The organism is Rahnella contaminans, from assembly GCF_011065485.1.
Taxonomy (GTDB): domain Bacteria; phylum Pseudomonadota; class Gammaproteobacteria; order Enterobacterales; family Enterobacteriaceae; genus Rahnella; species Rahnella contaminans.
In genome coordinates this window covers 1-57,671 of the sequence record NZ_JAADJS010000004.1, presented here as the reverse complement: position 1 = coordinate 57,671, position 57,671 = coordinate 1, and the positions used below count along the sequence as shown (strand labels likewise).

54 protein-coding genes and 1 rRNA gene (1 of these 55 running past the window's edge) are annotated in these 57,671 nt (G+C 52.1%); 18 read left to right on the top strand and 37 right to left on the bottom strand.

The genetic code is table 11. The features are described from left to right. From dgoD to dnaA, 9 genes are all read right to left on the bottom strand, one after another. On the bottom strand, nt 1–872 hold the 5' portion of the coding sequence (gene dgoD, locus GW579_RS17545; protein WP_152323736.1) for a galactonate dehydratase. It extends 277 nt beyond the left edge of the window; 872 of the gene's 1,149 nt are visible here — the first part of the coding sequence; its start codon is at nt 870–872; the stop codon falls past the left edge of the window. Continuing rightward, complete coding sequence (locus GW579_RS17540; protein ID WP_165060670.1) at nt 869–1,486, bottom strand: 2-dehydro-3-deoxy-6-phosphogalactonate aldolase; 618 nt, start codon at nt 1,484–1,486, stop codon at nt 869–871. The genes dgoD and GW579_RS17540 overlap by 4 nt, the downstream gene beginning before the upstream one ends. After that, nucleotides 1,470–2,360, bottom strand: a complete 891-nt coding sequence (locus GW579_RS17535; protein WP_165060667.1) for a 2-dehydro-3-deoxygalactonokinase — start codon at nt 2,358–2,360, stop codon at nt 1,470–1,472. The genes GW579_RS17540 and GW579_RS17535 overlap by 17 nt, the downstream gene beginning before the upstream one ends. Then, on the bottom strand, nt 2,357–3,055 hold the full coding sequence (locus GW579_RS17530; RefSeq protein WP_152323739.1) for a FadR/GntR family transcriptional regulator: 699 nt from the start codon (nt 3,053–3,055) through the stop codon (nt 2,357–2,359). The genes GW579_RS17535 and GW579_RS17530 overlap by 4 nt, the downstream gene beginning before the upstream one ends. Nucleotides 3,056–3,310: 255 nt before the next feature. Then, nucleotides 3,311–4,126 (bottom strand): sugar-phosphatase, encoded by an 816-nt coding sequence (yidA, locus tag GW579_RS17525; RefSeq protein ID WP_165060664.1) that lies wholly within the window; start codon nt 4,124–4,126, stop codon nt 3,311–3,313. Nucleotides 4,127–4,269: 143 nt separating this feature from the next. Next, the gene (gene gyrB, locus GW579_RS17520) at nt 4,270–6,684 is read right to left on the bottom strand and encodes a DNA topoisomerase (ATP-hydrolyzing) subunit B (protein ID WP_165060661.1); all 2,415 of its coding nucleotides are present in this window, start codon (nt 6,682–6,684) and stop codon (nt 4,270–4,272) included. A 19-nt stretch (nt 6,685–6,703) separates the two neighbouring features. Next, the gene (gene recF / locus GW579_RS17515) at nt 6,704–7,792 is read right to left on the bottom strand and encodes a DNA replication/repair protein RecF (RefSeq protein ID WP_152323742.1); all 1,089 of its coding nucleotides are present in this window, start codon (nt 7,790–7,792) and stop codon (nt 6,704–6,706) included. Nucleotides 7,793–7,801: 9 nt separating this feature from the next. Then, nucleotides 7,802–8,902, bottom strand: coding sequence for a DNA polymerase III subunit beta (gene dnaN / locus GW579_RS17510; protein ID WP_013573353.1), 1,101 nt, complete (start codon nt 8,900–8,902; stop codon nt 7,802–7,804). A 4-nt stretch (nt 8,903–8,906) separates the two neighbouring features. After that, entirely contained in the window at nt 8,907–10,298 is a 1,392-nt protein-coding gene (gene dnaA, locus GW579_RS17505; RefSeq protein ID WP_152323743.1) for a chromosomal replication initiator protein DnaA, read from the bottom strand. A 685-nt stretch (nt 10,299–10,983) separates the two neighbouring features. Here dnaA and rpmH point away from each other — a divergent pair. From rpmH to mnmE, 5 genes are all read left to right on the top strand, one after another. After that, nucleotides 10,984–11,124, top strand: coding sequence for a 50S ribosomal protein L34 (gene rpmH / locus GW579_RS17500; RefSeq protein WP_009637487.1), 141 nt, complete (start codon nt 10,984–10,986; stop codon nt 11,122–11,124). Between the two features lie 18 nt (nt 11,125–11,142). Next, entirely contained in the window at nt 11,143–11,502 is a 360-nt protein-coding gene (rnpA, locus tag GW579_RS17495) for a ribonuclease P protein component (protein WP_071823635.1), read from the top strand. Further along, nucleotides 11,466–11,723: a membrane protein insertion efficiency factor YidD gene (gene yidD, locus GW579_RS17490; protein WP_095924029.1), complete on the top strand. Its 258-nt coding sequence runs from the start codon at nt 11,466–11,468 to the stop codon at nt 11,721–11,723. Before rnpA ends, yidD begins: the two co-directional genes overlap by 37 nt. 2 nt (nt 11,724–11,725) lie before the next feature. Continuing rightward, a complete protein-coding gene (gene yidC / locus GW579_RS17485; RefSeq protein ID WP_165060657.1) occupies nt 11,726–13,360 on the top strand; it encodes a membrane protein insertase YidC in 1,635 nt (544 codons plus the stop codon). Between the two features lie 109 nt (nt 13,361–13,469). Continuing rightward, nucleotides 13,470–14,834, top strand: a complete 1,365-nt coding sequence (gene mnmE, locus GW579_RS17480; RefSeq protein WP_165060654.1) for a tRNA uridine-5-carboxymethylaminomethyl(34) synthesis GTPase MnmE — start codon at nt 13,470–13,472, stop codon at nt 14,832–14,834. A 70-nt stretch (nt 14,835–14,904) separates the two neighbouring features. On the opposite strand, the gene GW579_RS17475 is transcribed toward mnmE, so the two are convergent. Then, nucleotides 14,905–15,504 carry a short chain dehydrogenase gene (locus tag GW579_RS17475; protein WP_165060651.1) on the bottom strand — a complete coding sequence of 200 codons (600 nt, stop codon included), beginning with the start codon at nt 15,502–15,504 and terminating at the stop codon, nt 14,905–14,907. A 100-nt stretch (nt 15,505–15,604) separates the two neighbouring features. Between GW579_RS17475 and GW579_RS17470 the strand changes: the two genes are divergently transcribed. Continuing rightward, nucleotides 15,605–16,492 (top strand): LysR substrate-binding domain-containing protein, encoded by an 888-nt coding sequence (locus tag GW579_RS17470; protein WP_165060648.1) that lies wholly within the window; start codon nt 15,605–15,607, stop codon nt 16,490–16,492. A 68-nt stretch (nt 16,493–16,560) separates the two neighbouring features. Here the strand turns inward: GW579_RS17470 and GW579_RS17465 are convergent, their stop codons facing one another. After that, nucleotides 16,561–18,456, bottom strand: a complete 1,896-nt coding sequence (locus GW579_RS17465) for a methyl-accepting chemotaxis protein (RefSeq protein WP_165060645.1) — start codon at nt 18,454–18,456, stop codon at nt 16,561–16,563. A 323-nt stretch (nt 18,457–18,779) separates the two neighbouring features. Between GW579_RS17465 and GW579_RS17460 the strand changes: the two genes are divergently transcribed. Both GW579_RS17460 and GW579_RS17455 read left to right on the top strand, forming a co-directional pair. After that, on the top strand, nt 18,780–19,505 hold the full coding sequence (locus tag GW579_RS17460) for a 4'-phosphopantetheinyl transferase family protein (RefSeq protein WP_152323750.1): 726 nt from the start codon (nt 18,780–18,782) through the stop codon (nt 19,503–19,505). A gap of 93 nt (nt 19,506–19,598) precedes the next feature. Further along, complete coding sequence (locus GW579_RS17455; RefSeq protein ID WP_152323751.1) at nt 19,599–20,168, top strand: NADPH-dependent FMN reductase; 570 nt, start codon at nt 19,599–19,601, stop codon at nt 20,166–20,168. A 90-nt stretch (nt 20,169–20,258) separates the two neighbouring features. On the opposite strand, the gene GW579_RS17450 is transcribed toward GW579_RS17455, so the two are convergent. Then, nucleotides 20,259–21,596: an NCS2 family permease gene (locus GW579_RS17450; protein WP_165060642.1), complete on the bottom strand. Its 1,338-nt coding sequence runs from the start codon at nt 21,594–21,596 to the stop codon at nt 20,259–20,261. A gap of 152 nt (nt 21,597–21,748) precedes the next feature. Here GW579_RS17450 and yieH point away from each other — a divergent pair, with 152 nt between their 5' ends. Continuing rightward, on the top strand, nt 21,749–22,414 hold the full coding sequence (gene yieH, locus GW579_RS17445; protein ID WP_152323753.1) for a 6-phosphogluconate phosphatase: 666 nt from the start codon (nt 21,749–21,751) through the stop codon (nt 22,412–22,414). Here yieH and GW579_RS17440 read toward each other — a convergent pair. Further along, a complete protein-coding gene (locus tag GW579_RS17440; RefSeq protein WP_152323754.1) occupies nt 22,404–23,234 on the bottom strand; it encodes a sugar phosphate isomerase/epimerase family protein in 831 nt (276 codons plus the stop codon). The genes yieH and GW579_RS17440 overlap by 11 nt on opposite strands. Nucleotides 23,235–23,344: 110 nt before the next feature. Between GW579_RS17440 and GW579_RS17435 the strand changes: the two genes are divergently transcribed. After that, entirely contained in the window at nt 23,345–24,037 is a 693-nt protein-coding gene (locus GW579_RS17435; RefSeq protein WP_152323755.1) for a TetR/AcrR family transcriptional regulator, read from the top strand. A gap of 80 nt (nt 24,038–24,117) precedes the next feature. On the opposite strand, the gene phoU is transcribed toward GW579_RS17435, so the two are convergent. From phoU to ravA, 23 genes are all read right to left on the bottom strand, one after another. Next, the gene (phoU, locus tag GW579_RS17430; RefSeq protein WP_165060639.1) at nt 24,118–24,849 is read right to left on the bottom strand and encodes a phosphate signaling complex protein PhoU; all 732 of its coding nucleotides are present in this window, start codon (nt 24,847–24,849) and stop codon (nt 24,118–24,120) included. 10 nt (nt 24,850–24,859) lie between these two features. Further along, a complete protein-coding gene (gene pstB, locus GW579_RS17425; RefSeq protein WP_013577692.1) occupies nt 24,860–25,627 on the bottom strand; it encodes a phosphate ABC transporter ATP-binding protein PstB in 768 nt (255 codons plus the stop codon). 100 nt (nt 25,628–25,727) lie between these two features. Next, entirely contained in the window at nt 25,728–26,615 is an 888-nt protein-coding gene (pstA, locus tag GW579_RS17420; protein ID WP_152323757.1) for a phosphate ABC transporter permease PstA, read from the bottom strand. Between the two features lies 1 nt (nt 26,616). Then, on the bottom strand, nt 26,617–27,573 hold the full coding sequence (gene pstC, locus GW579_RS17415; RefSeq protein WP_152323758.1) for a phosphate ABC transporter permease PstC: 957 nt from the start codon (nt 27,571–27,573) through the stop codon (nt 26,617–26,619). A 94-nt stretch (nt 27,574–27,667) separates the two neighbouring features. Continuing rightward, on the bottom strand, nt 27,668–28,708 hold the full coding sequence (gene pstS, locus GW579_RS17410; protein ID WP_152323759.1) for a phosphate ABC transporter substrate-binding protein PstS: 1,041 nt from the start codon (nt 28,706–28,708) through the stop codon (nt 27,668–27,670). 216 nt (nt 28,709–28,924) lie between these two features. Then, nucleotides 28,925–29,797: a 23S rRNA pseudouridine(2604) synthase RluF gene (rluF, locus tag GW579_RS17405; protein WP_152323760.1), complete on the bottom strand. Its 873-nt coding sequence runs from the start codon at nt 29,795–29,797 to the stop codon at nt 28,925–28,927. Nucleotides 29,798–29,952: 155 nt separating this feature from the next. Beyond that, complete coding sequence (gene glmS, locus GW579_RS17400; protein ID WP_165060637.1) at nt 29,953–31,782, bottom strand: glutamine--fructose-6-phosphate transaminase (isomerizing); 1,830 nt, start codon at nt 31,780–31,782, stop codon at nt 29,953–29,955. 228 nt (nt 31,783–32,010) lie between these two features. Then, entirely contained in the window at nt 32,011–33,381 is a 1,371-nt protein-coding gene (glmU, locus tag GW579_RS17395; RefSeq protein ID WP_152323762.1) for a bifunctional UDP-N-acetylglucosamine diphosphorylase/glucosamine-1-phosphate N-acetyltransferase GlmU, read from the bottom strand. A gap of 271 nt (nt 33,382–33,652) precedes the next feature. After that, nucleotides 33,653–34,075, bottom strand: a complete 423-nt coding sequence (locus GW579_RS17390) for a F0F1 ATP synthase subunit epsilon (protein ID WP_101077831.1) — start codon at nt 34,073–34,075, stop codon at nt 33,653–33,655. 27 nt (nt 34,076–34,102) lie between these two features. Beyond that, nucleotides 34,103–35,485 (bottom strand): F0F1 ATP synthase subunit beta, encoded by a 1,383-nt coding sequence (atpD, locus tag GW579_RS17385; RefSeq protein ID WP_101077832.1) that lies wholly within the window; start codon nt 35,483–35,485, stop codon nt 34,103–34,105. 32 nt (nt 35,486–35,517) lie between these two features. Further along, entirely contained in the window at nt 35,518–36,381 is an 864-nt protein-coding gene (atpG, locus tag GW579_RS17380; RefSeq protein WP_152323763.1) for a F0F1 ATP synthase subunit gamma, read from the bottom strand. A gap of 71 nt (nt 36,382–36,452) precedes the next feature. Continuing rightward, entirely contained in the window at nt 36,453–37,994 is a 1,542-nt protein-coding gene (gene atpA, locus GW579_RS17375; RefSeq protein WP_152323764.1) for a F0F1 ATP synthase subunit alpha, read from the bottom strand. Between the two features lie 12 nt (nt 37,995–38,006). Beyond that, entirely contained in the window at nt 38,007–38,540 is a 534-nt protein-coding gene (gene atpH / locus GW579_RS17370) for a F0F1 ATP synthase subunit delta (protein WP_152323765.1), read from the bottom strand. Nucleotides 38,541–38,554: 14 nt separating this feature from the next. Next, entirely contained in the window at nt 38,555–39,025 is a 471-nt protein-coding gene (gene atpF / locus GW579_RS17365) for a F0F1 ATP synthase subunit B (RefSeq protein WP_104923890.1), read from the bottom strand. A 65-nt stretch (nt 39,026–39,090) separates the two neighbouring features. Continuing rightward, nucleotides 39,091–39,330, bottom strand: a complete 240-nt coding sequence (gene atpE, locus GW579_RS17360; protein WP_004093904.1) for a F0F1 ATP synthase subunit C — start codon at nt 39,328–39,330, stop codon at nt 39,091–39,093. Between the two features lie 49 nt (nt 39,331–39,379). Then, nucleotides 39,380–40,162, bottom strand: coding sequence for a F0F1 ATP synthase subunit A (atpB, locus tag GW579_RS17355; RefSeq protein ID WP_152323767.1), 783 nt, complete (start codon nt 40,160–40,162; stop codon nt 39,380–39,382). A 22-nt stretch (nt 40,163–40,184) separates the two neighbouring features. After that, nucleotides 40,185–40,583 carry a F0F1 ATP synthase subunit I gene (gene atpI / locus GW579_RS17350; protein WP_152323768.1) on the bottom strand — a complete coding sequence of 133 codons (399 nt, stop codon included), beginning with the start codon at nt 40,581–40,583 and terminating at the stop codon, nt 40,185–40,187. A gap of 649 nt (nt 40,584–41,232) precedes the next feature. Next, nucleotides 41,233–41,853 carry a 16S rRNA (guanine(527)-N(7))-methyltransferase RsmG gene (rsmG, locus tag GW579_RS17345; protein WP_165060634.1) on the bottom strand — a complete coding sequence of 207 codons (621 nt, stop codon included), beginning with the start codon at nt 41,851–41,853 and terminating at the stop codon, nt 41,233–41,235. A gap of 130 nt (nt 41,854–41,983) precedes the next feature. Continuing rightward, nucleotides 41,984–43,873 carry a tRNA uridine-5-carboxymethylaminomethyl(34) synthesis enzyme MnmG gene (mnmG, locus tag GW579_RS17340; RefSeq protein ID WP_165060631.1) on the bottom strand — a complete coding sequence of 630 codons (1,890 nt, stop codon included), beginning with the start codon at nt 43,871–43,873 and terminating at the stop codon, nt 41,984–41,986. A gap of 379 nt (nt 43,874–44,252) precedes the next feature. After that, nucleotides 44,253–44,696, bottom strand: coding sequence for an FMN-binding protein MioC (gene mioC / locus GW579_RS17335; RefSeq protein WP_165060628.1), 444 nt, complete (start codon nt 44,694–44,696; stop codon nt 44,253–44,255). Between the two features lie 88 nt (nt 44,697–44,784). Then, entirely contained in the window at nt 44,785–45,246 is a 462-nt protein-coding gene (asnC, locus tag GW579_RS17330; RefSeq protein WP_095924057.1) for a transcriptional regulator AsnC, read from the bottom strand. A 20-nt stretch (nt 45,247–45,266) separates the two neighbouring features. After that, entirely contained in the window at nt 45,267–46,736 is a 1,470-nt protein-coding gene (gene viaA, locus GW579_RS17325; RefSeq protein ID WP_165060625.1) for an ATPase RavA stimulator ViaA, read from the bottom strand. Between the two features lie 2 nt (nt 46,737–46,738). Next, complete coding sequence (gene ravA / locus GW579_RS17320; RefSeq protein ID WP_165060622.1) at nt 46,739–48,247, bottom strand: ATPase RavA; 1,509 nt, start codon at nt 48,245–48,247, stop codon at nt 46,739–46,741. 267 nt (nt 48,248–48,514) lie between these two features. Between ravA and kup the strand changes: the two genes are divergently transcribed. The 7 genes from kup to rbsR all read left to right on the top strand — a co-directional run bounded on the left by kup (nt 48,515) and on the right by rbsR (nt 56,424). Continuing rightward, entirely contained in the window at nt 48,515–50,383 is a 1,869-nt protein-coding gene (kup, locus tag GW579_RS17315; protein WP_152323774.1) for a low affinity potassium transporter Kup, read from the top strand. Nucleotides 50,384–50,598: 215 nt separating this feature from the next. Next, complete coding sequence (gene rbsD, locus GW579_RS17310; RefSeq protein WP_165060619.1) at nt 50,599–51,018, top strand: D-ribose pyranase; 420 nt, start codon at nt 50,599–50,601, stop codon at nt 51,016–51,018. Nucleotides 51,019–51,025: 7 nt separating this feature from the next. Further along, the gene (gene rbsA, locus GW579_RS17305) at nt 51,026–52,531 is read left to right on the top strand and encodes a ribose ABC transporter ATP-binding protein RbsA (protein WP_165060616.1); all 1,506 of its coding nucleotides are present in this window, start codon (nt 51,026–51,028) and stop codon (nt 52,529–52,531) included. 6 nt (nt 52,532–52,537) lie between these two features. Continuing rightward, a complete protein-coding gene (rbsC, locus tag GW579_RS17300) occupies nt 52,538–53,509 on the top strand; it encodes a ribose ABC transporter permease (protein WP_152323777.1) in 972 nt (323 codons plus the stop codon). 23 nt (nt 53,510–53,532) lie between these two features. Beyond that, nucleotides 53,533–54,423 (top strand): ribose ABC transporter substrate-binding protein RbsB, encoded by an 891-nt coding sequence (gene rbsB / locus GW579_RS17295; RefSeq protein ID WP_165060613.1) that lies wholly within the window; start codon nt 53,533–53,535, stop codon nt 54,421–54,423. A gap of 60 nt (nt 54,424–54,483) precedes the next feature. Next, entirely contained in the window at nt 54,484–55,413 is a 930-nt protein-coding gene (gene rbsK, locus GW579_RS17290; protein WP_165060610.1) for a ribokinase, read from the top strand. After that, nucleotides 55,414–56,424 (top strand): ribose operon transcriptional repressor RbsR, encoded by a 1,011-nt coding sequence (rbsR, locus tag GW579_RS17285; protein ID WP_152323780.1) that lies wholly within the window; start codon nt 55,414–55,416, stop codon nt 56,422–56,424. It abuts the gene before it with no gap. Here the strand turns inward: rbsR and GW579_RS17280 are convergent. Then, nucleotides 56,407–57,096, bottom strand: coding sequence for a FadR/GntR family transcriptional regulator (locus GW579_RS17280; protein WP_165060608.1), 690 nt, complete (start codon nt 57,094–57,096; stop codon nt 56,407–56,409). The two genes, rbsR and GW579_RS17280, sit on opposite strands and share 18 nt — an antisense overlap. 512 nt (nt 57,097–57,608) lie before the next feature. Between GW579_RS17280 and GW579_RS17275 the strand changes: the two genes are divergently transcribed. Further along, a 16S ribosomal RNA gene (locus GW579_RS17275) occupies nt 57,609–57,671 on the top strand; the annotation flags it as partial.

Sequence of the window (57,671 nt, the reverse complement as noted above, 5' to 3'; positions counted from 1 at the left end):
ATCGGCCCGAGCGGACAATGCGGAGCCAGCGCGACATCGTAGGATTCGGCCATCGCCGCAATTTTGAAGCATTCGGTGATCCCGCCAGCGTGCGAGAGATCAGGTTGCACGATCGCCAGACCACCATCGGCCAGCACGCGTTTGAAATCAAAGCGTGAGAACATGCGTTCACCGGCCGCAATCGGAATATGCGTTTGTGCGGCAAGACGCGGGTAATACTCGGCCTGCTCGGCCAGCACCGGTTCTTCGATAAATAACGGGCGATACGGTTCGAGTTCTTTGATCAGGATTTTTGCCATCGGCGCACTGACACGACCATGGAAATCCAGACCAAACTCAATTTCATTGCCGAACTCAGCGCGGATTTGCGCAGCCTGTGCGACGGCAGCATCCACCTGACGGGCGTTTTCGATAATGCCCATTTCTTCACAACCGTTCAGTTTGAAGGTATCAAATCCGATGGCGCGCAGTTTGTTGATGCCATCAATCAGCTCTGATGGCCGGTCACCGCCCACCCAACTGTAGGCTTTGATTTTATCGCGCACCAGACCGCCCAGCAGCTGATAAACCGGTACGCCCAGCGCTTTACCTTTGATGTCCCACAGTGCCTGATCGATACCTGAAATCGCACTCATCAGGATCGGGCCGCCACGGTAAAATCCGCCACGATACAACGTCTGCCAGATGTCGTTAATACGCGCCGGATCCTGCCCGATAACGTATTCACTCAATTCATGGACCGCCGCTTCAACGCTGCGCGCACGCCCTTCGATAACCGGTTCGCCCCAGCCCGTTATACCTTCATCGGTTTCAATCTTCAGAAACATCCATCGCGGTGGCAGGCGGTAAGTGGTCAGCTTGGTGACTTTCATTGTGTTGCATCCTTATAAGCCTGGATAAATGCTTTGGCCTGGAGCGACGTCGTTTCTGGCGTCTGCCCTGCGCGGTATAAATCGCTGCCGAGGCCTGCACCGGCACAGCCCGCATTGAGATAGATCGCCAGATTTTCAGGCGTCACACCGCCGACGGCAAATACCGGAACACGTGCGGGCAGCACCGCTTTCAGGGCTTTGATGTAGTCGGGGCCGAAAGCCGATGACGGGAAGATTTTCAGCGCCTGCGCACCGGCTTCCAGTGCTGTAAACGCTTCGGTGGCGGTCGCGCAACCGGCGCAAACCGTCATCCCCAGTTCGACCGCCCGGCGAATGACCTGCGGATTGATATTCGGCGTGACCACCAGTTTGCTGCCAAGCGAATGAAGTACATCAACCTGCTGCGGTTCCAGCACGGTACCCGCACCCAAAAGCGCCTGCGCGCCAAACGTGCTTACTGCCAGCCGGATACTTTCCTGCCAGTCCGGTGAATTGAGCGGGATTTCTACCGCGTCAAAACCGGCCTCCAGCAGGACGGAAATATGCTGATTCACTTCCTGCGGACGAATGCCACGCAGAATGGCGATAAGCGGGATTTCAGTTGCCCATTGCATTTACGATCCTCCTTATTCCTGATTGAAAAGCCTGATCGCCGTCGAAAGCCTGCCAGCTGACTCCCGCCAGACGCAGTGCCTGCGCGTAACGTTCAGTCAGCTGCTGATTTCCGATGAGGGTGACCGAATGATGATGGCCAAAAAGCCTGAGCATCTGCGCGACTTCACTACCAATCAGTAAGCCGGAAAGCCAGTCGCTGACGGCAGATTTGTCCAGCCGGTTCAGCACATGCGCCGCGCGCACTTCAAATAAGCGACCGGTGATGTCCGGCTGGCTTAAACCTTTGCTGAGCCCTTGCAGGAAGACATCGGCGGCAGGTTGCTGCGCGGGTAAACCTTTGCCGATCAGCGAATGATTCATCAGAAGATAGTGAAGTTCGCCGGTCATGGCTGTCCGAAAATCAAGAACCTGACTGCCGTCAGTCTCAACCCATTTACTGTGGGTGCCGGGCATCAGATACACGGAGGCAGGAGAATCATGAACCGCGCCGAGCAGCTGAGTTTCTTCGCCGCGCATCACGTTGCAGTTGTCGTCACGACTGACGCTGATCCCCGGCACAATCCATGCTTTTACCGGCAATGCGGCGTGGACAGGGTAAAGATGTTGCCCGAGCGCATCGAGGGAAAACGGTGCGGCAAGATAAGGTACATCCACCCAGCCAGCGTTACTGCCAATCATCCCCGCCATAATCACGGGGAGATTTAAGGATTGCCACGGCGCAATCACGTCGTTGAATACCTGCTGTGGCGTGGTGCCTTCCAGCCGGGTAATTCCCCGTTCTGAACGGACTTCTGCGGTGCATTCTCCCTGCTGATACAAAAAAGCGCGCAGGTTGGTGGAACCCCAGTCCAGCGCGATATAGCTTGCTGTCATGTAATGTCCTTGAGTCGTTTCGTCGAAGAGGCAATCATTTTCATGGCCGCCTGCTCCGCCGCGTTGGCATCCTGATGCCGGATTGCGTGGAACAATTCCTGATGTTCCTGCAAGGTGACCGGCATGTTGTTGTCATCTGGCATGTAGGTTCTTTCAAATACCGCACGTTGCAATGAGCTGATAGCAACACTCAGCTGCTGTAAAACCGGGTTATGTACCGCCGCCAGCACCGCTTCATGGAAGCCAATATCCGCTTCGTTAAACGCATCGCGGTCCTGATGATTAGCGATCATGTTGTTCAGCGCTTCTTCGATCACCGCCAGTTCACCGGAGGTCGCCCTTTCGGCTGCCCAGCGCGCAATCGCCGGCTCCACCAGATTACGTACTTCACTCATGGCAGCGATCAGTCGCGGGTCGTAATCACTGGCCAGTACCCACTGCAAAACGTCGGTATCGAGGTAATTCCACTGATTTCGCGGACTGACAAAAGCGCCGCGATAACGTTTGATTTCGACCAGCCGTTTCGCCGTCAGCGAGCGCAGCACTTCGCGGATAATGTTGCGCGATGTCTCAAACTGCTCGCAAAGCTCCATTTCTGAAGGCAGTGCCGCGCCGGGGATGTATTTTCCGCTGACAATTTGCTGGCCCATTTCCAGGACCAGACGGTCGGTTTTACTGAGTTCATGTGAAGGCATAACTTCTCCGGGGCTGAAGGATAAAACCCTACTTTACCGCTCAGACCCTTGCCGGTCTCTGGATTGTTGCACAATCTTATAAGCTTCCCTGCAGAATGCATGGGAATAGTAGTACCAAACAATTACTTTGTACTACAATCCAGATCACAAAACAGACAATTCAGGTATATTCATCAGGAAGGAAGGGATCAGGAGGGGGAGATGGTCGTGAACGGCCTGGTTTCAGAAAAACAGGCCGGGAATATCAGGAGGGATTTAGTGACCTAACACGAACTTATTCACCGCAAACGCGACACCGTCTTCGGTGTTGGTTTTGGTGACGAACTGGCTGACGGCTTTGACGCTGTCCAGCGCATTGCCCATCGCGACGCCGATTCCGGCGTATTCCAGCATCGCAATGTCGTTTTCCTGGTCACCCAGCGTCATCACGCTTTCGCGCGCGATACCCAGTTTTTCCGCCAGCACTTTCACGCCTTCGCCTTTGTTGACGCGCTTATCGAGAATTTCGAGGAAATACGGCGAGCTTTTCATGATGGTGTAGTTTTCTTTTGCTTCTGCTGGCAGCTGGCTGATGGCGCTGTCCAGCAACTCGGGATCATCAATCATCATGACTTTCGGGAAGGTCAGCGCAGGATCCATTTCCTCTGCCGGACAGAATTGCAGCGGAATGCCCGTAGTGAAGGACTCGTGCACGCTGTATTTGCTGATAAAGGGGTTGGCAGTAAACAGGTCGGTTTTAGTCAGCGCATGGAAATGCACACCCAACTCACGTGCCAGTTGTTCAAAGTAGTGATAATCTTCAATTGTGAGGGATACTTCGGCAATCACGCTGCCATCTTTCGCATTATGCACCAGCGCACCGTTATTGGTGATGCAGTAGCATCCGTCCTGCTGCAAATCCAGTTCCATCAGATAGCGCTGTACACCGACGAAGGGACGTCCGGTTGCCAGAACGATTTGCACACCTTTCGCCCGCGCTTCTGACAACGCTTTTTTAACGGCCGGTGTCACTTCATGCTGCGGATTGAGCAACGTCCCGTCCATATCAATTGCAATTAATTCAATAGCCATAGCATCCTCAGAGTTTGAAAAGTCTTCATCAATGCTAACGCGATTACCCGCTGTAAAGCCAGCCGGAATGCGGGCTGCGTCAGACGAAAAAAAAAGTCCGAAGCGGTTTCCCGGTTCGGACTCTTTATCAGCTTATGCCGTTATCAGATATCGATGTTGGCAGCTTTCAGGGCGTTCTCTTCGATGAAAGCGCGGCGCGGTTCAACCGCATCGCCCATCAGCGTGGTGAACAACTGGTCAGCGGCAATGGCGTCTTTAACGGTCACACGTAACATGCGACGTTGCTCAGGATCCATTGTGGTTTCCCACAGCTGATCAGGGTTCATTTCGCCCAAACCTTTGTATCGCTGAATCGACAGACCACGACGGGACTCTTTCACCAGCCATTCCAGCGCCTGCTCAAAGCTGGTCACTGGCTGACGGCGTTCGCCACGTTCGATGAAGGCATCTTCTTCGATCAGGCCGCGCAGCTGTTCGCCGAGCGCACAGATTTTGCGGTATTCGCCGCCCTGAATGAAGTCTGCATCCAGATCGTAATCGGTATCGACGCCGTGCGTACGGATACGCAGAACCGGTTCGAACAGCTGATGCTCACGGTTTTCACGGACGATCGCGCTGTAAGAACTGCCGTGCTGCTCTTTCTCGTTAAGGCGCGCCACCAGCGATTCCATCCACGCCTGAACTTTCGCCTGATCGGTCAGATCCGCGCCCGGCAGGGTCGGCTGATAAATCAGGTTATTCAGCAGCGCACGCGGATAACGACGTTCCATACGGCCAATCATTTTCTGCACGCTGTGATGTTCAGCCACCAGTTTTTCCAGCGGTTCACCCGCCAGGGCTGGTGCATGGGCGTTGGCGTGTAACGTTGCCCCGTCCATCGCAATGGAAATCTGATACTGATCCATCGCTTCGTCGTCTTTAATATACTGTTCCTGCTTGCCTTTTTTGACTTTGTACAATGGCGGCTGTGCGATAAATACATGGCCACGTTCTACAATTTCAGGCATCTGACGATAGAAGAAGGTCAGCAGCAAGGTACGGATGTGTGAACCATCGACGTCGGCATCGGTCATGATGATGATGCTGTGATAGCGCAGTTTGTCCGGGTTGTATTCGTCACGGCCAATGCCGCAACCGAGCGCGGTAATCAGCGTTGCCACTTCCTGAGAAGAAAGCATTTTGTCAAAGCGCGCTTTCTCGACGTTGAGGATTTTACCTTTGAGCGGCAGAATCGCCTGGTTCTTACGGTTACGGCCTTGTTTTGCAGAGCCGCCCGCTGAGTCCCCTTCCACTAAGTACAGTTCGGAATGAGCCGGGTCGCGTTCCTGACAATCTGCCAGTTTGCCTGGCAAGCCAGCCAGATCCAGCGCGCCTTTACGACGGGTCATTTCGCGGGCTTTACGCGCCGCTTCACGGGCACGCGCCGCATCGATGATTTTGCCGACAACGATTTTGGCGTCTGACGGGTTTTCCATCAGGTAATCCACCAGCTTCTCGTTCATCAGCGTTTCAACAGCCGTTTTCACTTCGGAAGAAACCAGTTTGTCTTTGGTCTGGGAAGAGAACTTCGGATCCGGAACCTTCACAGAAACCACAGCAATCAGGCCTTCACGGGCATCGTCACCGGTGGCGCTGATTTTGGATTTCTTGCTGTAGCCCTCTTTATCCATGTACGCGTTCAGGGTACGGGTCATTGCCGAACGGAAACCGGCTAAGTGAGTCCCGCCATCACGCTGTGGAATGTTGTTGGTGAAACAGTAAATGTTTTCCTGGAAACCATCGTTCCACTGCAACGCCACTTCAACGCCAATGTCATCTTTTACCGTGGAGAAATAGAACACGGTCGGATGAATTGGAGTTTTGTTTTTGTTCAGATATTCCACGAAAGCTTTGATACCGCCTTCATAATGGAAGTGATCGTTCTTCCCATCACGTTTGTCCAGCAGGCGGATAGCCACGCCGGAGTTCAGGAATGACAGTTCGCGCAGGCGTTTCGCCAGAATGTCATACTCGAATTCGGTGTGATTGGTGAAGGTGTTAAAGCTCGGCCAGAAACGCACCGTGGTACCGGTTACGTCAGTATCGCCAATGACTTTTAGCGGATCCTGCGGCTCACCGTGTACGTAAGTCTGGGTATGGACTTTTCCTTCGCGGCGGATAACCAGTTCCAGTTTTTCCGACAGGGCGTTAACGACGGAAACACCCACGCCATGCAGACCGCCGGAGACTTTATACGAGTTATCGTCAAATTTACCGCCAGCGTGAAGAACGGTCATGATGACCTGAGCAGCAGAAACGCCCTCTTCTTCGTGAATACCGGTCGGAATACCACGGCCATCATCCTGTACGGAAACAGAGTTATCCGCATGGATCGTGACCTGAATCTCTTTACAGTGGCCCGCGAGGGCTTCGTCGATAGCGTTGTCCACAACCTCGAATACCATGTGGTGCAGACCAGTGCCGTCATCGGTATCGCCGATATACATGCCGGGGCGCTTACGCACCGCGTCCAGCCCTTTTAATACCTTGATACTTGAGGAGTCATAAGAATTCGACATCAACGTTTCTCGCTCATTTTTAGTCCTGTGATAGAACGGCTATTTTACCTTGTTCCACGCGGAACATCTTGCCCTTTTCACCCATCATGTCGGTCACTTGTTCAGCGCTAATCGCACTGACAAAAACCTGTGCCTGGGTGGCTTTAAGGCGATCGGCCAGCAACCGACGTCGGTCGGCGTCCAGCTCAGAGGCAAAATCGTCAAGAAGATACAGGCAACGCCGCCCGCTCTGTCGGGTGAGAAACTCACCCTGCGCCAGTCTCAGCGCACACATCAGTAATTTCAGCTGCCCTCGGGACAGTAAATCTTCCACCGGCGTGCCGTCGGCACGAATGCGGAAATCCGCCTTATGCGGGCCTGATGCGGTATAGGTTAAGGCTCTGTCGCGCTCAAAATTACGCTCCAGCAACTCGCCATACTCCGTTTCCTTGTCCCATCCACGCTGGAAAGAAAAACTGAGGGCGAATTCAGGCAGGAATTGCGCGCAGGTCGCGCTGATATCAGCCGCGATCGCGTCGCTGTATGCTGCCCGCCATTCGCTAATGCGCTCGGCTAACGGAATCAATTCCTGATCCCAGGCACGAATTTGCGCATAACGAGTCACCTGTCGCAGCGCGGCGTTGCGCTGCTTGAGTAACCGTCGCAGGTTGCTCCAGGCGATAAAAAAACCGGGGTCGTGATGAAAACAGCCCCAGTCGATAAATGCCCGCCGGTATTTCGGCCCGCCATTGAGCAGGGTGAAACCTTCGGGTGTGATCAGTTGCATCGGCAGCATTTGTGCAAGTTCAGACACTTTGTGGCCGTCACTGCCATCAATACGCACTTTGCTGTCACCCTGGCGGCTTTTGCTCAAGCCAATCGACAGCTCACGATCACCGCCATCATCCACACGGGCATGAAGAACAAACTCCGGCTGATCGTGACGGATAACACGTCCGGCCTGCAAACTGCGAAAAGCGCGGCCATGCCCCAGCGTATAGACCGCTTCGAGCACGCTGGTTTTACCGCTGCCATTGGGACCGACCAGAAAGTTAAAACCGGGCGACGGATCTAAATCCGCCGCCTCGATGTTGCGGAAATCTTTTATCAGTAAGCGCGTTAAGGCCATTAATTCAGACTAGAGCCTCATAGGCATAACAACGTAGGCCGCTGACTGACTCGCAGCGTCTTCGATCTGCACGCTGGAGACGGAGTCTGTCAGCAGCAGATTAACGTCTTCGCACTTGAGGGCATTGAGCACATCAAGTACGTAACTGACGTTAAAGCCGATTTCCATTTCGGTGCCTTCGTAACCGACATCCAGAATTTCTTCTGCTTCTTCCTGTTCCGGGTTATTCGCAGTGATTTTCAGCTGGTTATGGCTGACGTACAAACGCACACCACGGAATTTTTCGTTAGAAAGAATGGCCGCACGGGCAAAGGCCTGTTTCAGCAGGTCACAACCTGCCTGCAACGTTTTGTCCGGATTCTTCGGCAATACGCGGCGATAATCAGGGAAACGGCCATCAACCAGCTTGGAAGTGAAAATGAAGTCACCGACGTGCGCACGGATGTTGTTGCTACCGATTTGCAGTTGCAGCGTGGTGTCGCCGCCGTCAAGCAGACGAACCAGTTCCATCACGCCTTTACGCGGCACGATCACCGAATGCGATGGCAGAGACTGGCCGATTGGCATAGAACAGACGGCCAGACGGTGACCGTCGGTCGCCACGGTACGCAGTTCTTCACCTTCGGTTTCAAACAGCATGCCGTTTAAATAATAACGAACGTCCTGATGTGCCATAGAAAACTGCGTAGCTTCAATCAGACGTTTCAACGTGGCCTGCGGCAGGGTGAATTCCACCTCGCTTTGCCAGTCGTCGAGATTAGGGAAATCTGTGGCCGGTAAGGTCGACAGCGAGAAACGGCTGCGGCCTGATTTTACCAGCATGCGGTCGCCATCAAGAGCGACGGAAATTTCCGCGCCTTCGGGCAATCCACGGCAGATATCAAAGAATTTACGCGCAGGAACGGTGGTCGCCCCGGCTTCATGTGGCTGAGACAGCGCAACTTTCGCCACCATCTCCATTTCCAAATCCGTCCCGGTCAGCGACAGCGCGCCATCCGTCACCTGTAATAACAGGTTACCCAGAATAGGCAACGTCGGTCGTCCACCCAGCGGGCTACTGACCTGTTGCAGTGGTTTCAGCAAATGCTCACGTTCAACAATAAATTTCATAGCGCTAGGAAGATAATGTTCTGATTAAGTTGGAGAAATCTTCTTTGATGTCGTGACTTTCTTCACGCAACTGCTCGATTTTACGGCAGGCGTGCAACACCGTGGTATGGTCCCGACCACCGAACGCATCGCCGATTTCTGGCAGGCTGTGGTTGGTCAGCTCTTTCGCCAGCGCCATCGCCATCTGGCGTGGGCGGGCTACCGAACGGGAGCGCCGTTTGGAGAGCAGGTCAGCGACCTTGATTTTATAATATTCGGCCACTGTTTTCTGAATATTATCGATAGTGACCAGCTTCTCCTGAAGCGCCAGCAAATCGCGCAGTGCTTCACGAACGAAGTCGATGGTAATCGCGCGGCCGGTAAAGTTGGCATTGGCGATCACGCGGTTCAGTGCGCCTTCAAGCTCACGCACATTAGAACGCAGACGTTTAGCAATAAAGAAGGCAACTTCGCCCGGCAGACGGATATCGTTCTCGTCGGCCTTTTTCATCAGGATCGCCACGCGGGTTTCTAATTCAGGCGGCTCAATCGCTACCGTCAGGCCCCAGCCGAAACGCGATTTCAGACGATCTTCAACACCGTTGATCTCTTTTGGATAGCGATCCGAGGTCAGGATGATCTGCTGATTGCCTTCCAGCAGGGCATTAAAGGTGTGAAAGAACTCTTCCTGTGAACGTTCTTTATTAGCAAAGAATTGAATGTCATCGATGAGCAACGCATCGACAGAACGGTAGTAACGCTTGAACTCTTCAATGGCGTTGTTTTGCAGGGCTTTTACCATGTCCTGCACAAATCGCTCCGAGTGCATGTACACCACTTTTGCATTGGCTTTACGCGCCATGATGCCGTTACCGACTGCATGCAATAAGTGGGTTTTACCCAGACCGGTGCCACCATAAAGGAAAAGCGGGTTGTAGGCGCCGCCCGGATTATCCGCCACCTGACGCGCCGCCGCGCGGGCCAGCTGGTTAGACTTACCTTCTACGAAGTTATCAAAAGTGTGTTTCGGATTGACGTTCGAGCGGTAGGAAAGCTCAGGCTGAGCAGGCGAACTGTCCCAGCTTGGACGTGAAGGTGCCAGACGCGGAATAGCGGGCGCAGCCTGAGAGCTGACGCTGGCCGCAACGGGCTGACTGACGCGTTGCATCACCGGTTTGCTGCCGACTTCAAAACGGAGCAACGGTGCATCCGCCCCACAGAAATCGTTGAGCAAGCCGTTAATATTGTTTAAGTATTTGTCACGAACCCAATCAAGGACAAAACGATTCGGGGCGTAAAGCGCCAGCGTATTGTCGTTGAGTTCCGCCTGTAGGGGGCGTATCCACATACTGAATTCTGTGGCAGGTAGTTCATCCTGCAAACGGGCAAGACATTGCTGCCAAAGCGAAAGTGACACGGCGGACTCCACTCGAACAAGTATCAAAAAAGAAAAGGATCAGGATATTTTTTAAATCATGATTTTTGGCACACGTCCCGCCCATAGAAGGGGGAAATTTCTCTCACCACCCTGTCAGTGGCGTAAAGTCACGTGCGAACCGCTTTTTGCGGTTTTTGTCGAAAGCCACCCAGCCGGGATCGCGATCGGAATGGCGGATCATAACGCAATCCGGCACAGAGATCCTCCCCTTCCTGACAGTTTAGATCCTTTTTATCCACAGGCAGCAGTCAGCGAGTGGGTAAGCTTAGCCGATCCTTTTAAAATTAGGCGATGTAATCATCACTCTGCTGAAAAAATAGGAGTCCGCTGAGCTAATTTTCATCACATTGAGAGAAAGATCTCAGCCCTGTGGATAAGGATCAGGCGAGGATCCTTGCGATTTGCGGCAGAGTCCGTATAATCCTCAGCCCTACGTGTGAAGCCTGTGTTCCTGATGGTCATAACCAGATGGATATTGCGGTGTGACCACGGGCAATTCTGGTAAACACTTGAACCATTTCTGGCAATGTAAATTGACTCAGGACTGTACAGTTATTACAATCCCGCTTCTTTATATGTTGCGACAAAGGCACCGGTCGTTTTTTCGCCGAAATGTCTTCGCGTTTACTGATCAGTAATAATTTAAGTTTAGGTAGAAATCGCCATGAAACGCACTTTCCAACCGTCCGTATTGAAGCGCAACCGTAGCCACGGCTTCCGTGCTCGTATGGCCACCAAAAATGGTCGTCAGGTTCTGGCTCGCCGTCGTGCGAAAGGCCGTACCCGTCTGTCAGCTTCTAAGTAATAAAAGCTAACCTATTTAGTGGTTAAGCTCGCTTTTCCCAGGGAGTTACGTTTGTTAACTCCCCGTCATTTCACTTTCGTCTTCCAGCAGCCACAACGGGCTGGCACGCCGCAAATTACGATACTCGGCCGCCTGAACGAGCTGGGGCATCCCCGCATCGGTCTCACCGTCGCAAAAAAACACGTCAAACGCGCACATGAACGCAATCGGATTAAACGCCTTACCCGCGAAAGTTTCCGGTTGAATCAGCATACGCTGCCGTCGATGGATTTTGTGGTTGTGGCCAAGAAGGGTGTCGCCGATTTAGATAATCGCGCGCTGACGGAAGCGTTGGAGAAATTATGGCGTCGACATTGCCGACAGGCTCCCGCATCTTGATAAAGCTGATACGTGGTTATCAGTTGTTCATCAGTCCGTTGCTCGGGCCACATTGCCGCTTTCGACCAACCTGCTCTCAATACGGTATTGAAGCAATTGGTCGTTTTGGCATGTTAAAAGGCAGTTGGTTGACTTTGAAACGCGTATTAAAATGCCATCCTTTGAACCCAGGTGGTGATGACCCCGTACCGCCGAAAACCGACAATAACAGAGAACACTAACGATGGATTCGCAACGCAATCTTTTCCTCATCGCTCTGCTGTTCGTGTCTTTCATGATCTGGCAGGCATGGCAAACGGACCACGCTCCGCAACCCGCCAACCAGACCACGCAACAGACTGCGAACACTGCAAACGGTGATGCTGCTAACCAGGCTGTTCCTGGTAGCGGACAGGGCAAATTAATTACAGTTAACAGTGATGTGCTGTCATTAACGATCAACACCCGTGGTGGCGACATTGAGCAGGCTCTGCTGACTGCTTACCCTACATCTTTGGGCTCTGACCAGCCTTTCCAGTTACTGGAAACCACTCCTAATTTCATCTATCAGGCACAAAGCGGTCTGACAGGTAAAAATGGTCCAGATAATCCGGCGAACGGCGAACGTCCTCTGTTCCAGGCCAGCTCGGATTCGTTCACTCTGGCAGAAGGCCAGTCTGAACTGCGCATCCCGATGACCTATACGGCTCAAAACGGTGCCATCTTTACCAAAACTTTCGTGATCAAACGTGGCTCCTATGCGGTGAATGTTGAGTACAACGTCAACAACACCACAGCTGCCCCGCTTGAACTGACCATGTTTGGCCAGCTCAAACAAACCACCGACTTGCCTAAGCACCGCGATACTGGCAGCAATAACTTTGCTTTGCATACGTTCCGTGGCGCGGCTTACTCTTCAAGTGATGACAAATATCAGAAGTATGCGTTCGATAAGAGCGAAGCGCTGAATGTCACCACACAGGGCGGTTGGATTGCTATGTTGCAGCAGTATTTTGCAACGGCGTGGATCCCGTCAGCGAAGGACACCAACACATTCTTCACGACCACCAACAACGGTATCTCATCGATTGGCTTTAAAGGCACACCGTTCACCGTTGCCCCTGGCGCACAACAACAGGTTGCTTCAATCCTGTGGGTGGGCCCGGAAATTCAGGACAAAATGGCCGCTATCGCGCCACACCTTGACCTGACAGTCGATTACGGTTGGTTATGGTTCATTTCTCAGCCGCTGTTCAAACTGTTGAAATTCATTAACAGCTTCGTCGGCAACTGGGGCTTCTCAATCATTGTTATCACCTTCATCGTGCGCGGTATCATGTACCCGCTGACCCGTGCTCAGTACACGTCGATGGCGAAAATGCGCATGTTGCAGCCGAAACTGGCCGCGATGCGTGAACGTATCGGTGATGACAAACAGCGCATGAGTCAGGAAATGATGGCGCTGTATAAGTCTGAGAAAGTGAACCCGCTGGGTGGCTGTCTGCCGCTGGTTATTCAGATGCCAATCTTCCTGGCACTGTATTACATGCTGTCTGGTTCCATTGAATTGCGCCACGCGCCGTTCATCCTGTGGATCCATGACCTGTCAGCGCAAGACCCGTACTACATTCTGCCGGTCATAATGGGTATCACGATGTTCTTCATTCAGAAGATGTCGCCGACCACCGTCACTGACCCGATGCAGCAGAAGATCATGACCTTCATGCCGGTCATCTTCACTGTGTTCTTCCTGTGGTTCCCGTCCGGTCTGGTGGTGTACTACATCGTCAGTAACCTGGTAACCATTCTCCAGCAGCAGCTGATTTATCGCGGGCTGGAAAAACGCGGCCTGCACAGCCGCGACAAGAAAAAGTCATAAGTGAATGTCAGGGCGGCTTCCGTCCTGACAGCTAAACTTGATGATAAAAACAAAGGCGATCATTTGATCGCCTTTTGCATATCCGTAAATACCCGATGGGAAAAACGTTATGAGCACCTCAGATACCATTATCGCCCAGGCCACCCCACCCGGCCGCGGTGGTGTGGGCATTTTGCGCATTTCTGGCCGTGCGGCGCGTGATGTTGCACAGGCTGTCTTAGGTAAACTGCCAAAGCCGCGTTACGCCGACTATCTGCCATTTCAGGATGCGGATGGCAGTACGCTGGATCAGGGCATCGCGTTGTGGTTCCCCGGCCCTAATTCCTTCACCGGCGAAGACGTGCTTGAGTTACAAGGCCACGGCGGACCGGTGATCCTCGATTTACTGCTCAAACGCATTATCGCGCTGGAAAACGTGCGTATTGCGCGTCCGGGCGAATTCTCTGAGCGTGCTTTCCTCAACGATAAGCTGGATCTGGCACAGGCAGAAGCAATTGCCGATCTTATCGACGCCAGCTCCGAGCAGGCCGCACGCTCGGCGGTTAACTCGCTTCAGGGCGCATTCTCGAACCGTATTCATCATCTGGTGGAAGCACTCACTCACCTGCGGATCTTTGTCGAAGCGGCTATCGACTTCCCGGATGAGGAAATCGACTTTCTGTCAGACGGCAAAATCGAAGCCAAACTTAATACGGTGATGGGCGATCTCGATGCGGTACGTGCTGAAGCCCGTCAGGGCAGCCTGCTGCGTGAAGGGATGAAAGTGGTGATTGCCGGACGCCCGAACGCCGGTAAATCCAGCCTGCTGAACGCGCTGGCCGGTCGTGAAGCGGCGATTGTGACCGACATCGCGGGCACCACGCGCGACGTTCTGCGCGAGCATATTCATCTCGACGGCATGCCTTTGCACATTATTGATACCGCCGGTTTACGTGAAGCCAGCGACGAAGTTGAGCGCATTGGTATCGAACGTGCATGGAATGAGATCGAACAGGCAGACTTAGTGCTGTTTATGGTTGACGGCACCACAACGGCTGCGACTGAACCTGCTGAAATCTGGCCCGAGTTTATGGCACGCCTTCCCGCTTCTTTACCTATCGTCGTGGTACGCAATAAAGCCGATATTACCGCCGAAGCACTGGGGCAAACCGAAGTGAATGGTCACTCACTTATTCGCCTTTCTGCCCGCACCGGCGACGGCGTGGATCTGCTGCGCGATCATCTGAAACAGGTGATGGGCTTTAATCACAACATGGAAGGCGGATTTCTTGCCCGTCGTCGTCACTTGCAGGCGCTGGAAGACGCGGCACAACATCTGGTTCAGGGTAAAGATCAGCTGCTTGGCGCATGGGCAGGTGAATTACTGGCGGAAGAGTTACGCCTTGCACAACAGTCACTGAGTGAAATCACCGGCGAATTCACATCTGATGATTTGCTGGGGCGCATTTTCTCGAGTTTCTGTATCGGTAAATAATTCCCTCCTGGCAACAAACAAAACCCACATTGTAAAATGTGGGTTTTTAATTTTTTTCAACGTATTAGCCTTACCAGACTTTATAAACGCGTCCGGTCTGCGCCCCTTCCACGCTGCGACGATAGGCTTTCGCCACGCGTGCTGCCGGTGCTGCTTCAAAACCCGGAAAGAATGAACCGTAAGCTTTCAGTGACTCTTCCACGACGGTCGGGCTAACCACGTTGATGCGGATACCACGCGGGAGTTCGATCGCCGCCCCCTGCACAAAACCTTCTACAGCCGCATTTACCGTGGTGGCGTTTGCTCCCTGACGGATAGGTTCATCAGCAATAATCCCGCTGGTCAGCGTGATGGAACCCCTCTCGTTCAGGAATGACTGACCGATCAGCGCAATACGTACCTGCCCGAGCAGTTTGTCCTGCAAACCAATATTGAATTGTTCTGCGGTCATTTCAGTAAGCGGGCCAAAGTGCAGGCTGCCGGTGGTGGCGATAATCGCATCGACCTTCCCTGCGTTTTTGAAAAGCGCCCGGACGCTGCTTTCATCGGTAATATCGACCTGAAAATCACCGTGCGTTTTACCTGCAGTGATCACCTCATGATCATCGGCAAACTCACGCACCACAGCGCTCCCCAATGTACCAGTCCCGCCAATCACTAAAATTTTCATCACAGACTCCTCAATGTTGTTGGTAAGTTCATCTTTTACCAAACTCAGGGTTAGATATAGACTCGTATTATTCGTTCTGTTCTAACTCAGGGTTTGTAATGTGGATAAGCTGCGAAATATTGAAGTCTTTGTCAGCGTAGTAGAAACCGGAAATTTCAGTACTGCGGCCGAAAAGCTGGGGATCTCGGCAGTGATGGTCGGCAAGCATATCCAGCAGCTGGAAAAGCATCTGAATGCCCGTCTGTTGCAGCGCACCACCCGCAGGCAAAGCCTGACCGATGCCGGTGAAGTGTTTTATGAAAACGGCAAACGGGTGCTGGAGCAGATGAAATTAACGGAAAGCGCAATGGAAAGCCTGCAAAGCGTTCCCACCGGATTGCTGCGCGTCAGTGCGCCAGTTTCTTTAGGCTCCAGCGTGATTGCGCCGATGCTCGCCCGTTATCTGAATCTCTACCCTCAGGTCAAAGTGGAACTGGTGCTGAGCAATGCCCGCGTCGATTTAATCGGCGAAAATTTCGATCTCGCCATCCGTATTGGTGAAATCGGGGATGACCGGCTGGTCGCCAGGCCACTGAAACCCTATGAAATGGTGATTTGCGCATCGCCGGAGTATTTGCAGCGCAACGGCACACTCGAATCGCCGGAAGATCTGAAAACGCATCCGTGCCTGATCCACTCCGTGTGGAATCAGAGTGAAGGCTGGCATCTGGCGAACGCCGGGCAAACCACGTCGGCGTGGCCGGTGAACAGCCGGTATGTCTCCAACGATGGCCATGCATTGCGCAATGCCGCGCTGGAAGGAGCCGGTTTACTGCTTCAGCCGAAGGTGCTGCTGGCCGAAGATATTCTCCGCGGCAGGCTTATTCCGGTTCTCGAGTCTTTCATTCCCACACCGCGCGCCGTGCATGTGGTTTATCTGCCCGATTTCCGCCCGCGGGCGAAACTGAACAGTCTGATTAACTACATGACAGAAAACGATTTCTACTGATTATTCCTTCCATAAAAAAACGGTAAGTGATCGCTCACTTACCGTTCGATTTACAGTGAAAAAAACAATCAGAGCTTAAAGCCCGCCACCACGGTTTCCAGCTGAACGGTCTGATCCTGCATGGCCTGAGCGGCCGCAGAAACCTGTTCCACCAGCGCCGCATTCTGCTGAGTGGCGTTATCCAGCTGGGTGATTGCAACGTTCACCTGCTCGATACCGAGGCTTTGCTCCTGACTGGAAGACATGATTTCGTTCATCAGCGTCGCTACGTTATTCACGCCGCCCATCACTTCATCCATCGTCGTTCCGGCGGTTGCCACCAGCTGGCTGCCAGTGGTGATATCCGCGACGGAATCTTCAATCAGTTTTTTGATTTCGCGGGCAGACGTAGCAGAACGTTGCGCCAGGCTGCGCACTTCCGAAGCCACGACGGCAAATCCGCGCCCCTGTTCGCCCGCACGGGCCGCTTCAACGGCGGCATTCAGCGCCAGAATGTTGGTCTGGAAAGCAATACCGTCGATCACGCTGATGATATCGACAATTTTGTGCGAGGAACGGGTGATCGAACCCATGGTATCGACCACCTGTTTCACCACTTCCGACCCTTTCTGCGCCACCGCAGACGCATCGCGCGCCAGCTGGTTAGCGCCTTCGGCGTTGGCGGCGTTCTGTTTCACGGTGCTGGTCAGCTGTTCCATGGACGCCGCCGTTTCAACAATCGAACTCGCCTGTTCTTCGGTACGCCCGGAGAGATCCATGTTACCGCTGGCGATTTCGCGCGATGCCGAGGTGATCGCCAGACTGCTGTCGCCGACCTGACGGAGGATCGATTGCAGGAATGACAGGAACTGGTTAAAGCTCTGATTTACACGGTTGAATTCCGGACTGCGGCTTTCTGGCAGGCGGAGGGTCAGATCAGCGCCACCAGCGGAAAGCTGGCTGATATTTTTATGCAGCGCATCCAGCTGACGCATAAAGATTTTGATCGCCAGGATCAGCACAACCAGCAGCAAAATCACCATTGGAATTTGCACCAGACCCAGACTTTGCAGGATGCCATGCGTCCGCGTCAGCAACTGGCTGGTTGGCATATCGGTGGCGATATACCACGGCCCCTGAATGTTGCTCATGAACATCGTGTGAGACGTACCGTTGTTGTCGTAGTCGGCAACCAGATTCGCCTGCCCGTCAATCTGATCGAGACTTTTGCGGATCTGCACCACCAGCGGAGATTGTTCGCCCAGAGAAGCCAGCTTCGGCAGCTTTTCATCCGTGGACTGGCTGGTACCGACGAGGGTGCCGTCTTTCTCGACGATATAAATCTTCGCGTGAACCTTTTTCTCCATTTCCGTCACCAGCTGGTTAAAGAAACCCAGCGTCACGTCGATGGTGGCAACGCCCCACTGTTTGTCGCCTTTATAAATCGGCATCGCGCAGTTGGTACGCGGCTGTGTACTGGCGTCATCAAAGTAGGCAGGCGCCCAGACACACTGGCCCTTTTCGCCTTTTGAAGCGGCAAGATACCAGGATTGCTCGAAGTAATTCGGCGATTCAGCACTGTTCCAGAAGGTATTTACCGTCAGTTGGTTATTACTGTTACGTGCAAAGAAAGTGCTGAATTTGATTTTTGCCGGGTCGCGCTGGTTCGGCAGCGGCCAGATACCGCCCCCAAATACGGCGGAATCACCGTATTGATCCACCAGCGCGGGCAGCAACCGGTCAATGCTGTCGCTGTCCATTTGTGCGACGGTTTGAGTGATGGTACGCACCTGAGATTCCACTTTGTTCAGCCGTTCGTTGATAACGACAGCGATATCATCAACCTGATTCGCAACCAGAGTGCTTTCTGTTTGTTTCAGCTGAGGAGCAATAAAGACCTGGATCACGATGAGCGTAAAGATGACCAGCACAATAAAAAACAAGCTGATCAATGCGATAAAGCGGGATTGCGTTGTTTTTAACATTTTAGGGTACTCACAGGCAAAGCAGCGAGATCGCTGCTTAACTTATAACGGCATTTTCTGAGGTTTCTTTATGAGGCTATAGTAGATATATCTGGCACCCGGATCATATGAGTGAAAAACCAGAACATCGTCCCGATGAGATTTTTTCTCAATATGCGGTTAATACAGTGATTCCTTTCGCTTTATCGTTATGAAAAACTTTCTGAAAAGTAAAAAGAGTGTGCGCGGACGCGGGGTTTAAGCGGTTTTTAATGATTTCTCTTAATGTTATTCTTCACGAATACAGAGAAAATACGGTCGAACCATTAATCATGGAGTGAACAATGGCGTGCCACTTTGCAAGATGGGCTGTGACGGAAGCTGAACCCGATACACATCGGTTGCCCAGAGAAATTGTTGTATCCGCAAAACACCTTTCCGAAAAACAACGAAAACGATTTTTAAACGGTCGTGTTTTACTGGCCGAAATGATTTTCTATCTTTACGGTATTGCGGAACTTCCTAACGTCATCACCCTGCCGAGCGGCCGCCCGAGTTTTGAATCCTCCGATCTTCCCGATTTCAGCCTGGCATATGCAGGCAGCACCGTCGGTGTGCTGATCAGCAGCGAAGGAAAAGTCGGTCTTGATCTCGAAATTATTCACGCGCGCAGCGCACTGGTTAATCCGCAGCACCAGCTGCAACTTTCTGCCGTCGAAAAAACCTGGATTGCTATGCAGTCCGACCCGATTGAATCCTCCCTACAGCTTTGGTGCATACGTCAAAGTATGCTGAAAATGTCCGGCCTGAACGAACAAAGCCAGCTGACACTCAGCCTGAATCCGGCTTCCGGCCGCCTGCGTTCGACGGTCACGCCGGAGGCGCAGGTGATGAGTGATATTGAAGGGTCGATTACCTGGGCATGCGCGCAGTCTCCGTCGATTATCCGGTTACAGTGCTGGCGCTACGAACCGGAAAATGGTTTTACCCGCACACAAACGCTGTCCGTTGATCAGCAATCTGATTCACTGCATTACATGAAGTTCACCAGCCTGCCGCCTGCCAAATAAAACTTCACTCATGTTTTCAAAAACCTTGTATATCGACGTGCCGTTTTTCGTTTAAGGTAAGAATCAGAGAGTCATCCATAACAGGAGTTAACCATGTCAGCTAAGCCTCTGAAGTTTGTCACACTGTTAGGTAGTCTTCGTAAAGCCTCTTACAACGCCATGGTCGCGCGCACGCTGCCGAAAGTCGCGCCTGAGGGCGTCACCATTGAAGCGTTACCGTCTATCGGTACTCTGCCGTTGTACGATGCCGATATTCAGCAGGAAGAGGGGTTTCCGGCCGATTTAAACGCGATTGCGGAACAAATCCGCCAGGCGGACGGTGTGATCATCGTGACGCCGGAATACAACTATTCCGTTCCCGGCGGACTGAAGAACGCCATCGACTGGATTTCACGTTTGCCTGACCAGCCACTGGCGGGCAAACCGGTGCTGATTCAGACCAGTTCAATGGGACCGGTCGGCGGCGCACGCTGTCAGTATCATCTGCGTCAGATTCTGGTCTTCCTTGATGCGATGGTGATGAATAAGCCTGAGTTTATGGGTGGCGTCATTCAGAACAAAGTCGACGCCCAAACCGGCGAAGTTATCGATCAGGGGACGCTGGATTTCCTCAGAGGCCAGCTGACCGCATTTGCCGACTATACGCACCGCGTCAGCAAATAATTTTCAGCCGCTAAAATACAAACAGCCCGCCACTTTCAGAAAGTGGCGGGCTGTTTTTTTATCGTTCGCAGACGCTGAATCGCGTGCGGATTAATGCCCGTCAACAAACGCGATTTTCAGCACGAACAGCAGGGCAACAACAACGACGCACGGGCTGATCTCTCTCCAGCGGCCTGTGCCCAGTTTCATCACCACATAAGAGATGAAGCCCAGCGCAATGCCTTCTGTGATGGAAAAGCTGAATGGCATCATTACTGCCGTCACAAAAGCAGGAACCGCTTCTGTCAGGTCATCCCACGAAACGCGCGCCAGGCTGGAGGTCATCAGAACGCCCACATAAATTAGCGCTCCGGCTGCCGCATATTCCGGCACCATGCCCGCCAGCGGGGAAATGAAGATCACCAGCAGGAACAGCAAACCGGTCACGACAGCGGTCAGGCCGGTGCGGCCCCCCACGGACACGCCGGACGTACTTTCGATATACGCGCCAACGGAAGATGTCCCGATGAAAGCACCCGCCACAGAGGAAATACTGTCGACGTACAGTGCCTGTTTCATCTGCGGGAATTTACCCTTTTCATCCGCCAGACCGGCTTTGTCCGTCACGCCAATCAGCGTACCGGAGGAGTCAAACAGGTTGACCAGCATGAAGGAGAAAATTACGCCTGCCAGACCGATATTCAGTGCGCCTTTCAGGTCAACCTGACCGACGACGGTGGTGATGCTCGGCGGCATCGACCAGAAACCGTTGTAATGCACGTCACCGATCGCCAGACCAATGCCCGTGGTCACTACGATCGACACCAGAACGGAAGCGTGAAAGTTACGTGACGCCAGTACGGCAATAATGAAGAAGCCCAGCACGCCCAGCAGGACGTTGTGGGATGTCAGATTGCCGATGGTGACGATGGTATCCGGGTTCGCGACAATAATGCCGGCGTTTTTCAGCCCCATCATGCCGATGAACAGCCCGATACCGGCGGTAATCCCCACGCGCAGGCTGACCGGAATGTTCGCGATCATCCAGTAGCGGATACGGAAAATTGTCAGCAGCAGCAGGCCAACAGCGCCCCAGAAAATAGCGCCCATCCCGATTTGCCATGAAACGCCCATCGCACCCACCACCACAAAGGCGAAGAAGGCGTTCAGACCCATCGCTGGCGCCAGTGCAACCGGCAGGTTGGCAATCACGCCCATCAGAATGCTGCCAAACGCGGCAATCAGACAGGTGGTCACAAAGACGGCCTGTTTATCCATGCCCGCGACACCCAGAATCTGCGGGTTCACGAAAACGATGTAGACCATGGTCAGGAAGGTGGTTAAGCCTGCGATAGTTTCGGTGCGTACCGTTGTGCCGTGCTGCGTCAGTTTAAATAAACGTTCAGCCAGGCCTCTTCCGCCGTTAGCATTGCTGTGTGGTGTGCTCATCAGTGAGTTCCAAAATGGGGGAAAAACAATCGGGGGGTATCCTAAGGATTTTAGCCGTAAAGCGCCAGCACTGGATGTGTGGGATTAAATCTATCGTTCGGGTACAGTGCCATAAACCACGCGAATAGATGAAACACTCACAGGGAGAAAGTATGTCACAGGTTGAATGTGTCTTTTTTGATTGCGACGGTACGCTGGTGGACAGTGAAATGTTGTGCTGCGAAGCCTATGTCGAGATGTTTGCACATTTTGGCGTGACGGTTTCTTTTGACGAAATGTATAAGAAATACAAAGGCGTTAAGCTTTATGAAATCGTTGAGATCGTCAATAAAGAGCACGGTATCGACGTGCCAAAAGAGGAGATGGAAGTGATTTTCCGCCAGCACGTTGCGCGGCTTTTCGACAGCAAACTTGAGCCGGTTGACGGCGCACGGGAGCTGCTGGAGCAAATTTCCGTGCCGATGTGTGTGGTCTCCAACGGCCCGGTCACCAAAATGCAGCACTCGCTCGGCCTCACCGGTCTGCTGCCTTTCATGGGCGACAAACTGTTCAGCGGATACGATTTACAGCGCTGGAAACCCGATCCGGCGGTGTTATACAAAGCCGCCGAAGTGATGGACGTTCCGGTGGAAGCGTGCATTCTGGTTGAGGATTCCGTGGCGGGCGCACAGGCCGGGATCGCCGCCGGGATCCCGGTATTTTATTACTGCGCCGATCCGCACAACCCGCCGCTGAACAATCCGCTGGTGACCACTTTCCACGACATGCGCGAGTTGCCGGCGATCTGGCGTGAAAAGGGTTATCAGATTACGCGTTAAGGGTTTTGTCGTAAGCCTGCATGCGTCGTTCCAGTTCCGTCAGGGAACTCAGGCCCTCTGCGAGCGGCAGGGTTTTATCATTGAAGATTTCCAGCGACCACGGACCGGTAAAACCTTTCCGGTTCAGGGTGCTGACGAAATCCACCAGCGGCAAGTCGCCCTGGCCGGGATAACACCGGTAACTGCGGCTCCATTGCTGCACGTTCATGTCTTTGTACGGCGCATCCGCCAGTTGCAGGAAGCTGATTCTCTCCAGCGGCACTTCATCCAGACGGTCGAGGTTGTCGCCCACGGCGAGAATATGAAAGCTGTCGAGCACAATCCCCAGCGCCGGGTGGTTCACTTCACGCACGCGATCCCACGCCTGCCGGTAACGGTTGATGTGTTTCCCCCACGCCAGCGCCTCAAAGCCAATATGGATGTCATGAGGCTGCGCCATTTCTGCCAGTGCGGCGAGATCGGCAATCTGTACATCGCGCTCCGCTGAACTTTCAGGGTCGGTATTACTGCATACCAGCAAGCGGTCGCACCCCAGTTCATTCATCAGATCAAATTGCCGGCGCGCGCTGGCAAACTTCTCATTACGCTTTTCCGGCTGAACGCCTTCAAAGTCGCGGAAAGGTTGTAGCAGAAAAATCCGTAATCCGAGCGAATCCGCCAGATTTCGGATGGCGATGGGTTTGACCGGGCTTTTGAGTAAATCATCTTCAAAAATCTCTACGCCATCAAACCCCGCCGCCGCGATGGCGGTGAGTTTTTCGGGCAGAGTTCCTGGTACTGAAACTGTCGCAATAGAACGTAACCGGGTGGTAGCAGGCAAAATAGCGTCCTTTTTGTCAGGCTTCGAGACTTACAGTAGTGGACCTTCATACCGCATTCGTCAAGTGTTGGCGGCTTGTATGAACGCACAGATTGTAACTGATCGAATCAATGGTTAATCTCTGTGGCGAGATTGAGGTTATTAATGAGGATATGACGCTGAGCAGCCAAAGTTCCCCGGCGCCGGGACGTAAAAATGATCCGATAGGACTGAAACAGCGCATTTTCGACAGTGCTCTGGCTGAATTCGCTGAATCCGGCCTGATGGGCGCGCGTATGGAAAATATCGCCTCAAACGCCAACACCACAAAACGTATGGTGGTCTATCACTACAAGACCAAAGAAGCCCTATACATGCTGGTTCTGGAGCACGTTTACCGCGGCATCCGCCAGCACGAGCTGGATCTGGATTTGTCGTCATTTCCCCCGGCGGAGGCGATCGTCAAACTGGTGGAAGCCAGCTTCGATTTTCACGTTTCTCACCCGGAATTCATCCGCATTGTGTCGACAGAAAACATGCTGCGCGGCCGGTTTATCCGTCAGTCCACCAGCATCCGCGAGATCAATAAAACGGCGTTAACGCTGCTGGAAGATATTCTCGAACGCGGAAAACAGAGCCATTTATTTAAGGAAGATTCCCAGGCGCGCGACGTTCACCGGCTGATCAGCAGCCTGTGTGTGCATCAGGTCGCGAACCAGTACACATTCGGTGCTCTGTTCGAAAACCCTGACGAAGTGGATTTGCAGGTGGCGCATTATCGCCAGCTGGCAGTGGTGGTGGCACTGCGGTATGTGATGAAATAGCGCGTCAGCGGACAGCAAAAAGGCCTCGTTAGAGGCCTTTTTTATGGCGAAGATTTTGTATGACGAGTATCAGTGACCGATCAGTCTTTCGCAGTGTCTTTGCCGTCTGTCAGCAATTTGTCGAGCGCATCGCCACCAACGTGACGGAAATCCTGCCCTTTCACGAAGTAGAAGATGAATTCACAAATATTCTGGCAACGATCGCCGATACGCTCAATGGAACGGGCGCAGAACAACGCGGTCAGGACGCTTGGAATGGTACGCGGATCTTCCATCATGTAGGTCATGAGCTGACGCACAATGCCTTCATATTCCTGATCCACTTTCTTATCTTCACGGTAAATACGCACCGCTTCGTCAAGATCCATACGCGCGAACGCGTCGAGCACGTCATGCAGCATTTCTACCGTATGGCGGCCCAGAGATTCCAGGCTGACCAGCAGCGGCTGATGCAGATGCGAGAATTTCTCCAGCGCCGTGCGGCAGATTTTATCCGCCACATCGCCGATACGTTCGAGCTCAGAAATGGTTTTGATAATCGCCATCACCAAACGCAGATCGCTGGCGGTCGGCTGGCGCTTGGCAATAATGCGCACGCACGCTTCGTCAATCGCCACTTCCATCAGGTTAACTTTGTCATCACCTTTGATGACGCGCTGCGCCAGTTCGGCATCCTGATTGTGCATCGCGGTGATCGCATCAGTCAGTTGCTGTTCAACCAGCCCACCCATCGCCAGAACCTGTGTACGGATGTGCTCGAGCTCGGCGTTAAACTGGCCGGAAATGTGTTTATTTAAGTTCAGGTTGTCCATCGTTCTTACCTCAACCGTAGCGGCCAGTAATGTAATCTTCAGTCTGTTTGCGCGCTGGCGAAGTAAACAGCGAGTCAGTGTCACTGTATTCGATCAGCTCACCCAGATACATAAACGCAGTGCGGTCTGAACAACGCGCAGCCTGCTGCATGTTGTGGGTCACGATCACCACGGTGTAATCAGATTTTAGCTCGGTGATCAGCTCTTCGATACGGCCGGTTGAAATTGGGTCCAGCGCCGAACATGGTTCATCAAGCAGGAGAACATCAGGGCGGATAGCAATGCCGCGCGCAATGCACAGACGCTGTTGCTGGCCGCCGGACAGGCTGTAACCGCTCTGGTGCAGCTTGTCTTTGGATTCATTCCACAAAGCGGCTTTGGTCAGCGCCCATTGCACGCGCTCATCCATGTCCGTACGGGAAAGTTTTTCAAACAGACGGACACCAAACGCGATGTTGTCGTAAATCGACATCGGGAACGGCGTCGGTTTCTGGAAGACCATGCCAACTTTGGCACGCAGCAGCGCGATATCCTGTTTATCGACCAGAATATTTTCGCCATCGAGCAGAATTTCGCCTTCTGCATGCTGCTCAGGGTAAAGCTGATACATTTTGTTGAACGTACGCAGCAGCGTGGATTTACCACAACCTGACGGGCCGATGAATGCCGTGACTTCGTTCTTAGCGATATCCAGGGAAATATTTTTCAGCGCGTGGAATTTACCGTAATAAAAATTCAGATCGCGAACCTGAATCTTGCTGTTGGATGCGTCAGTCATTCGACTCATTAAGACATCTCTCTTTTGCGCGCGCCGCTGTGCGACGCCGGGTAAACAGTGATGGCAGAGTGAAAAACTCTGCCATCAGTAATGAATTAACTTACTGCTTCTTCGTGGCGAAGATCACACGCGCCAGAATGTTCAGCAACAGCACACACACTGTAATCAGCAGCACGCCCGCCCAGGCCAGTTGTTGCCATTCGCCAAACGGGCTCATCGCAAACTTGAAGATGGTCACCGGCAGGTTGGCGATCGGCTGCATCATGTCGGTGCTCCAGAACTGGTTGGAGAGCGACGTAAACAGCAGCGGTGCGGTTTCGCCGGCGATGCGGGCAATCGCCAGCAAAATACCGGTGATAATGCCGGAAACAGAGGCTTTCAGGGTGATTGCAGAAATCATTTTCCATTTCGGCGTTCCCAGCGCATAAGCCGCTTCACGCAGGCTGTCCGGCACCAGTTTCAGCATGTTTTCCGTGGTACGGATAACAATCGGGATTTGCAGCAGCGCCAGCGCCAGTACGCCCGCCCAGCCAGAGAAGTGCCCCATTTTCGCCACCATGATGGTGTAAACGAACAGGCCAACCACAATGGAAGGAGCAGAAAGCAGAATGTCGTTGATGAAGCGAATGAATTCCGCCAGCCAGGATTTACGGCCATATTCTGCCAGATAAATCCCCGCCATCACGCCCAGCGGCGTACCGATAACCGTCGCCCATAAAATCAGCAGTCCGCTGCCCGCAATGGCGTTCGCCAGACCACCGCCTGCCGTATTTGGCGGCGGGGTGTTTTGGGTAAACAGCGCCAGAGACATGCCGTCTACGCCTTTCACGACGGTCGTGAACAGGATCCAGACCAGCCAGAACAGGCCAAAAAGCATGGTCAGCATGGAAATCATCAGCGCCAGACGGTTCTTCTGACGGCGCCATGCCTGACGTTTGCGACGTGATTCCAGTAAGGCTGCGTTACTTTGCATTTCGAGTGTCGTCATCTTAACGGCCCTCTTTCTTAGCCAGACGCAGAATCATGACTTTCGACAGCGCCAGAACAATAAAGGTGATAACAAACAGGATAAGGCCCAGCTCCATCAGCGCGGACGTATGCAGACCTGCTTCAGCTTCGGCGAATTCGTTCGCCAGCGCCGAGGTAATACTGTTGCCGGGCGCATAAAGCGAAATGCTGTCGAGCTGGTAGGTGTTACCGATAATGAAGGTCACCGCCATGGTTTCGCCGAGCGCACGGCCAAGACCAAGCATGACACCGCCGATGACACCATTTTTGGTGAACGGCAGCACGATGCGCCAGATCACTTCCCAGGTCGTACAACCAATTCCGTAGGCCGATTCTTTCATCATGACCGGCGTTTGCTCGAACACGTCACGCATGACGGAGGCAATGTATGGAATGATCATGATGGCCAGAATGACACCTGCCGCCAAGATGCCGATACCAAATCCCGGGCCAGCGAATAGCGCGCCAACAATCGGAATACCGGAAAGCACATCACCGACCGGTGTCTGGAAATACTGGGCAAACAGCGGAGCGAAAACGAATAAACCCCACATGCCGTAAACAATGCTGGGGATCGCCGCCAGCAGTTCGATAGCAATACCCAGCGGACGTTTCATCCAGTTAGGTGCCAGCTCAGTGAGGAATAATGCGATACCAAAACTGACGGGAACGGCAATCAGTAAGGCGATAATCGAGGTCACGACGGTACCGTAAATAGGCACCAGTGCGCCGAACTGCTGATTCGGGGCATCCCATGTTTTCGTCCACAGGAAGGATAATCCGAATTTTTCAATGCTAGGCAGCGAAGCAATAAACAGCGAGACGATGATTCCGCCCAGCATTAATAACACGATCAGCGCAGCCAGTTTGACCAGCGCGCCGAAAAGGATGTCACCGTTTTTGCTTGGTGCTTTGATAGCCGGCTTGTATTCAGCCATACCACTCTCTTTTAATTAAGATTTAATTCCCTCCCCGGCCGGAGAGGGAATGAAGCAGAAGACTTGTACTCTATATCAGACGAGACGTCAGATCCTAGTAAAGTGCTTTGCCGCTGCTATCTTTGATATTTGCTTTCCAGGCTGCACGAACCTGCTCAACGACTGAAGGTGGAAGCGTTGCATAATCCAGGTCAGTCGTCAGTTTATTGCCGTTTTTGTAAGCCCAGTCGAAGAACTTCAGAACCTCAGCACCTTTGGTCGCATCCTGCTGATCTTTGTAAATCAGGATGAAGGTGGTGGAGCTGATTGGCCACGCGTTGTCGCCTTTCTGGAAAGTCAGGTCCTGAGCGAAGGTTTTGCTCCAGTCAGCGCCTTTAGCTGCTGCACTGAAGGATTCTTCTGTCGGGCTGATCGCCTTGCCATCCGCATCAACCAGCTTGGTATAAGCCAGGTTGTTTTGTTTAGCGTAAGCATATTCTACGTATCCGATGGAGCCCGGCAGACGCTGTACAAATGCGGCTACGCCGTCGTTACCTTTGCCGCCCAGACCGGTAGGCCAGTTAACTGTTGAACCTGAACCGATTTTCTCTTTCCACTCGTTGTTCACTTTTGCCAGATAGCTGGTGAACACGAAAGAAGTACCGGAACCGTCAGCACGACGAACAACGGCGATATTGGTATCTGGCAGTTTCACGCCCGGGTTCAGCTTAGTGATCGCCGCGTCGTTCCACTTTTTGATTTTGCCCAGGTAGATATCACCCAGCGTTGCGCCGTCCAGTGTCAGCTGACCTGATTTGATGCCCGGGATATTCACTGCCAGTACCACGCCACCGATCACGGTAGGGAACTGGAACAGGCCGTTTTTGTTCAGATCTTCTTCTTTCATCGGAGCATCAGATGCGCCGAAATCAACGGTCTTGGCGATGATTTGTTTCACGCCGCCGGAAGAGCCGATGCCCTGATAGTTAACCTGAGTACCGGTTGCTTTCTGGTATGCATCCGCCCACTTAGCGTAGACAGGTGCAGGGAAGGTGCCGCCAGCGCCAGTCAGATTACTAGCAGCGAAAGCAGACATTGCTGTGAGGGAGAAAGTCGCTGCTACAATACCGGCGACGGTGTTACGCATCAATTTCATGTTCCACTCCTAGTGGTTTTTTTTTGTTCGACCCAGGTCGAGATTTATAAAGTGTTTGGCACAGGAGGAAAATAGGACAGTTTGGTGACAGTAAAATGTACGTTATATGACAGTTTTATGACACTGGTCACAATTTAGGCGAGATGGGCAAACTGAAGCGGACCGATCAAATAAAAACCGGCCCAAAGGCCGGTGGCCGCGGAAAGAGATGCGGACTTAACGCCCTTTCTTTTTACGTCCTGGCTGTGCAAAACGTTTACGGGAAGCTGAATTTCCGTCGGGTTTCTCGGTATTTTTCGGTTTTGTGACAACCGGTTTTTTGGCCTGAGCAGGTTTAGACTGCGTTTTTTTGGCCGGCTTTTCTTCAGAAGTTGAGTTTTCAGTCAGTCTGAATAATTCGACCAGCTCATCGTCCGTCAAATCACGCCATTCCCCCAAAGGCAGGCCTTTCAGGTTGATGTTCATAATCCGCACACGCTCAAGCTTGGTGACTTCAAAGCCAAAATGCTTACACATACGGCGGATCTGGCGGTTAAGCCCCTGAACCAGCGTGATACGAAATACAAAGGGCGCTTCTTTCTTCACTTTGCACTTTTTGGTCACCGTTCCCAGCATCGGCACACCCGCGCCCAGGCCGGTAATAAACTCATCCGTCACCGGTTTGTTGACCGTTACGACATATTCTTTTTCGTGGTCGTTGCCCGCACGCAGGATTTTATTGACCAGATCACCGTGGTTGGTCAGTAAAATCAGGCCCTGAGAATCTTTATCCAGACGCCCGATAGGGAAAACGCGCTTGCTGTGGTTAACGAAATCACTGATGTTGTCCCGCTCACCGTCTTCCATCGTGGTGATGATCCCCACGGGCTTATTAAGCGCGATAAGCACTAAATCTTCTTCATCACGCGGTTCAATCAGCTGGCCGTTAACTTTCACCACATCACCGGCAAATACTTGTGCGCCCACGGAGGCGCGTCTGCCATTGATAAAAACGTTTCCCTGTTCGATGTAACGATCGGCATCACGGCGTGAGCAGATCCCGCTCTCGCTAATGTATTTGTTGAGACGAATGGAGGGGTTGGACAGCATTCAGCAAATCACCTTCGTAAAAAAGGCGGACTATACCTTATCCGTGGCGGCTAACGAAGCCTGAGAGAGGAGAATCGTGACCACGCCTTAGCCTTTTAGAAATAAAAAAGCGCCCGAGATGGGCGCTTAGCAGGCAGTTTCAAAGCCAGCGTGGCTTATTCTACTGTGACCGATTTGGCCAGATTACGTGGCTGGTCTACGTCAGTGCCTTTAATCAGGGCAACATAGTAAGACAGAAGCTGTAACGGGACCGTGTAGAAGATCGGTGCGACGATTTCTTCGACATGCGGTAACTGAATGATTTTCATACCGTCGCTGTCGGTGAAACCGGCATCCTGATCGGCGAAGACATACAGCAGACCACCGCGTGCGCGCACTTCTTCGATATTCGACTTCAGTTTTTCCAGAAGTTCGTTATTAGGCGCAACCACAATCACCGGCATATCCGCGTCAATCAGCGCCAGCGGGCCGTGTTTCAGCTCGCCTGCCGCATACGCTTCCGCATGAATATAGGAAATCTCTTTCAGCTTCAGCGCACCTTCCATCGCGATCGGATATTGATCGCCACGGCCGAGGAACAGCGCATGATGTTTGTCAGAGAAGCCTTCCGCCAGCGATTCGATGGTTTTATCCAGCGACAACATCTGTTCGATACGCGCAGGCAGCGCCTGTAACGCGTGAACAATGTCATGCTCAACCTGCGGTGCTATGCCTTTCAGACGACCCATACGTGCCACCAGCATCAGCAGAACGGTCAGCTGCGTGGTAAACGCTTTCGTCGACGCCACGCCGATTTCCGTGCCCGCTTTGGTCATCAGCGCCAGATCGGATTCACGCACCAGCGAAGAACCGGCTACGTTACACACGGCCAGAGAACCGAGATAACCCAGCTCTTTGGACAGGCGCAGTGCAGCCAGCGTGTCGGCGGTTTCACCGGACTGAGACAGGGTGATGATCAGGCTGCCAGGACGAACGGCAGATTTGCGATAACGGAATTCCGACGCAATCTCGACATCACACGGCATACCGGCCAGCGATTCGAACCAGTAACGCGCCACCATACCGGAGTTGTATGACGTGCCGCAGGCAATGATCTGAACATGCTGAACGCGGGAGAGGATCTCATCCGCCTTTTCGCCCAGTTCGCTCAGATTCACTTCACCGTGGCTGAAACGTCCTTCCAGCGTGTTTTTAATCGCCAGCGGCTGTTCGTAAATCTCTTTTTGCATGTAGTGGCGGTAAGCGCCTTTGTCACCGGCGTCGTACTGCACTTTGGATTCGATTTCGGCACGTTCTACAGCATGACCATTTTTGTCATAGACACTGACGGAACGGCGCTTAACTTCAGCCACATCACCTTCTTCCAGGAACAGGAAGCGGCGGGTCACAGGCAACAGCGCCAGCTGATCGGAGGCAATGAAGTTTTCACCTACGCCACGGCCAATCACCAGCGGGCTGCCGGAACGGGCTGCGACCAGAACGGACGGATCACGTCGGTCCATCACCACAGTGCCATAAGCGCCGCGCAGCTGAGGGATCACGCGCTGAACGACTTCCAGCAGTGTGCCGCCCTGAAGTTGTTCCCAATGCACCAGATGCGCAATCACTTCGGTATCCGTTTCGGAATCAAAACGGTAACCACGTTCAATCAGTAATTCACGCAAAGGTTCGTGGTTTTCGATAATGCCGTTGTGCACTACCGCAATGTAATCAGACACATGCGGGTGTGCGTTCGCTTCAGAAGGTTCACCGTGCGTTGCCCAGCGGGTATGTGCAATACCGGTACCGCCGTGCAAAGGATGTTGATCCAGAGCCTCAGCCAGCATCTGGACTTTTCCCAGACGACGCAGGCGTCCCATTTTCCCGTCGGTATCAATGACAGCCAGACCGGCTGAGTCATAACCGCGGTATTCCAGACGGCGTAAACCTTCCAACAAAATTTCAGCAATATCGCGTTGCGCTACAGCGCCTACAATTCCACACATCAGTTTTATTCCTATAGAAGGTCTTTCGGGACCTTTTTTGATGCCTGACCTGATTTATCCACACGCCCCGTTTTCCGGTGTACGTGCGGTTCCCCGAGCCTTGTAGAGAGTTGGGGATTATTATGTTTTGGACTGAGTTTCGACGACAAAACCCAGACCAAAACACAATGCAATAAACAAACATCAGGCGCAGAAAACTGCGCCTGAATACGTAAACTTCAGAATAGCTTACTTTTTCTTCACCGGTTTTTGCCAGTCAGGTTTATGTACCTGCGGCACACGGCTCAGCAACAAGCCGTTATCCGGCACATCGCGCGTCACAGTTGTTCCGGCAGCGATGGTGACGTTATTGCCCACGGTGACCGGCGCAATCAGCTGGGTATCCGATCCGACAAAGACGTCATTGCCGATAATCGTTTTGCTTTTGTTCACGCCGTCATAGTTGCAGGTAATCGTCCCCGCACCGATATTCACGTTGTCGCCAATTTCAGCGTCGCCAAGATAGGAAAGATGTCCTGCTTTCGAACCTTTCCCCAAGCGCGCTTTTTTGATTTCGACGAAGTTACCCACATGAGCGCCTTCAGCCAGTTCGGCACCCGGACGCAGACGCGCGAAAGGTCCGACTGTACACCCGCTTTCCAGCACCGCATCTTCGAATACACTGTAAGGGCTGACTTCGCAGTCATCGCCGATCACGCAGTTTTTCAGTACGCAGCCCGCGCCGATTTTCACGCGATCGCCCAGTTTTACGTGGCCGTCGATAATGACGTTGGTGTCGATCAGCACATCAATCCCATGAGACAACTCGCCACGGAGATCAAAGCGCGCCGGATCCATCAGCATTACGCCTTCCAGAAGCAGACGTTCGGCCTGTTCGGTCTGATATACGCGCTCAAGACGGGAAAGCTGCAGGCGGTTATTCACGCCATCCACTTCGCTGTTTCTCGCCGGATGAACAGTGGCGATCAGATTGCCTTCCGCATGTGCCATCGCGATGATGTCGGTAATGTAATATTCGCCCTGCGCGTTGTTGTTGTTCAACTGACCGAGCCAGCGCTTGAACGATGCACCGTTGGCCACCAGAATACCGGTGTTAATTTCCTGGATTTTAAGCTGCTCAGCATTCGCATCTTTCTGCTCAATGATGCCGGTCACAATGCCATTTTCGCGCACGATGCGGCCATAGCCGGTTGGATTATCCAGCACGACGGTCAGCAAACCGATACCACCTTCAGGCTTAGCTTTCAGCAACTTATCCAGCGTTTCAACCGAAATCAGCGGGACATCGCCGTAAAGCATCAGGACATCTTCGTCATCCGCAAAGAAAGGCGCAGCCTGTTGCATCGCATGCCCGGTACCCAGCTGCTCAGCCTGCAATACCCAGTTCAGTTCACTGCCAGCCAGCGTTTTCTTCAGTAAATCGCCACCGTGGCCATAGACCAGATGCACGTTTCTGGCACCCACTTGCGTGGCCGCATCAATGACGTGTTGAACCATTGGCTTACCCGCCAATGTATGAAGAACTTTAGGGAGGTTGGAATACATGCGTGTTCCCTTGCCCGCGGCAAGGATCACCACACTCAGTGCGCTGTTTGACATAGATGACCTGACAAATCCAATTTGAGTGACAAAAGTAACCCGTTATGTGACCGAATTACTACATATTTCGCGTCAAAAACCGCCTGCAAACCGCAGCCCGCAAGGGTTGAACACGATATAGACTATAACAAAAAATCTGAGGGTAATATGTCCATTAATCACCCAAGTATTCCACCAGATGCCCAAATTAACCTTGGGGAAAATGCTGAAAACACCCTTTTTTAAAGGTAAAAAAAAAGCGACCCGAAGGTCGCTTTTCTCAATGATGTTGTTACATCGCTTTTCTGGTCAGTTCGATAACGCGAAGTTTCGCGATCGCCTTAGCCAGTTCCGCTGACGCCTGAGCGTAATCAACGTCGCCGTGAGAACCACTAATGTGTTCTTCCGCTTTGCGCTTAGCTTCAAGCGCGCGCGCTTCGTCGAGGTCTTGCCCACGGATTGCAGTATCAGCCAACACGGTCGTTGCATTCGGCTGCACCTCAAGGATGCCACCGGAAAGATAGATATACTCTTCTTCACCGTGTTCTTTAACAATGCGCACCATGCCAGGCTTGATGGCGGTGAGCAGCGGAGCATGCCCCGGGAAAATACCCAGTTCGCCTTCGCTACCCGTCACCTGGATTTTCTGTACCATGCCGGCAAACATACGTTTTTCCGCACTGACAACATCCAGATGGTAAGCTTTTTCAGCCATGTCATCCTCTCTCACAACAAACTAGCGTTACAGTTTCTTGGCTTTTTCCACTGCTTCTTCAATGGTGCCAACCATGTAGAACGCTTGCTCTGGCAGGTGATCGTAGTCGCCGTCCATAATGCCTTTGAAACCACGAATGGTGTCTTTCAGCGATACGAACTTGCCCGGAGAACCGGTGAAGACTTCGGCCACGAAGAATGGCTGGGACAGGAAGCGTTCGATCTTACGCGCACGGGATACGGCCAGTTTGTCATCTTCTGACAACTCATCCATACCCAGGATCGCGATAATGTCTTTCAGTTCCTTGTAACGTTGCAGAATAGACTGCACGCCACGAGCCACATCATAGTGTTCCTGACCAACAACCAGTGGATCCAGCTGACGGCTGGTGGAATCCAGTGGGTCAACCGCCGGGTAGATACCCAGAGACGCGATCTGACGGCTCAGTACCACGGTTGCATCTAAGTGAGCAAATGTGGTGGCTGGAGATGGGTCAGTCAAGTCATCCGCAGGGACGTAAACGGCCTGTACGGAGGTGATAGAACCACTTTTGGTAGAGGTGATACGTTCTTGCAGAGCGCCCATCTCTTCCGCCAGCGTTGGCTGATAACCTACCGCTGATGGCATACGGCCCAGAAGTGCAGACACTTCGGTACCTGCCAGGGTATAACGGTAAATGTTGTCAACAAACAGCAGTACGTCACGACCTTCATCACGGAATTTCTCCGCCATGGTCAGGCCGGTCAATGCAACGCGCAGACGGTTACCTGGTGGCTCATTCATCTGACCATAGACCAGGGATACTTTGTCGATAACGTTGGATTCGGTCATTTCGTGGTAGAAGTCGTTACCCTCACGAGTACGTTCACCCACGCCTGCGAACACAGAGTAACCGGAGTGCTCGATCGCGATGTTACGGATCAGCTCCATCATGTTTACAGTTTTACCTACACCCGCACCACCGAACAGACCGACTTTACCGCCCTTAGCGAACGGGCACATCAGGTCCATAACTTTGATACCGGTTTCCAGCAATTCCTGGGAGTTTGCCAGCTCTTCATAAGAAGGCGCAGCACGGTGAATTGCACGACGTTCTTCTTCGCCGATTTCACCTTTCATGTCGATTGGTTCACCCAATACGTTCATGATACGACCCAGTGTTGCAACACCCACCGGAACTTCAATTGGGTGTTCCAGGTTGTTCACTTTCAGACCGCGACGCAAGCCATCTGATGTACCCATTGCGATACAACGAACAACGCCGCCGCCTAACTGTTGCTGAACTTCCAGCACCAGCTTGGAGGTACCGTTTTCTACCTCAAGAGCATGGTACACGTTCGGTACCGCATCCTGAGGGAACTCGACGTCCACCACGGCGCCGATTACCTGGATAATCTTTCCAGTAGCCATCTTGAATCCTCTACGTAATTCGTAAACCTAGCTTAAACCGCGGAGGCTCCCCCGACGATCTCGGTGAGTTCCTGAGTGATGCTGGCCTGACGAGCTTTGTTGTATACCAACTGCAGCTCTTTGATCAGGCTGCCGCCGTTATCGGTTGCGGCTTTCATCGCTACCATTCGCGCGGCCTGTTCGCTGGCCAGGTTTTCTACGACGCCCTGATAAACCTGAGATTCCACATAGCGGCGCAGGAGGGTATCCAGCAGTGCTTTAGGGTCCGGCTCATACAGGTAATCCCAGGATTTCTTCGCCAGTTCGCCGTCTTCTGCCGGTGGCAGAGGCAACAACTGAACGATGCGTGGTTCCTGAGACATGGTATTGACGAATTTGTTGCTAACAACGCATAACTTGTCTAAACGACCTTCGTCGAAAGCTTGCAACATCACTTTCACCGGTCCGATCAGCTCTGACAGGGAAGGGTTATCCCCCATGCCAGTCACCTGAGCAACAACGTTGCCCCCAACGGATCCGAAGAAAGAAGCTGCTTTGGAACCGATCAGGGCTAAGTCAACCTCAACGCCTTTCGCGGACCAATCTTTCATCTCTGTGAGCAGTTTTTTGAACAAGTTAATGTTCAGACCACCACAAAGACCACGGTCGGTAGACACCACCAGATACCCGACGCGTTTAACTTCACGTTCATCCAGGTAAGGGTGCTTGTATTCCAGATTCCCGAGCGCGAGGTGACCAATCACTTCACGAATGGTTTCTGCATAAGGACGGCTGGCCGCCATGCGATCCTGCGTTTTACGCATTTTGGAGGCGGCGACCATTTCCATCGCTTTAGTGATCTTTTGCGTGTTCTGCACGCTGCCGATCTTACTACGTATCTCTTTTCCGCCGGCCATCTCTGCTTCTCCTCATGACCAAACGGCCTGCTGCTTATCTGCTAAAAGCAGGGCAGCAGGGCCGTTTAGTATTACCAGGACTGGGTTGCTTTGAAGGTATCGAGGATATTTTTGAATTTCCCCTCGATCTCATCGTTGTACGCACCAGTTTGGTTGATTTGCTGCAGAAGCTCGCCGTGCTCACGGTCAGCATAAGCTAACAGTGCCGCTTCGAAGCTACCGACTTTGGACAACTCAACGTCTTCCAGGTAACCACGTTCTGCTGCGAAGATGATCAGAGACTGCGCAACGATGGACATCGGAGCGTATTGTTTCTGTTTCAGCAGCTCGGTCACTTTCTGACCATGGTTCAGCTGTTTACGCGTTGCTTCGTCCAGATCTGATGCGAACTGCGAGAACGCAGCCAGTTCACGGTACTGTGCCAGAGCGGTACGAATACCACCGGACAGTTTTTTCATGATCTTAGTCTGAGCAGCACCACCAACACGGGATACCGAAATACCCGGGTTAACCGCAGGACGAATACCGGCGTTGAACAGGTTTGATTCCAGGAAGATCTGACCATCGGTAATCGAAATTACGTTAGTCGGAACGAACGCGGAAACGTCGCCTGCTTGCGTTTCAATGATTGGAAGCGCAGTCAGGGAACCAGTTTTGCCTTTCACTTCACCCTTGGTGAATGCTTCAACGTAATCGGCGTTTACACGCGCAGCACGTTCCAGCAGACGGGAGTGGAGATAGAAAACATCGCCTGGGTAAGCTTCACGACCTGGTGGACGACGAAGCAACAGGGAAATCTGACGGTAAGCAACAGCCTGTTTAGACAGGTCATCATAAACGATCAGTGCGTCTTCGCCGCGGTCACGGAAGTATTCACCCATTGCGCAACCGGAGTACGGTGCCAGGTATTGCAGTGCAGCAGATTCTGATGCAGTTGCAACAACAACGATGGTGTTTGCCAGTGCGCCGTGCTCTTCCAGTTTACGAACCACGTTAGAAATGGTGGACGCTTTCTGGCCGATAGCCACATAGATACATTTGATGCCGGAATCACGCTGGTTGATGATCGCATCAATAGCCAGAGCAGTTTTACCGGTTTGACGGTCACCGATGACCAGTTCACGCTGACCACGACCGATTGGGATCATGGCGTCAACGGACTTATAACCTGTCTGCACAGGCTGGTCTACGGATTGGCGTTCGATAACGCCCGGTGCGATTGCTTCAACAGCTGAGAAGCCGTCGTGCTCTACCGGACCTTTACCGTCAATTGGCGCACCCAGGGTGTTAACAACGCGGCCCAGCAGGCCACGGCCTACTGGAACTTCCAGGATACGACCCGTACATTTTACTTTCATACCTTCGGCGAGGTCAGCGTAAGGGCCCATTACAACGGCACCTACAGAGTCGCGCTCCAGGTTCAGGGCGATAGCGTAGCGGTTACCCGGCAGCGCAATCATTTCGCCTTGCATGACATCGGCCAGGCCGTGCACGCGGATGATCCCGTCACTGACGGAAACGATAGTACCTTCATTGTGAGCTTCGCTCACTACATTGAACTGAGCAATGCGCTGCTTTATCAGTTCGCTGATTTCGGTGGAATTCAGTTGCATGCTCCAGTCCCCTTAAGACTGCAAGACGTCTGCCAGGCGTTCAAGACGACTGCGAACGCTGCCATCAATCACCATATCACCTGCACGGATAATGACACCGGCAAGAACAGACTTGTCAATTTTGCAATTCAGCTTAACTTTGCGAGACAGACGTTTTTCCATCGCAGCAGCAATTTTTGCCTGCTGTTCTTCCGTCAGTGGATTTGCTGAGGTCACATCAACTTCAGCAATCGCCTCCAGTGAGGCACGCAGTTCGATGAACTGCTGCAACACTTCAGGAAGAACGCGTAAACGTCCATTTTCGGCCATTACCTTAATCAGGTTCTGGCCTGCGTCGTCGAGTTGTTCACCACATACGGCAATAAACGTTTTAGACAAAGTTTCTGGCGCGCTAGCACCGGAAAGCAGTTCTTCAATCTGTTCATTGCGCGTGACTTCAGCCGTGAACGCTAACATGGACTGCCAGCGATCTAAGCTTTGGTGCTCAACGGCAAAGTCAAAAGCTGCTTTGGCGTAGGGGCGAGCTACAGTTACAAATTCAGACATCAGCCCCTCCCTCCTTACAGTTCAGCGACCAGTTTATCAACGATGTCGCTGTTAGCAGCTTCATCCACGGAACGTTCGATGATCTTCTCGGCGCCAGCAATGGCCAAAATCCCGACCTGTTTACGCAACTCTTCGCGGGCGCGTTGGCGTTCGGCGTCAATCTCTGCCTTAGCTTGCGCTACGATCTTGTTACGTTCCTGCTCGGCTTCGGTCTTCGCTTCGTCGACGATCTGTGCTTTACGCTTGTTCGCCTGGTCGATGATTACCTGAGCTTCAGCTTTGGCTTTCTTCAGTTGGTCGGTCGCATCGGCTTGCGCTAAATCCAGTTCTTTTTTTGCACGTTCTGCAGAAGATAAACCTTCAGAAATCTCTTTCTGACGTTTTTCGATGGCAGCCATAATTGGCGGCCATACGTACTTCATACAGAACACGACAAACAGGACAAACGCGATAGCCTGGCCGAGGATTGTTGCGTTAAGATTCACAGCACAATGCCTCTTTCAAAGTGAAATATTTGATGTAGTTCGTTTAACGCTGAGCGAACTCAGAGTTAGGCGACAGCAAACATCACGTACAGACCCAGACCAACAGCAATCATTGGGATTGCATCGACCAGACCCATAACGATAAAGAACTGTGTACGCAACAGAGGGATCAGGTCAGGCTGACGTGCAGCACCTTCCAAGAATTTACCACCCAAGATGCCGATACCGATCGCAGCACCGATTGCCGCCAGGCCCATCATCACAGCGGCAGCCATGTACAGCAGATCCATACTCAGGTTTTCCATGACAGTCTCCAGTTTGTTTCAGTTAAAACGCAGTAGTGTTGAAAGAAAATCAGTGTTTTTCAGATGCCATCGAGAGATAGACAATCGTCAGAACCATGAAAATAAAGGCTTGTAGCGTAATGATCAGGATGTGGAAAATGGCCCAAGGCACATTCAGGATCCACTGTGACCACCACGGCAACAGGCCAGCAATAAGGATGAAGATCAACTCACCCGCATACATATTGCCAAACAGTCGCAGACCCAGTGAAACTGGTTTAGACAGCAGGCTGACACCTTCAAGAATCAGGTTAATCGGAATGAAAACCGGATGATTGAATGGCTGCATTGTCAGTTCTTTAATGAAACCGCCAAAGCCTTTCATCTTAATGCTATAGAAAAGAATCAGAATGAATACGCCAAGCGCCATGGATAACGTAATGTTCACGTCAGCCGTAGGAACCACACGCAGCGCTGGCAGACCAAGGACTCTCTCACCGATAGTCGGCAGCAAATCGATTGGCAGCAAATCCATCAGGTTCATCATAAACACCCAGACGAAGACGGTCAGCGCGAGAGGTGCAATCACTTTGCTTTTGCCGTGATACATGTCACGCACGCTGCTGTCGACGAAACCAACGACCAGTTCGACTGCAGTTTGCAGCTTACCCGGGACACCGCTGGTGGCGTTTTTGGCTACGCGATGGAAGATAACCAGAAAGAGTACTCCGAGGAACACGGAGAAAAACATCGAATCGATGTTAATCGACCAGAATCCCGTCCCGATCTGAAGCTGGGTCAGATGGTGACTGATATACTCTTGTGGAGTAGAGATTTCTCCTGATGCAGACATGATGCCTCTTACCCTTTAGTAGTTAAGTACGGTAACTGTTAATGACGGCCGGTGCCAAAATCTGAGTCATCAACACCGATAAATAGGCCAACCCCAACGGGGCAAAAACCGCCTTAAACAGGCCAAGTGCGACAATCATTAAGATCACCGTAACCAGAACCTTCAGCGCTTCCCCGATAGCAAAGGACCAGGCAACCCGTCCAGAGACCGTTGTTTGCGCCTGGTGGCGCCATGCAAACAGCATAAACAGTACATTTGGCACCCAGGCGGCCAAACCACCCATAAGGGCCGATGTGGTCCATTCCAGGCTTTTAAAGCCAAATACAGCGCTGAGCAGAACAAAGGTCAATAACTGCAGTATTAACAGCTTTCTGGCAACCTTCACACTATTGGCACTGTGTAAAATACCGGATACAGACATGACGTTTGTTCTCTCCGTATCAAGTACCTAGCTGGAGGTATTCTGAAGGCCGTATATCACTGCCTTTACTGTTTTGAGTCAAGCAGCAAAAACCGAGCAAATTATACGGGGCACTGGAACGAATTCAATGGATAAGTAGCGAAAAGGTGAACAATTATTTAAATTTTCCGCTTCATCACTATTTTGACCACCAAACTATAGCTGAATTTGTCCTTTTTACTTTGCTTCGGTTATTTCATCACCTGACAAAGAAGCGTGCACTGGATCACATAATTAACCCAGACCTCTTTATATACCTTGCGCTGTTTGAATGTCTTTAGCTAATCAGGCCTTTTAAAATACATATAAATCAGCACGTTAAGAATTCTATGTTTGATAATCAATCTTATTTAAAAATAGGCACGATTTATTGATACAACAACCCAACAAATAACAACATTTTCATTACAAGTTGAATATCAGCAGGTTGACGATTGTTCAATTTCAAAAGTGACTATTACGTCCCGGATTAAAATAAAAACATCACTGAAATGCTATCAGTGTGTAAAAAATCGGTAATTGAGAGGCCGGTGACGCTATTTAATTAGCCTGCTCATTTTAACTCTGATAACACATACGTTTTTTAAGGATTATTTGATAAAACTCAACTTTAGTTTGCAGTCAGAATTACCAGATGACGTTCTCCGTCAAGTTCCGGAACCTGCAATTTTATGACGTTTTCCAGAGTGATACCTTGCGGCAGTGCGTTCAGCTCATCATCCGGCTGCACGCCTTTGAGGGCATAAAAACGCCCCTGCCCTTTCTGAGGCAGATGGTGGCACCATGACAACATGTCCTGCAAGGAAGCAAATGCCCGGCTGATCACGCCATCAAATGGTGGCTCTGGCTCAAACTCTTCAACGCGGCTTTGCACTGGCTCAATGTTCTTCAGACCCAGCTCATGCTGAACCTGACGCAGGAAGCGTACGCGCTTACCCAGGCTGTCCAGCAGCGTGAAATGTGAATCAGGGCGGACAATAGCGAGCGGAATGCCCGGCAGACCCGGTCCTGTTCCCACATCAATGAAACGGCTGCCTTGCAAATGCTCGTTCACCACAATGCTGTCCATAATATGGCGCACCAGCATTTGCATCGGATCACGTACAGAAGTCAGGTTGTAAGCCTTGTTCCACTTATGCAGCAGCTCGACATAGCCAATCAGTTGATGTTTTTGCTGATCGGGTAACGCTATTCCTGCCGCAGCAAGCAGCGAGTCCAGTTTCTTTTGCACAGTGAAATCCTCAGACAGAGTCGATTTGCCGGGAACAGCCCGGTTTAGAAATGATAAAACAGCTATAAAAGTGGGAAAAGCAAGAATTGACCGCTCTTCAAGTTTAAAGAGCGGTCAGTAAAGATGTGGTTCAGGCACTGCGGCGCAGTAAGCCCTGTTTTTTAAGCCAGATCAGCAAAATGGAAATCGCAGCCGGTGTAATGCCGGAAATCCGTGATGCCTGACCAATGGAGGTCGGCTTGTGATCGTTAAGCTTGGCGATCACTTCATTCGAAAGACCATTCACCTGGCGATAATCAAGATCTATTGGCAACACAGTGTTTTCGTTGCGCTGCTGTTTTTCGATCTCTTCCTGCTGACGGGCGATATAGCCTTCGTACTTAATCTGAATCTCAACCTGTTCTGCCGCCTGGACGTCAGGAACTGCCGGGGAAAACGGAGAGAGACGCGTGATAAGCTCATACGTCATTTCAGGACGACGCAGCAGCTCTTCCGCACTGGCTTCTTTAGAAAGCGGAGCAGAAAGATGTGCGTTGATTTCGTCAACCTGCGCATGGTGCGGGTTCACCCAAATGCCACGCAGGCGCTGACGTTCCTGTTCGATCATTTCCAGTTTTTCGTTAAAACGCGCCCAGCGTGCATCATCAACCAGACCTAATTCACGGCCTTTTTCAGTCAGGCGTAAATCAGCATTATCTTCTCGCAGCATCAGGCGGTACTCGGCACGAGAGGTAAACATGCGGTACGGTTCTTTGGTGCCCAGCGTACACAGGTCATCAACCAACACACCGAGATACGCCTGATCGCGACGTGGGGCCCAGCCTTCGTGCTCGGTGGCGCAACGGGCTGCGTTCATCCCCGCCAGCAAGCCCTGTGCAGCAGCTTCTTCGTAACCGGTGGTGCCGTTGATCTGTCCTGCAAAGAACAGACCAGCGATAAATTTACTTTCCAGCGTCGGTTTTAGATCACGTGGATCGAAGAAGTCGTATTCAATAGCGTAGCCTGGACGAACGATGACCGCATTTTCCATCCCCTGCATTGAGCGGACGATTTGCATCTGTACATCGAATGGCAGGCTGGTCGAAATCCCGTTCGGATAAACTTCATTGCTGGTCAGGCCTTCCGGTTCGAGGAAGATCTGATGAGAATTGCGATCGGCAAAACGCATGACTTTATCTTCGATCGACGGGCAGTAGCGCGGGCCGATCCCTTCGATGATCCCCGCATACATCGGGCTGCGATCCAGATTATTACGGATCACGTCATGGGTTTTTTCATTGGTATAGGTCATGTAACACGGGATCTGGCGCGGATGTTGCGACACATTCCCCATGAACGAGAATACCGGCGCCGGATTATCGCCATGTTGCTGTGAAAGAACGCTGAAATCAATGGAACGTGCATCAATACGCGGTGGTGTCCCCGTTTTCAGGCGGTTGACGCGTAATGGCAATTCACGCAGACGCTGTGACAAAGAGATCGCAGGAGGATCCCCTGCACGGCCGCCGCTGTAGTTCTCCAGACCAATGTGGATCTTCCCGTCAAGGAAAGTACCGACGGTCAGCACAACGGCTTTAGCGCGGAATTTAAGGCCCATTTTGGTCACAGCACCCACGACACGATCGTTTTCGACGATCAGGTCTTCAACAGGTTGCTGGAAGATCATCAGGTTTGGCTGATTTTCTAACGCAGTACGGACCGCCTGGCGGTAAAGCACGCGGTCTGCCTGAGCACGGGTTGCCCTTACGGCAGGACCTTTGCTTGCGTTTAGTATCCTAAACTGAATGCCCGCATGATCGATGGCAGTGGCCATCAGTCCGCCCAGTGCGTCCACTTCTTTAACCAGATGTCCCTTCCCGATCCCGCCAATCGCCGGGTTACACGACATCTGTCCCAGCGTGTCGATATTGTGGGTTAATAATAAGGTCTGACGTCCCATGCGGGCAGAAGCCATGGCGGCTTCAGTACCTGCATGACCACCACCTATGATGATGACGTCAAATTGATCCGGATAAAACATGCGACTGCACCTCAGCGTTCAAGCGAACTTTCTTTGTATGGCGTTGGGAGGAGGGATTCTACTCAAGTTTAGAGGTTCCACAAGTCCCCGGGGATCTTCACTAATTAAAAGAAGATCTTTTTTATTTAAAGATCTCTTATTAATACTTCTATTAGGATCGCGATCCTCTGTGCATAAGTCATTTTTGTTTATGAAGATCAGTATGCTAAGAAGGATCGAATGCTGTGAATGATCGGTGATCCTGGACAGTATAAGCTGGGATCAGAAGTGAGAGTTATACACAGCATGAAAAGCATACAGGAGTTGTTAGAGGGATAACTACGGGTTTTACCCTGCTTTTAAGCATACTTATCCACATCTGATCGCCTGAAATTTACACTTATTTGATCAAATTAATCCAGTTGATCACCCAAACCTCGGCCGGATCCTCAGGAATTTCGTGTTGAGTCACGTCGATCTCAAGACGATCACCGATCCGTTTTGCCCCTAATGACGTCAGTTTTTGATCCAAAGCGCCGATCGCACCACAGAAAGTGTCATATTCGCTGCTGCCTAAACCTAAAGCACCAAAACGCACTTTGGACAGATCGGGTTGCTGATCTTCCAGCTGTTCCATAAAGGGCTGCAAATTGTCAGGCAGTTCACCCGCACCGTGTGTTGAACACACTATTAGCCAGATCCCGTCCTGCGGGACTTCATACAGCTCCGGGCCATGAAACATCTCGGTCGAAAAACCGGCTTCTTCCAGTTTCTCTGCCACATGTTCTGCCACATATTCGGCGCTGCCAAGCGTACTGCCACTGATCAGGGTAATGTCTGCCATTGTGCTCTCACCCGGGAAAAGGAGGCTATTGTACGCTGTGAATGAGCTGGGATCTACCTGTGGATAATAGGGGTATAGAAATGGAGACTCAGGGTTGGATAGTCCGTGTGATGGGGTTCTGCAGGGAAATCAGGGTCTCCGTAGACTGGATCTCGTCAATGGTCTGGATCTTGTTGATAAGTACGTGCTGGAGGGAATCAATGGAGCGGCACATGATCTTAATGAAGATGCTGTAATGTCCGGTGGTGTAATAGGCTTCCACCACTTCTTCTATGCTCTCAAGCTTTTTTAGCGCGGACGGATAATCCTTGGCACTTTTGAGAATTATGCCGATAAAGCAGCAAACGTCATAACCCAGCTGCTTTGGATTCACGGTGATATGTGCGCCGGTAATGATGCCTGCCTGCTTCATCTTCTCGACGCGTACGTGAATGGTTCCCGGGCTGACGGTAAACACTTTAGCCAGCTCAGCGTAAGGTGTGCGGGCATTTTCCATCAACGCGTTCAGAATCCCGCGATCCAGCTCGTCGAGCTGATAGATTTCAGTCATGGTTATCTTTCTCTTTAAGCTTAATTTCTCTGCCAGCGTCGCTGAACGCGGCTTTTAACGCCGGTATCAAAGCGCCAGATATGATCGAATATGCGCAGAATTCCGGGCTTTCCGTAGTGTGACATTGCCAGCGCGTGGAAGCGGTGCTGCTTTTCCCGTTGCAGCAATTTTACTTTTCTTTGCACCTCATCGGGTAAGCGCTGGGCGATAAAATCAGAGATGACGACCGCATCTGCGTCGTGCCATTGCGGAGAGGCCAGTTTGTCCAGCGTGGCATTCAGGCAGGCAGCCAGATCAGTACCGCCGCGGAAATGTTGCCCGAGAAAGCGTAACGCCTGATCCAGCCCTCCGGCAGAAGTCAGTTCGTAATGGATCACTTCGCTGGCAAACAGCATGATGTAACACTTACGGTTATCGGCAAGCGCTATTTTCAGCAGCGCCAGGCAGAACGCTTTCGCACATTGCTCATTGAAGCCGCCCATCGAACCTGACGTGTCCACGCAGACGACAAAAGGGCCACGCGGCTGTGGCTCCTGCTGCTGATAGACCACCGGACGCCTCACGACTTTTTCGCACCAGACGTCGCCTTGCAGCCGGTAGGTCATCAGACGTTTTTCCAGCAGACGCCGGTAAAACTCATATTCCAGTTCCGGAATTCCTAATGTGCCCAGGTCGGTGGGCATCAGACGCAAAATATCATCGCTCTGATGAATGCCATTCACTTCTTCCGGCACCGTCGCCGGCTCGCGAACCATCAGCCGGTGCGTTTCCATTTTGGCATCTTCATGCGGGCTGGTTTTCGCCGTCTGGCTGCGCCCGAGCTGTTCTGCCAGTTTCATCAGTTCCGGCTGCTGCTGGAGGAAAGCGCCAAAACGTGCCAGCGACTGGATATCGCCCCGAAGACGCTTTCCTTTACTCATGTCCCATAACCGGCCTGCGGCGGTATCGTTCTCTGCCAGTAAAGGAGACAACTCGCTGCTCAGTTCGAGGCGTTGTAACAATTCTTCCTGTAGCTGTTCCTGCTCCTGTTCCAGCAACTGATGATGAACGTTCACCGTCTGGAATGTCAGGTTCAGGCGCCAGCGCTGGAGGAATAAGGTCTGAAAGCTGTTACCGGTCTGCGCCGTGCGGGAGCTTTCATTATTTTCCCGCAAGGTACGGGCTTCGGTCGCAAACGGGGAATTCAGCCGCGCCAGCTCATCAAGCAGGGATCCCAGCTCTAACTGAAACGTCAGGGCATCAGTTTGCTGACAATGCTGATAGAGATAAAACTCTTTTGCCAGATCCGGGGGCACCGGGGTTTCGTGGATCCTCTGGCGCAGACGTAATTTCCATTCAGGAAGATCCCGGGTCAGTGCGCGCTTCAGCCTCGGAAACTTCTCGAAGAAAATCGCCAGGGCTGGCGCGGCCAGTAACCCGACGATCAGTTCCTCGATCAGTTCTCCTTCGCTGATCGCCAGCAGAAGATCCAGAGATTCCAGTGTAAACACGATCAGTGGCCGCTGAAGGTTTGTTGCTGGAGGCGGAGCTGTTCAGAAACCTGCAACAGGCTGGCTTCAATCTTTGCCATCCACGTCGCGGGAACAAACAGGCAGTTCTGCTGCTGGCCGAACTCATGTCTTTGTTGAGCGAGTTTTGCGTTCAGGTCATTCAGCGTATTTTTCATTTCGTCCGGCACCGCGATGTGTTCATTGCCCGGCAGCGTCAGCGGCGTACTTTGGCGGCTGACATCCAGCACCAGTAATTGCTGCTTATCATCGATTTCGGCATCAACCGTTTGAACAAAACCAATCCCGTTAAGTTTGGCTTTCAGAACGCCACCTTTATTTAGCCACTCTTCCAGAACGCTGCGTTCAAAAAGCAGATGCGTGACTTTAATCTCGTGCAGATGCAAAGGCGTTTGCAGCAACAGCGTCACTCCGCTGGCAACAAGCGCATCCGGCAGGCTGTATTGTGGCTTACGGCTAAAAATACCGGCTTTTTTGCTCAGCTTAACCGACTGGCGGGAGCTTTGTTGCTGTTGGTATTGCATCCATTGTTGGTTGAGCTGCTGGATTTTCATCAGCAAGGTTTGCTGCTGATAAGCCTGTTCGGTGATCAGTTGCTCGATTTGGGTTTGCAGCAGCTGATAGGTATTCAGGTCATGCCACAGACAATCTTTCAGCAGAATCAGATCTATCGGGGTAATAGTGTCCCGGCCGCTGAAGAAGGCGCAGGCCTGCAACAGGCGGAGTGCCTTTTTCCAGCGACGGTCAGAAACATAAGGCGCCGTGTCGAGTGCATCAAGGCGCTGCCGAAGCTGAAACACCAGTTCAAAGCAACTGTCTGAAAGATTGACTTTATCGATCTCCGGCTGCCATTGTTGATATTCTTCATCGCTGATACTCAGGGATTCCGCCACCGGATTGGTGCTTTCATTATTACGGCTGGTCAGCAGTAAGCGGAAATTCTGCTTATCCTGCACTTTATCCAGCCACAGGCGAATCAGCATGCGGTCATACAATGCTTCCAGTCCGCCGTCGGCTTCAGGCAATTCGTTGGAAGCACTGACCAGCAGACGCATCGGAATAGGATCTTCGCGCTCGCCATTACGGAAACGACGTTCGTTGATGGCGGTAAGCAACGTATTAAGGATGGCCGGTCCTGCTTTCCAGATTTCATCCAGGAAAACAATTTCCGCTTCCGGCAGATAACCTTCAGTCAGACGCAGATAACGGCCTTCATCTTTCAGGGCCTGAATCGACAGCGGACCAAAGACTTCTTCCGGCGTGGAAAAGCGCGTCATAAGATATTCAAAAGCGCGTGCGTGACGGAAAGCAAATTTCAGACGGCGGGCAATCAGACTTTTTGCAATACCCGGCGGGCCAAGCAGAAAAACGCTCTCCCCGCACAGGGCCGCCAGCAGGCACAGGCGTATGGCATCTTGCCTCTCGTACAGGCCATGTTCTAATGCGTTAGCAAGACGGGCTATCCGTTCTGCCAGAAGGGGGGATTGCGCCATACTGTCTCTTCCGGTTTCCATTTAGTTGTTGAATAGTGTACTGGCTTATGACGATATGCCACGTTTATTTTTAACGCTATAGCTTGTTGATTAGTAAAAATTTTCTATTATCAGAATTGTGACCGCGTTCATCTGAATGGCGGTTTAGCTGCACATTTAAGGGTAGGCAATCTGATTTATTCGTGCATACTGTGCGCCTTTTAGTGGGCATCATAAGACTGAGCGCACGCATCGCTTACGGATGTTCGAGCAAAAAAGAAACGAAATATGAGCACTGAACATAAACGGTCACTCCCAGCAGTAACCCTGGCCGCCATTGGTGTGGTCTATGGCGACATTGGTACCAGTCCTCTCTATACCTTAAGAGAGTGCTTTTCTGGTCACTATGGTTTCAACGTTGAACCCAGCGTCGTTTTTGGTTTTCTCTCTCTGATTTTCTGGATGTTAATCCTCATTGTTTCGCTCAAATACCTCACTTATGTGATGCGGGCAGACAACGCAGGTGAAGGCGGTATTCTTACGCTGATGTCTCTGGCGGGCAGAAATACGTCGGCACGTACCACCGCCGTTCTGGTCATTCTCGGCCTGATCGGGGGAAGTTTCTTCTATGGTGAAGTGGTGATCACGCCGGCTATTTCCGTTCTTTCCGCGATGGAAGGTCTTGAAATCGCAGCACCTTCACTCGATCCCTATATTGTCCCTCTTTCTATTACTGTCCTGACGTTGCTTTTCGTTATTCAGAAGCACGGTACCGGCATCGTGGGCAAACTCTTTGCGCCGGTGATGTTGCTGTGGTTCCTGTCGCTGGCGGTTCTCGGTGTGAACAGCATCATGCAGAACCCGGAAGTGCTGCGTGCCATGAACCCGATGTGGGCGGTTAACTTCTTTATCGAGCACAAGTCGTTTTCCTTCCTGGCACTCGGCGCGGTCGTTCTGTCGATTACCGGTGTGGAAGCGCTGTATGCCGATATGGGGCACTTCGGGAAATTTCCGATCCGTCTGGCCTGGTTCACCGTCGTGCTGCCTTCTCTGGTGCTGAACTATTTCGGTCAGGGCGCGTTGCTGCTGAAAAACCCGGAGTCGATCAAAAACCCGTTCTTTCTGCTTGCACCTGACTGGGCGCTGATTCCTTTACTGATTCTGGCGACGCTGGCAACCATTATCGCGTCCCAGGCCGTTATCTCCGGTGTGTTCTCCCTGACCCGTCAGGCTGTGCGTCTGGGCTATTTGCCGCCGATGCGCATTATCCACACCTCAGAAATGGAAGCGGGTCAGATTTACATCCCAGCGATTAACTGGCTGCTGTATTTCGCGGTGGTTATCGTGATCGCCAGCTTCGAGCATTCGAGCAATCTGGCGGCGGCGTACGGTATCGCCGTGACCGGTACGATGGTGCTGACCAGTATTCTTTCCTGCACGGTGGCGCTCAAAAACTGGCACTGGAAACCGTTTCTGGTTGGGATTTTGTTGATCGGTCTGCTGTTTATGGATATCCCGCTGTTTGCCGCGAACGCCACGAAACTGTTCTCCGGCGGCTGGTTGCCGCTGACGCTCGGCCTGTGCATGTTTATCGTCATGACCACCTGGAAAAGCGAGCGCTTCCGCCTTATGCGCCGCATGAACGAACACGGCAATTCTCTGGAAGCGATGATCGCGTCCCTGGAAAAATCCCCGCCGGTTCGTGTTCCTGGCACGGCGGTATATATGTCGCGCGCCATCAACGTCATTCCGTTTGCCTTGCTGCATAACCTCAAACACAACAAAGTGTTGCATGAGCGCGTAGTATTGCTGACGTTACGCACCGAAGATGCGCCTTATGTGCATAACGTCCGGCGCGTCACCATTGAGCAGCTTTCGCCGACGTTCTGGCGCGTGGTGGCGAGTTATGGATTTAAAGAAACGCCGAATGTGGAAGAAGTCTTCCACCGCTGTGGTCTGGAAGGATTGCCGTGCCGGATGATGGAAACGTCGTTCTTTATGTCGCACGAATCGCTGATCCTGACCAAGCGCCCGTGGTATCTCTACTTCCGTGGCAAACTCTTTATGGCGCTTAGCCGTAACGCATTGCGTGCACCGGATCAGTTTGAAATTCCGCCGAACCGCGTGATCGAACTCGGTACACAGGTAGAAATTTAACGCTTTTTTCTGCCGCTCACAGGGTGCCTTCGGGTGCCCTGTTTTATTTCTTCACCCCCCTTTAATAATCACCAAACTCAAATTTCTGCGTGGTTTCTGAATCATTCAGCGAAACGTTTCGACGCTGATCACAATTCCATCACATCTTCGTTGCCTTGCCCGCTGAGTCTCATAAACTCATCCGTGAGCGAAACGTTTCGCTGTAGGAGTACACAATGAAGAAGTCACCGCTGTTAAATGCCGAAATCTCAAATGTTATTGCCCGGTTAGGTCACACCGATCAGCTGGTTATTGGCGATGCCGGACTTCCGGTGCCAGCAGCTTGCCAACGCATCGATCTGGCGCTAACTCAGGGAGTGCCCACCTTTTTACAAGTCTTCGAGGTAGTGACACACGAGATGCAGGTTGAGCGGGCTATCCTCGCAGAGGAAATCCTCACTAAAAATCCTCAACTCCATGAAGCGTTACTCGCCCGATTGACACAACTCGAACAACACCAGGGAAACACCATTGCTTTGGATTACGTCAGTCATGAGGCATTCAAAGCGCAAAGCGAAAAAAGTCGTGCTGTGATCCGCAGCGGGGAATGTTCGCCCTACGCGAACGTTATTCTGTGTGCCGGCGTAACCTTCTGAGGCCTTTATGCAACCTTTGCTGCAACTGACAGGCATTGATAAAGCCTTTCCCGGCGTGAAAGCACTCTCCGGCGCGGCGCTCAGCGTCTATCCGGGACGTGTGATGGCGCTGGTGGGAGAAAACGGCGCGGGCAAGTCCACCATGATGAAAGTGCTGACCGGCATCTACCAGAAAGATGCCGGCTCAGTACATTTTCTCGGTAAGGAAGCGGCGTTTAATGGCCCGAAAGCTTCTCAGGAAGCCGGAATTGGCATCATCCATCAGGAATTGAACCTGATCCCACAGCTGACCATCGCTGAAAACATCTTTCTGGGCCGGGAGTTTGTGAACGGTTTTGGCCGCATTAACTGGAAAAAGATGTATGCCGAAGCCGATAAACTGCTGGCACGCCTGAACTTGCGCTACAAAAGCAATCGTCTGGTGGGCGAATTATCAATTGGCGACCAGCAGATGGTCGAAATTGCCAAGGTGCTGAGCTTTGAGTCCAAAGTCATCATCATGGATGAACCGACGGATGCCCTGACCGACACCGAAACTGCCTCTTTATTTAGCGTGATCCGCGAGCTGAAAGCTGCGGGTTGTGGCGTGGTGTATATCTCTCACCGTATGAAAGAAATCTTCGAAATCTGTGATGACGTGACCGTATTCCGTGACGGTCAGTTTATCGCAGAGCGTCCGGTCAGTTCGCTGGAAGAAGACTCGCTGATTGAAATGATGGTCGGTCGCCGCCTCGAAGAACAGTACCCGCGTATTAATCATCAGCGCGGTGCGCTGCGTCTGCAGGTACGTGATGTCAGCGGGCCGGGTGTGGATAACGTCAGTTTTGATCTGCACAGCGGTGAAATTCTCGGGATTTCCGGTTTGATGGGCGCAGGCCGTACCGAACTGATGAAAATTCTCTACGGCGCGTTGCCACGTAAAAGTGGCTATGTGTCGCTTGATGGGCGCGAAGTCGTCACCCATTCACCGCAGGACGGGCTGGCGAACGGCATCGTTTATATCTCTGAAGACCGTAAGCGTGATGGTTTAGTGCTGGGCATGTCTGTGAAAGAAAATATGTCGCTGACCGCTTTGCGTTATTTCAGCCACGGCGGCGGACGACTCAAACATGCGGAAGAACAGCAAGCCGTCGGCGACTTTATCCGCCTCTTCAATATTAAAACGCCATCAATGATGCAGACCATTGGCCTGCTTTCCGGGGGTAATCAGCAAAAAGTGGCGATTGCCCGCGGATTAATGACACGGCCAAAAGTCCTGATCCTGGACGAACCGACGCGCGGCGTTGACGTGGGTGCCAAAAAAGAGATTTACCAGCTTATAAACCAGTTCAAGCGCGAAGGGCTGAGCATCATTTTGATTTCCTCAGAAATGCCGGAAGTGATCGGCATGAGTGACCGGATTTTGGTGATGCATGAAGGTCATTTAAGCGGTGAATTCCCGATAGAACAGGCTACGCAAGAAGTGTTGATGGCAGCCGCTGTCGGCAAGCAATACGGCGTGACGCAGGAGTAATCAGATATGAGTTCTCAGACATTGCCAGCCAAAAAGCGCTGGATCAGTAAAGAGTGGTTGTTGGAGCAAAAGTCTCTGATTGCACTGCTGGTGTTGATTGCCGTGGTTTCTTCCATGAGCCCGAATTTCTTCACGCTCAATAACCTGTTTAACATCCTTCAGCAGACGTCGGTTAACGCCATTATGGCGGTCGGTATGACGCTGGTGATCCTCACTTCCGGCATTGATTTATCCGTCGGATCTCTGCTGGCGCTGACCGGCGCGGTGGCGGCTTCAATTGTCGGGCTGGAAGTGAATGCTTTAGTTGCAGTGGCGGGCGCGCTGGCGCTGGGTGCAGGTGTCGGCGCTGTCACGGGTTTGATTGTCGCTAAAGGCAAGGTGCAGGCGTTTATCGCCACGCTGGTCATGATGTTACTGCTGCGCGGTATCACGATGGTTTATACCAACGGCAGCCCGATCAGCACCGGTTTTAACGATGTGGCAGACGTATTCGGCTGGTTTGGTATCGGACGTCCGCTGGGCATTCCGACGCCGGTCTGGCTGATGGCCGTCGTGTTTATTGCCGCCTGGTACATGCTCCATCACACACGCTTGGGGCGTTATATCTACGCGCTGGGCGGTAATGAATCCGCGACGCGTCTGTCAGGTATCAGCGTCGATAAAGTCAAAATTATCGTCTACTCCCTGTGCGGATTGCTGGCGGCTCTGGCCAGTATCATCGAAGTGGCGCGTCTGTCTTCTGCGCAGCCTAACGCAGGTACCGGTTACGAGCTGGATGCCATTGCCGCTGTGGTATTAGGGGGAACCAGCCTCTCTGGCGGGAAAGGACGTATTGTAGGCACCCTGATCGGTGCTTTGATCCTTGGCTTCCTGAATAACGGTTTGAACTTATTAGGTGTTTCTTCCTACTACCAGATGATCGTAAAAGCAGTCGTCATTCTGCTGGCGGTTCTGGTGGATAACAAAAGCAACAAATAAACTCTCCTACAGGACTTATGACCATGAATATGAAAAAACTGGCTGTCTGGGTTTCCGCCGCAGCGATCACCGCTTCTTTCAGTGCTAACGTTCTGGCGAAAGATACCATTGCGCTGGTCGTTTCTACTCTGAACAACCCGTTCTTCGTTTCTATGAAAGACGGCGCGCAAAAAGAAGCCGATAAACTGGGCTACAACCTGGTAGTGCTTGATTCTCAGAACAACCCGGCAAAAGAACTGGCGAACGTGCAAGACCTGACCGTTCGCGGCACCAAGCTGATGCTGATCAACCCGACGGATTCTGACGCGGTAGGTAACGCCGTAGCGATGGCCAACCAGGCTAAAATCCCGGTGATCACCCTTGACCGTCAGGCGACCAAGGGCGTTGTCGCCAGCCACGTGGCTTCTGATAACGCCTTTGGCGGCCAGATGGCCGGTGATTACATTGCTAAGAAACTGGGCGATAACGCGAAAGTTATCGAACTGGAAGGGATTGCCGGGACGTCTGTTGCCCGCGAACGTGGTAAAGGTTTCGCTCAGGCCGCTGAAAAACATCACTTCCAGCTCCTGGCCAGCCAGCCTGCTGACTTCGACCGCACCAAAGGTCTGAACGTTATGCAAAACCTGCTGACTGCGCATCAGGACGTGCAGGCGGTCTTTGCTCAGAATGATGAAATGGCACTCGGCGCATTGCGTGCCCTGCAGACTGCCGGTAAAACTGACGTGCTGGTTGTCGGTTTCGACGGCACAGAAGACGGCATCAAAGCGGTCAACGGCGGCAAAATGGGCGCTACTGTGGCACAGCGTCCTGAACAAATCGGCGTAATCGGCGTCCAAACCGCAGACAAAGTGCTGAAAGGCGAAAAAGTTCCGGCGGTTATCCCTGTGGATTTGAAACTGGTTGCTCAGCCGTAATATTGACGCTGTATCTGCGCGCCTCCTTACGGGGGCGCTATTTAACTCAGGGAGCAATACGTGAAGACAGGCAAACTGGTGGTTCTCGGCAGTATCAATGCCGACCATATTTTGAATATCAACCATTTCCCGCAACCGGGTGAAACCGTAATCGGTAAGCAATACACCGTGGCTTTCGGCGGCAAAGGTGCAAACCAGGCGGTCGCCGCCGGTCGCAGTGGCGCTGATATTTCATTTATTGCCTGTGTCGGTGATGACGATATCGGCGAGCGTGTTCGCAAGCAGCTGGCGAGTGACCACATTAATACGCAACCTATCGAAGCTATCAAAGAGACAACCACCGGCGTAGCGCTGATTTTTGTGAATGCGGAAGGTGAGAATGTCATTGGTATCGATGCGGGGGCAAACAAAGCCGTCACGCCTGACTATCTTGAGCGTTACAAACAAAACGTAATCGGCGCTTCAGCCTTGCTGATGCAGCTGGAATCTCCCCTGGAAACGGTTATTGCAGCGGCGAAGCTGGCTAAAGACAATGACACGCAGGTTATCCTTAATCCGGCACCGGCCTGTAAACTGCCTGATGAATTGCTGGCGCGGGTGGATATGATCACCCCAAACGAAACCGAAGCCGAAAAGCTGACGGGGATTAAAGTCGAAAATAACGATGACGCCACACGCGCCGCCCGCGTACTGCATGATAAAGGTATCGCGACGGTCATTATTACGATGGGAAGTAAAGGTGTTTGGCTTAGCCAGAACGGTGAAGGCAAGCAGGTTGCCGGGTTCCGCGTGAAAGCTGTGGATACCATCGCCGCAGGCGATACCTTTAACGGCGCGCTGGTAACAGCATTGCTGGAAGGTAAACCGATGGACAGCGCCGTGCGTTTTGCTCATGCCGCTGCGGCGATAGCCGTAACACGTCCTGGCGCGCAGCCCTCGGTTCCGTGGCGTAAAGAAATCGACGATTTTCTTGCACAACAGGAGGCCTGATTGGCCACCATGAAAGATGTCGCCCGCCTTGCGGGCGTTTCAACCTCTACAGTCTCTCATGTCATCAATAAAAATCGCTTTGTCAGCGAATCCATTGCCGACAAAGTGAATGCCGCTGTTGAACAACTAAACTATGCCCCTTCCGCGTTAGCCCGAAGCCTTAAACTCAATCAAACCCGCACCATCGGAATGTTGCTGACCGCCAGCAGTAACCCGTTTTATTCCGAAGTTGTTCGTGGCGTTGAACGCAGTTGCTATGAACGCGGCTATAGTCTGATCCTCTGTAACACCGACGGGGACGCAGAACGCATGAACCGCAGCCTGGAAACGCTTTTGCAAAAGCGCGTCGACGGGTTACTGATCATGTGTACTGAAAACCACCGGCCTTCGAAAGAAGCTATCAGCCGTTATCCGTCATTACCCATTGTGATGATGGACTGGTCGCCTTTCGATGGTGCCATCGACATCATTCAGGATAACGCGCTGCTGGGTGGAGAAATGGCGACGGACTATTTAATCCGTCATGGATATAGCCGCATTGCCTGCATCACCGGCCCGCTGGACAAAACGACGGCGCAGGAACGGCTGAACGGATATCGTCAGGCCATGAAAAAAGCCGGGCTGGAGATCCCGCCGGGTTATGAAGTCAGCAGTGACTTTGAATTTGGCGGCGGTCTGGTGGCGATGGAGCAGTTGCTTATGTTGCCCGAACCGCCTCATGCCGTTTTTGCCAGCAATGATGCGATGGCCGTGGGCATCTATCAGGCACTTTATCAGCGCGGATTACGCGTGCCCGATGAAGTCGCTGTCGTAGGATACGATGACATTCAGTTGGCGCAATATCTGATGCCTCCGCTAACCACCATCCATCAGCCCAAAGACTCGCTGGGCGAACTGGCCGTCGATGCATTATTACATCGTCTGCAAGAGCCTGAATCAGAGCCTCAGGTTTTAGTGCTGACGCCGGAACTGGTTGTACGCCAGTCCGTGGGATCACTCATCAGCAAGTAACAGACGGTGGCATTCCTGTAATGCGGCTTTCGCATTGCCTGCAAGGATTGCGTCCGTCAGGCGCTGATGATGTTCCAGCCTGATAACTTCATTCTCCGTGATGGCCCGGAAATAACTCTGGTAGACAGAACTGAACAAATTCGAAAATGAAGTCAGGAAAGGGTTTTTTCCTGCTTCATAGATTAGCTGGTGGAACTGTGTATCGACGGTTATCCAGCGTTCCCGGTCAAAACGCTTATGCAGCTGGCGCATCTCTGACATATATAGAGAGAGCTGATGCTTTTGCTCCTGTGTGGCTGAGATGGCCGCAAGAGCACAAGCCTGTGGCTCCAGCGCCCGGCGCAAAACAATAAAATGCGCCATCACTTCATCAAAGTTCTCACGCGTCATCCACCAGGTCAGTAATTCCTGATCGAGGAAATTCCAGCTGGACTGTGGCATCACCCGCGTACCAATACGTGGCCGCGGTAATAGCATCCCTTTTGCAGTTAACGTTTTGACCGCTTCACGCACCGCTGTCCGGCTGACGCCAAAAATCTCACCCAGCTCGTTTTCACCAGGAAGGATAGAACTCTCCGGATACTCGCCAGACAAAATGCGCTGTGCAATCTTCTCCGCCAGTAAATAAGAAAGGTTACGTTGAGCAGCCTGTTGATGTGCATTGAGTAGCATGTAAGGTATTCCTGAATGTCTTTCTCTCATTATAAAGGAGAGTTTACGCCAGCCTCTGGCTTTAAACTGATGCTTTTTGGGTCGATTTAGATTGTTTATTATCCAATTCGGGCGAAATTGTTGAATTAGTGAACGGTTGATAAAATAATTGAAATTAGGGGTTGCGGCCTTCTGAGAACTCCCTATAATGCGCCTCCACTGACCGGGAACAACGACTGACAAGTCGCTCGGACAGGAAGAGAAAAAGATGAAAGTTCGAATGAATAATCTCTTGACTCTTCAGCGGGAAAACGTAATATACGCCTCCCGCGCCGCATAAGATTCCTTGCGAACCGCGGCATGCTCTTTAACAATTTATCAGACAATCTGTGTGGGCACTCACAAGACGATATCAGCCACTTCGGTGGCAAAAAATATCAAGTCTTAGAGTGACCAAGCAGTAATTCATTTAGTGAATTATTACGAAAGTAAACTTTGAGCACCGCTTAACGTGTTTAAGCAAATCGAACTTTTAATTGAAGAGTTTGATCATGGCTCAGATTGAACGCTGGCGGCAGGCCTAACACATGCAAGTC

Coding starts and splice junctions, on each gene's coding strand:
- GW579_RS17540 (WP_165060670.1), bottom strand. CDS start 1,486: ATGCAATGGGCAACTGAAATCCCGCTTATCGCCATTCTGCGTGGCATT.
- GW579_RS17535 (WP_165060667.1), bottom strand. CDS start 2,360: ATGACAGCAAGCTATATCGCGCTGGACTGGGGTTCCACCAACCTGCGC.
- GW579_RS17530 (WP_152323739.1), bottom strand. CDS start 3,055: ATGCCTTCACATGAACTCAGTAAAACCGACCGTCTGGTCCTGGAAATG.
- yidA (WP_165060664.1), bottom strand. CDS start 4,126: ATGGCTATTGAATTAATTGCAATTGATATGGACGGGACGTTGCTCAAT.
- gyrB (WP_165060661.1), bottom strand. CDS start 6,684: ATGTCGAATTCTTATGACTCCTCAAGTATCAAGGTATTAAAAGGGCTG.
- recF (WP_152323742.1), bottom strand. CDS start 7,792: ATGGCCTTAACGCGCTTACTGATAAAAGATTTCCGCAACATCGAGGCG.
- dnaN (WP_013573353.1), bottom strand. CDS start 8,902: ATGAAATTTATTGTTGAACGTGAGCATTTGCTGAAACCACTGCAACAG.
- rpmH (WP_009637487.1), top strand. CDS start 10,984: ATGAAACGCACTTTCCAACCGTCCGTATTGAAGCGCAACCGTAGCCAC.
- yidD (WP_095924029.1), top strand. CDS start 11,466: ATGGCGTCGACATTGCCGACAGGCTCCCGCATCTTGATAAAGCTGATA.
- yidC (WP_165060657.1), top strand. CDS start 11,726: ATGGATTCGCAACGCAATCTTTTCCTCATCGCTCTGCTGTTCGTGTCT.
- mnmE (WP_165060654.1), top strand. CDS start 13,470: ATGAGCACCTCAGATACCATTATCGCCCAGGCCACCCCACCCGGCCGC.
- GW579_RS17475 (WP_165060651.1), bottom strand. CDS start 15,504: ATGAAAATTTTAGTGATTGGCGGGACTGGTACATTGGGGAGCGCTGTG.
- GW579_RS17465 (WP_165060645.1), bottom strand. CDS start 18,456: ATGTTAAAAACAACGCAATCCCGCTTTATCGCATTGATCAGCTTGTTT.
- GW579_RS17460 (WP_152323750.1), top strand. CDS start 18,780: ATGGCGTGCCACTTTGCAAGATGGGCTGTGACGGAAGCTGAACCCGAT.
- GW579_RS17455 (WP_152323751.1), top strand. CDS start 19,599: ATGTCAGCTAAGCCTCTGAAGTTTGTCACACTGTTAGGTAGTCTTCGT.
- GW579_RS17450 (WP_165060642.1), bottom strand. CDS start 21,596: ATGAGCACACCACACAGCAATGCTAACGGCGGAAGAGGCCTGGCTGAA.
- yieH (WP_152323753.1), top strand. CDS start 21,749: ATGTCACAGGTTGAATGTGTCTTTTTTGATTGCGACGGTACGCTGGTG.
- GW579_RS17435 (WP_152323755.1), top strand. CDS start 23,345: ATGGTTAATCTCTGTGGCGAGATTGAGGTTATTAATGAGGATATGACG.
- phoU (WP_165060639.1), bottom strand. CDS start 24,849: ATGGACAACCTGAACTTAAATAAACACATTTCCGGCCAGTTTAACGCC.
- pstB (WP_013577692.1), bottom strand. CDS start 25,627: ATGACTGACGCATCCAACAGCAAGATTCAGGTTCGCGATCTGAATTTT.
- pstA (WP_152323757.1), bottom strand. CDS start 26,615: ATGACGACACTCGAAATGCAAAGTAACGCAGCCTTACTGGAATCACGT.
- pstC (WP_152323758.1), bottom strand. CDS start 27,573: ATGGCTGAATACAAGCCGGCTATCAAAGCACCAAGCAAAAACGGTGAC.
- pstS (WP_152323759.1), bottom strand. CDS start 28,708: ATGAAATTGATGCGTAACACCGTCGCCGGTATTGTAGCAGCGACTTTC.
- rluF (WP_152323760.1), bottom strand. CDS start 29,797: ATGCTGTCCAACCCCTCCATTCGTCTCAACAAATACATTAGCGAGAGC.
- glmS (WP_165060637.1), bottom strand. CDS start 31,782: ATGTGTGGAATTGTAGGCGCTGTAGCGCAACGCGATATTGCTGAAATT.
- glmU (WP_152323762.1), bottom strand. CDS start 33,381: ATGTCAAACAGCGCACTGAGTGTGGTGATCCTTGCCGCGGGCAAGGGA.
- GW579_RS17390 (WP_101077831.1), bottom strand. CDS start 34,075: ATGGCTGAAAAAGCTTACCATCTGGATGTTGTCAGTGCGGAAAAACGT.
- atpD (WP_101077832.1), bottom strand. CDS start 35,485: ATGGCTACTGGAAAGATTATCCAGGTAATCGGCGCCGTGGTGGACGTC.
- atpG (WP_152323763.1), bottom strand. CDS start 36,381: ATGGCCGGCGGAAAAGAGATACGTAGTAAGATCGGCAGCGTGCAGAAC.
- atpA (WP_152323764.1), bottom strand. CDS start 37,994: ATGCAACTGAATTCCACCGAAATCAGCGAACTGATAAAGCAGCGCATT.
- atpH (WP_152323765.1), bottom strand. CDS start 38,540: ATGTCTGAATTTGTAACTGTAGCTCGCCCCTACGCCAAAGCAGCTTTT.
- atpE (WP_004093904.1), bottom strand. CDS start 39,330: ATGGAAAACCTGAGTATGGATCTGCTGTACATGGCTGCCGCTGTGATG.
- atpB (WP_152323767.1), bottom strand. CDS start 40,162: ATGTCTGCATCAGGAGAAATCTCTACTCCACAAGAGTATATCAGTCAC.
- atpI (WP_152323768.1), bottom strand. CDS start 40,583: ATGTCTGTATCCGGTATTTTACACAGTGCCAATAGTGTGAAGGTTGCC.
- mnmG (WP_165060631.1), bottom strand. CDS start 43,873: ATGTTTTATCCGGATCAATTTGACGTCATCATCATAGGTGGTGGTCAT.
- mioC (WP_165060628.1), bottom strand. CDS start 44,696: ATGGCAGACATTACCCTGATCAGTGGCAGTACGCTTGGCAGCGCCGAA.
- asnC (WP_095924057.1), bottom strand. CDS start 45,246: ATGACTGAAATCTATCAGCTCGACGAGCTGGATCGCGGGATTCTGAAC.
- ravA (WP_165060622.1), bottom strand. CDS start 48,247: ATGGCGCAATCCCCCCTTCTGGCAGAACGGATAGCCCGTCTTGCTAAC.
- kup (WP_152323774.1), top strand. CDS start 48,515: ATGAGCACTGAACATAAACGGTCACTCCCAGCAGTAACCCTGGCCGCC.
- rbsD (WP_165060619.1), top strand. CDS start 50,599: ATGAAGAAGTCACCGCTGTTAAATGCCGAAATCTCAAATGTTATTGCC.
- rbsA (WP_165060616.1), top strand. CDS start 51,026: ATGCAACCTTTGCTGCAACTGACAGGCATTGATAAAGCCTTTCCCGGC.
- rbsC (WP_152323777.1), top strand. CDS start 52,538: ATGAGTTCTCAGACATTGCCAGCCAAAAAGCGCTGGATCAGTAAAGAG.
- rbsB (WP_165060613.1), top strand. CDS start 53,533: ATGAATATGAAAAAACTGGCTGTCTGGGTTTCCGCCGCAGCGATCACC.
- GW579_RS17280 (WP_165060608.1), bottom strand. CDS start 57,096: ATGCTACTCAATGCACATCAACAGGCTGCTCAACGTAACCTTTCTTAT.